Source organism: Mesorhizobium sp. RCAM 05099 (assembly GCF_059683685.1).
On the sequence record NZ_CM185035.1, the window covers coordinates 1,422,501 to 1,477,736 of the forward strand.

54 protein-coding genes, 1 tRNA gene and 2 rRNA genes (1 of these 57 cut by a window edge) are annotated in these 55,236 nt (G+C 63.4%); 21 read left to right on the forward strand and 36 right to left on the reverse strand.

Annotated features, from left to right (window positions below; translation table 11 throughout):
* The first annotated feature begins 62 nt into the window (after positions 1 to 62).
* The 3 genes from AC56QQ_RS07030 to AC56QQ_RS07040 all read left to right on the forward strand — a co-directional run bounded on the left by AC56QQ_RS07030 (position 63) and on the right by AC56QQ_RS07040 (position 3,376).
* Positions 63 to 2,872 (forward strand): 23S ribosomal RNA (locus tag AC56QQ_RS07030).
* A 152-nt stretch (positions 2,873 to 3,024) separates the two neighbouring features.
* Positions 3,025 to 3,139 (forward strand): 5S ribosomal RNA (gene rrf / locus AC56QQ_RS07035).
* Positions 3,140 to 3,299: 160 nt separating this feature from the next.
* Positions 3,300 to 3,376 (forward strand) — tRNA-Met (locus tag AC56QQ_RS07040).
* A 150-nt stretch (positions 3,377 to 3,526) separates the two neighbouring features.
* Here AC56QQ_RS07040 and AC56QQ_RS07045 read toward each other — a convergent pair.
* The 7 genes from AC56QQ_RS07045 to AC56QQ_RS07075 form a co-directional block, all read right to left on the reverse strand.
* The gene (locus AC56QQ_RS07045) at positions 3,527 to 4,816 is read right to left on the reverse strand and encodes an NAD(P)/FAD-dependent oxidoreductase (protein ID WP_497126033.1); all 1,290 of its coding nucleotides are present in this window, start codon (positions 4,814 to 4,816) and stop codon (positions 3,527 to 3,529) included.
* Positions 4,809 to 5,558, reverse strand: a complete 750-nt coding sequence (locus AC56QQ_RS07050) for an ABC transporter ATP-binding protein (RefSeq protein WP_489863387.1) — start codon at positions 5,556 to 5,558, stop codon at positions 4,809 to 4,811. The genes AC56QQ_RS07045 and AC56QQ_RS07050 overlap by 8 nt, the downstream gene beginning before the upstream one ends.
* Positions 5,482 to 6,312, reverse strand: coding sequence for an ABC transporter ATP-binding protein (locus tag AC56QQ_RS07055; protein ID WP_497126034.1), 831 nt, complete (start codon positions 6,310 to 6,312; stop codon positions 5,482 to 5,484). Before AC56QQ_RS07055 ends, AC56QQ_RS07050 begins: the two co-directional genes overlap by 77 nt.
* A complete protein-coding gene (locus AC56QQ_RS07060; RefSeq protein ID WP_497126036.1) occupies positions 6,309 to 7,304 on the reverse strand; it encodes a branched-chain amino acid ABC transporter permease in 996 nt (331 codons plus the stop codon). The genes AC56QQ_RS07055 and AC56QQ_RS07060 overlap by 4 nt, the downstream gene beginning before the upstream one ends.
* Positions 7,304 to 8,254 (reverse strand): branched-chain amino acid ABC transporter permease, encoded by a 951-nt coding sequence (locus tag AC56QQ_RS07065; protein WP_497126037.1) that lies wholly within the window; start codon positions 8,252 to 8,254, stop codon positions 7,304 to 7,306. The genes AC56QQ_RS07060 and AC56QQ_RS07065 overlap by 1 nt, the downstream gene beginning before the upstream one ends.
* A 127-nt stretch (positions 8,255 to 8,381) precedes the next feature.
* Positions 8,382 to 9,494 carry a branched-chain amino acid ABC transporter substrate-binding protein gene (locus AC56QQ_RS07070; protein WP_489863385.1) on the reverse strand — a complete coding sequence of 371 codons (1,113 nt, stop codon included), beginning with the start codon at positions 9,492 to 9,494 and terminating at the stop codon, positions 8,382 to 8,384.
* A gap of 140 nt (positions 9,495 to 9,634) precedes the next feature.
* The gene (locus AC56QQ_RS07075; protein ID WP_091583545.1) at positions 9,635 to 10,408 is read right to left on the reverse strand and encodes a GntR family transcriptional regulator; all 774 of its coding nucleotides are present in this window, start codon (positions 10,406 to 10,408) and stop codon (positions 9,635 to 9,637) included.
* 110 nt (positions 10,409 to 10,518) lie between these two features.
* Between AC56QQ_RS07075 and AC56QQ_RS07080 the strand changes: the two genes are divergently transcribed.
* Entirely contained in the window at positions 10,519 to 11,271 is a 753-nt protein-coding gene (locus AC56QQ_RS07080; protein WP_497126038.1) for a pyrroline-5-carboxylate reductase family protein, read from the forward strand.
* 28 nt (positions 11,272 to 11,299) lie between these two features.
* Here AC56QQ_RS07080 and AC56QQ_RS07085 read toward each other — a convergent pair whose 3' ends face one another.
* From AC56QQ_RS07085 to AC56QQ_RS07115, 7 genes are all read right to left on the reverse strand, one after another.
* On the reverse strand, positions 11,300 to 12,049 hold the full coding sequence (locus AC56QQ_RS07085; protein WP_497126039.1) for an SDR family oxidoreductase: 750 nt from the start codon (positions 12,047 to 12,049) through the stop codon (positions 11,300 to 11,302).
* 24 nt (positions 12,050 to 12,073) lie between these two features.
* Complete coding sequence (locus AC56QQ_RS07090; protein WP_497126040.1) at positions 12,074 to 12,997, reverse strand: 3-hydroxyacyl-CoA dehydrogenase NAD-binding domain-containing protein; 924 nt, start codon at positions 12,995 to 12,997, stop codon at positions 12,074 to 12,076.
* Positions 12,997 to 13,863 carry a hypothetical protein gene (locus tag AC56QQ_RS07095; protein WP_497126041.1) on the reverse strand — a complete coding sequence of 289 codons (867 nt, stop codon included), beginning with the start codon at positions 13,861 to 13,863 and terminating at the stop codon, positions 12,997 to 12,999. Before AC56QQ_RS07095 ends, AC56QQ_RS07090 begins: the two co-directional genes overlap by 1 nt.
* Before the next feature lies 1 nt (position 13,864).
* Positions 13,865 to 14,188, reverse strand: coding sequence for an NIPSNAP family protein (locus tag AC56QQ_RS07100; protein ID WP_256751702.1), 324 nt, complete (start codon positions 14,186 to 14,188; stop codon positions 13,865 to 13,867).
* A 104-nt stretch (positions 14,189 to 14,292) separates the two neighbouring features.
* A complete protein-coding gene (locus AC56QQ_RS07105; protein ID WP_497126042.1) occupies positions 14,293 to 15,579 on the reverse strand; it encodes an acetoin dehydrogenase dihydrolipoyllysine-residue acetyltransferase subunit in 1,287 nt (428 codons plus the stop codon).
* Positions 15,580 to 15,590: 11 nt separating this feature from the next.
* A complete protein-coding gene (locus AC56QQ_RS07110; protein WP_497126043.1) occupies positions 15,591 to 16,565 on the reverse strand; it encodes an alpha-ketoacid dehydrogenase subunit beta in 975 nt (324 codons plus the stop codon).
* A gap of 1 nt (position 16,566) precedes the next feature.
* The gene (locus tag AC56QQ_RS07115) at positions 16,567 to 17,538 is read right to left on the reverse strand and encodes a thiamine pyrophosphate-dependent dehydrogenase E1 component subunit alpha (protein WP_497126044.1); all 972 of its coding nucleotides are present in this window, start codon (positions 17,536 to 17,538) and stop codon (positions 16,567 to 16,569) included.
* Positions 17,539 to 17,641: 103 nt separating this feature from the next.
* On the opposite strand from AC56QQ_RS07115, the gene AC56QQ_RS07120 reads away from it, so the two are divergent.
* Positions 17,642 to 18,388 (forward strand): SDR family oxidoreductase, encoded by a 747-nt coding sequence (locus AC56QQ_RS07120; protein ID WP_497126045.1) that lies wholly within the window; start codon positions 17,642 to 17,644, stop codon positions 18,386 to 18,388.
* 30 nt (positions 18,389 to 18,418) lie between these two features.
* Here the strand turns inward: AC56QQ_RS07120 and AC56QQ_RS07125 are convergent, their stop codons facing one another.
* Genes AC56QQ_RS07125 through AC56QQ_RS07140 form a run of 4 tightly spaced genes read right to left on the reverse strand, consistent with a single transcriptional unit; the run spans position 18,419 to position 22,283 of the window.
* Positions 18,419 to 20,158, reverse strand: a complete 1,740-nt coding sequence (locus AC56QQ_RS07125) for a cobalamin-dependent protein (RefSeq protein WP_497126046.1) — start codon at positions 20,156 to 20,158, stop codon at positions 18,419 to 18,421.
* The gene (locus AC56QQ_RS07130; protein WP_497126047.1) at positions 20,148 to 20,960 is read right to left on the reverse strand and encodes an alpha/beta fold hydrolase; all 813 of its coding nucleotides are present in this window, start codon (positions 20,958 to 20,960) and stop codon (positions 20,148 to 20,150) included. The genes AC56QQ_RS07125 and AC56QQ_RS07130 overlap by 11 nt, the downstream gene beginning before the upstream one ends.
* Positions 20,960 to 21,736, reverse strand: a complete 777-nt coding sequence (locus AC56QQ_RS07135; RefSeq protein ID WP_497126048.1) for an aspartate dehydrogenase — start codon at positions 21,734 to 21,736, stop codon at positions 20,960 to 20,962. Before AC56QQ_RS07135 ends, AC56QQ_RS07130 begins: the two co-directional genes overlap by 1 nt.
* A gap of 10 nt (positions 21,737 to 21,746) precedes the next feature.
* Positions 21,747 to 22,283 (reverse strand): cupin domain-containing protein, encoded by a 537-nt coding sequence (locus AC56QQ_RS07140; RefSeq protein WP_256751695.1) that lies wholly within the window; start codon positions 22,281 to 22,283, stop codon positions 21,747 to 21,749.
* Positions 22,284 to 22,431: 148 nt separating this feature from the next.
* On the opposite strand from AC56QQ_RS07140, the gene AC56QQ_RS07145 reads away from it, so the two are divergent.
* Complete coding sequence (locus tag AC56QQ_RS07145) at positions 22,432 to 24,036, forward strand: FAD-dependent oxidoreductase (RefSeq protein ID WP_497126051.1); 1,605 nt, start codon at positions 22,432 to 22,434, stop codon at positions 24,034 to 24,036.
* On the opposite strand, the gene AC56QQ_RS07150 is transcribed toward AC56QQ_RS07145, so the two are convergent.
* Together AC56QQ_RS07150 and AC56QQ_RS07155 are read right to left on the reverse strand one after the other, a co-directional pair.
* Positions 24,024 to 24,284 carry a hypothetical protein gene (locus AC56QQ_RS07150; RefSeq protein WP_497126053.1) on the reverse strand — a complete coding sequence of 87 codons (261 nt, stop codon included), beginning with the start codon at positions 24,282 to 24,284 and terminating at the stop codon, positions 24,024 to 24,026. The genes AC56QQ_RS07145 and AC56QQ_RS07150 overlap by 13 nt on opposite strands.
* 62 nt (positions 24,285 to 24,346) lie before the next feature.
* Positions 24,347 to 25,129: a hypothetical protein gene (locus tag AC56QQ_RS07155; RefSeq protein WP_497126055.1), complete on the reverse strand. Its 783-nt coding sequence runs from the start codon at positions 25,127 to 25,129 to the stop codon at positions 24,347 to 24,349.
* Positions 25,130 to 25,347: 218 nt separating this feature from the next.
* Between AC56QQ_RS07155 and AC56QQ_RS07160 the strand changes: the two genes are divergently transcribed.
* Positions 25,348 to 26,130, forward strand: a complete 783-nt coding sequence (locus AC56QQ_RS07160; RefSeq protein WP_489863371.1) for a DeoR/GlpR family DNA-binding transcription regulator — start codon at positions 25,348 to 25,350, stop codon at positions 26,128 to 26,130.
* Positions 26,131 to 26,157: 27 nt separating this feature from the next.
* Here AC56QQ_RS07160 and AC56QQ_RS07165 read toward each other — a convergent pair whose 3' ends face one another.
* The 6 genes from AC56QQ_RS07165 to AC56QQ_RS07190 form a co-directional block, all read right to left on the reverse strand.
* Positions 26,158 to 26,664, reverse strand: a complete 507-nt coding sequence (locus tag AC56QQ_RS07165) for an L-2-amino-thiazoline-4-carboxylic acid hydrolase (RefSeq protein ID WP_497126057.1) — start codon at positions 26,662 to 26,664, stop codon at positions 26,158 to 26,160.
* A 77-nt stretch (positions 26,665 to 26,741) separates the two neighbouring features.
* A complete protein-coding gene (locus AC56QQ_RS07170) occupies positions 26,742 to 27,518 on the reverse strand; it encodes an ABC transporter ATP-binding protein (protein ID WP_497126060.1) in 777 nt (258 codons plus the stop codon).
* On the reverse strand, positions 27,515 to 28,312 hold the full coding sequence (locus AC56QQ_RS07175) for an ABC transporter ATP-binding protein (protein WP_489863368.1): 798 nt from the start codon (positions 28,310 to 28,312) through the stop codon (positions 27,515 to 27,517). The genes AC56QQ_RS07170 and AC56QQ_RS07175 overlap by 4 nt, the downstream gene beginning before the upstream one ends.
* Positions 28,309 to 29,139, reverse strand: a complete 831-nt coding sequence (locus AC56QQ_RS07180) for an ABC transporter permease (RefSeq protein WP_497126062.1) — start codon at positions 29,137 to 29,139, stop codon at positions 28,309 to 28,311. The genes AC56QQ_RS07175 and AC56QQ_RS07180 overlap by 4 nt, the downstream gene beginning before the upstream one ends.
* Entirely contained in the window at positions 29,136 to 30,122 is a 987-nt protein-coding gene (locus tag AC56QQ_RS07185; protein WP_497126064.1) for an ABC transporter permease, read from the reverse strand. Before AC56QQ_RS07185 ends, AC56QQ_RS07180 begins: the two co-directional genes overlap by 4 nt.
* Before the next feature lie 131 nt (positions 30,123 to 30,253).
* Positions 30,254 to 31,864, reverse strand: a complete 1,611-nt coding sequence (locus AC56QQ_RS07190; RefSeq protein ID WP_497126066.1) for an ABC transporter substrate-binding protein — start codon at positions 31,862 to 31,864, stop codon at positions 30,254 to 30,256.
* A 33-nt stretch (positions 31,865 to 31,897) separates the two neighbouring features.
* Here AC56QQ_RS07190 and AC56QQ_RS07195 point away from each other — a divergent pair, with 33 nt between their 5' ends.
* Positions 31,898 to 32,164, forward strand: coding sequence for a hypothetical protein (locus AC56QQ_RS07195; RefSeq protein WP_497126068.1), 267 nt, complete (start codon positions 31,898 to 31,900; stop codon positions 32,162 to 32,164).
* A 50-nt stretch (positions 32,165 to 32,214) separates the two neighbouring features.
* Positions 32,215 to 33,405, forward strand: a complete 1,191-nt coding sequence (locus tag AC56QQ_RS07200; protein WP_497126071.1) for a M24 family metallopeptidase — start codon at positions 32,215 to 32,217, stop codon at positions 33,403 to 33,405.
* Positions 33,406 to 33,508: 103 nt separating this feature from the next.
* On the opposite strand, the gene AC56QQ_RS07205 is transcribed toward AC56QQ_RS07200, so the two are convergent.
* From AC56QQ_RS07205 to AC56QQ_RS07215, 3 genes are read right to left on the reverse strand one after another with little or no spacing between them, the layout of a single operon-like run.
* Positions 33,509 to 33,928 carry a cupin domain-containing protein gene (locus tag AC56QQ_RS07205; RefSeq protein WP_497126073.1) on the reverse strand — a complete coding sequence of 140 codons (420 nt, stop codon included), beginning with the start codon at positions 33,926 to 33,928 and terminating at the stop codon, positions 33,509 to 33,511.
* A gap of 6 nt (positions 33,929 to 33,934) precedes the next feature.
* Entirely contained in the window at positions 33,935 to 34,789 is an 855-nt protein-coding gene (locus tag AC56QQ_RS07210) for a phosphoenolpyruvate hydrolase family protein (RefSeq protein ID WP_497126075.1), read from the reverse strand.
* A 10-nt stretch (positions 34,790 to 34,799) separates the two neighbouring features.
* Positions 34,800 to 35,996 carry a Tm-1-like ATP-binding domain-containing protein gene (locus AC56QQ_RS07215; protein WP_497126077.1) on the reverse strand — a complete coding sequence of 399 codons (1,197 nt, stop codon included), beginning with the start codon at positions 35,994 to 35,996 and terminating at the stop codon, positions 34,800 to 34,802.
* A 110-nt stretch (positions 35,997 to 36,106) separates the two neighbouring features.
* Between AC56QQ_RS07215 and AC56QQ_RS07220 the strand changes: the two genes are divergently transcribed.
* The 7 genes from AC56QQ_RS07220 (at position 36,107) to AC56QQ_RS07250 (ending at position 42,911) form a co-directional block, all read left to right on the forward strand.
* The gene (locus AC56QQ_RS07220; protein ID WP_497126080.1) at positions 36,107 to 36,790 is read left to right on the forward strand and encodes a TetR/AcrR family transcriptional regulator; all 684 of its coding nucleotides are present in this window, start codon (positions 36,107 to 36,109) and stop codon (positions 36,788 to 36,790) included.
* 359 nt (positions 36,791 to 37,149) lie between these two features.
* The gene (locus tag AC56QQ_RS07225; RefSeq protein WP_489863358.1) at positions 37,150 to 38,466 is read left to right on the forward strand and encodes an ABC transporter substrate-binding protein; all 1,317 of its coding nucleotides are present in this window, start codon (positions 37,150 to 37,152) and stop codon (positions 38,464 to 38,466) included.
* Between the two features lie 68 nt (positions 38,467 to 38,534).
* Positions 38,535 to 39,440, forward strand: a complete 906-nt coding sequence (locus tag AC56QQ_RS07230) for a carbohydrate ABC transporter permease (protein WP_497126082.1) — start codon at positions 38,535 to 38,537, stop codon at positions 39,438 to 39,440.
* Position 39,441: 1 nt separating this feature from the next.
* Positions 39,442 to 40,401 (forward strand): carbohydrate ABC transporter permease, encoded by a 960-nt coding sequence (locus tag AC56QQ_RS07235; protein WP_497126084.1) that lies wholly within the window; start codon positions 39,442 to 39,444, stop codon positions 40,399 to 40,401.
* A complete protein-coding gene (locus AC56QQ_RS07240) occupies positions 40,398 to 40,619 on the forward strand; it encodes a hypothetical protein (protein ID WP_256751676.1) in 222 nt (73 codons plus the stop codon). Before AC56QQ_RS07235 ends, AC56QQ_RS07240 begins: the two co-directional genes overlap by 4 nt.
* Positions 40,616 to 41,719, forward strand: a complete 1,104-nt coding sequence (locus AC56QQ_RS07245; RefSeq protein ID WP_489863356.1) for an ABC transporter ATP-binding protein — start codon at positions 40,616 to 40,618, stop codon at positions 41,717 to 41,719. The genes AC56QQ_RS07240 and AC56QQ_RS07245 overlap by 4 nt, the downstream gene beginning before the upstream one ends.
* A 106-nt stretch (positions 41,720 to 41,825) precedes the next feature.
* The gene (locus AC56QQ_RS07250; protein WP_497126086.1) at positions 41,826 to 42,911 is read left to right on the forward strand and encodes an ABC transporter ATP-binding protein; all 1,086 of its coding nucleotides are present in this window, start codon (positions 41,826 to 41,828) and stop codon (positions 42,909 to 42,911) included.
* Positions 42,912 to 42,949: 38 nt separating this feature from the next.
* On the opposite strand, the gene AC56QQ_RS07255 is transcribed toward AC56QQ_RS07250, so the two are convergent.
* Entirely contained in the window at positions 42,950 to 43,936 is a 987-nt protein-coding gene (locus AC56QQ_RS07255) for an AraC family transcriptional regulator (RefSeq protein ID WP_489863354.1), read from the reverse strand.
* Between the two features lie 184 nt (positions 43,937 to 44,120).
* Between AC56QQ_RS07255 and AC56QQ_RS07260 the strand changes: the two genes are divergently transcribed.
* Positions 44,121 to 45,335, forward strand: coding sequence for an MFS transporter (locus AC56QQ_RS07260; RefSeq protein WP_497126089.1), 1,215 nt, complete (start codon positions 44,121 to 44,123; stop codon positions 45,333 to 45,335).
* Between the two features lie 109 nt (positions 45,336 to 45,444).
* Here the strand turns inward: AC56QQ_RS07260 and AC56QQ_RS07265 are convergent, their stop codons facing one another.
* On the reverse strand, positions 45,445 to 45,792 hold the full coding sequence (locus tag AC56QQ_RS07265; protein ID WP_497126091.1) for a GFA family protein: 348 nt from the start codon (positions 45,790 to 45,792) through the stop codon (positions 45,445 to 45,447).
* A 121-nt stretch (positions 45,793 to 45,913) separates the two neighbouring features.
* Between AC56QQ_RS07265 and AC56QQ_RS07270 the strand changes: the two genes are divergently transcribed.
* The gene (locus AC56QQ_RS07270; protein WP_497126093.1) at positions 45,914 to 47,209 is read left to right on the forward strand and encodes an amidase; all 1,296 of its coding nucleotides are present in this window, start codon (positions 45,914 to 45,916) and stop codon (positions 47,207 to 47,209) included.
* A gap of 25 nt (positions 47,210 to 47,234) precedes the next feature.
* Here the strand turns inward: AC56QQ_RS07270 and AC56QQ_RS07275 are convergent, their stop codons facing one another.
* Genes AC56QQ_RS07275 through AC56QQ_RS07295 form a run of 5 tightly spaced genes read right to left on the reverse strand, consistent with a single transcriptional unit; the run spans position 47,235 to position 51,488 of the window.
* A complete protein-coding gene (locus AC56QQ_RS07275; protein WP_497126095.1) occupies positions 47,235 to 47,624 on the reverse strand; it encodes a hypothetical protein in 390 nt (129 codons plus the stop codon).
* A gap of 41 nt (positions 47,625 to 47,665) precedes the next feature.
* Complete coding sequence (locus AC56QQ_RS07280) at positions 47,666 to 48,646, reverse strand: hydroxyacid dehydrogenase (protein ID WP_497128903.1); 981 nt, start codon at positions 48,644 to 48,646, stop codon at positions 47,666 to 47,668.
* 2 nt (positions 48,647 to 48,648) lie between these two features.
* On the reverse strand, positions 48,649 to 49,368 hold the full coding sequence (locus tag AC56QQ_RS07285; protein WP_497126097.1) for a FadR/GntR family transcriptional regulator: 720 nt from the start codon (positions 49,366 to 49,368) through the stop codon (positions 48,649 to 48,651).
* Positions 49,369 to 49,370: 2 nt separating this feature from the next.
* Positions 49,371 to 50,540 (reverse strand): mandelate racemase/muconate lactonizing enzyme family protein, encoded by a 1,170-nt coding sequence (locus AC56QQ_RS07290; protein ID WP_497126099.1) that lies wholly within the window; start codon positions 50,538 to 50,540, stop codon positions 49,371 to 49,373.
* A 60-nt stretch (positions 50,541 to 50,600) separates the two neighbouring features.
* Complete coding sequence (locus tag AC56QQ_RS07295) at positions 50,601 to 51,488, reverse strand: sugar phosphate isomerase/epimerase family protein (protein WP_256751665.1); 888 nt, start codon at positions 51,486 to 51,488, stop codon at positions 50,601 to 50,603.
* A 400-nt stretch (positions 51,489 to 51,888) separates the two neighbouring features.
* On the opposite strand from AC56QQ_RS07295, the gene AC56QQ_RS07300 reads away from it, so the two are divergent.
* The 3 genes from AC56QQ_RS07300 to AC56QQ_RS07310 all read left to right on the forward strand — a co-directional run.
* A complete protein-coding gene (locus tag AC56QQ_RS07300) occupies positions 51,889 to 52,944 on the forward strand; it encodes a sugar phosphate isomerase/epimerase family protein (RefSeq protein ID WP_497126101.1) in 1,056 nt (351 codons plus the stop codon).
* Positions 52,945 to 53,090: 146 nt separating this feature from the next.
* On the forward strand, positions 53,091 to 54,278 hold the full coding sequence (locus tag AC56QQ_RS07305; protein WP_497126103.1) for a Gfo/Idh/MocA family protein: 1,188 nt from the start codon (positions 53,091 to 53,093) through the stop codon (positions 54,276 to 54,278).
* A 244-nt stretch (positions 54,279 to 54,522) separates the two neighbouring features.
* A protein-coding gene (locus tag AC56QQ_RS07310) for a sugar phosphate isomerase/epimerase family protein (protein ID WP_497126105.1) crosses the window boundary here: on the forward strand, positions 54,523 to 55,236 show its 5' portion. 138 nt of this gene lie beyond the right edge of the window; the window shows 714 of its 852 coding nt (coding positions 1-714); its start codon is at positions 54,523 to 54,525; its stop codon lies off the right edge, out of view.

Consider the following 55,236-nt stretch of genomic DNA (forward strand, 5'->3'; position numbering starts at 1 on the left):
GCAAGGGTTTGGCTGAAGCGACAATCCTTCGGATTGCGCGGGTGGGCATTGGCAATGAGAACGATCAAGTGTCTTAAGGGCAATTGGTGGATGCCTTGGCATGCACAGGCGATGAAGGACGTGATACGCTGCGATAAGCTACGGGGAGGTGCGAATACCCTTTGATCCGTAGATTTCCGAATGGGGAAACCCACCTAAGGTACTTGGAAAATCAGAGCAGCAGGGTGACTTGCTGCTGTGGTTTCCAAGTATCGATAATAGGTAACTTACCCTGAATACATAGGGGTAAAGTGGCGAACGCGGGGAACTGAAACATCTAAGTACCCGTAGGAAAGGACATCAACCGAGACTCCGGAAGTAGTGGCGAGCGAACCCGGACCAGGCCAGTGGCGATGATGAGACAAGCGGAACCTTCTGGAAAGTAGGGCCATAGTGGGTGACAGCCCCGTACGCGTAATGCAAATCATCGTCCTCGAGTAAGGCGGGACACGTGAAATCCTGTCTGAAATTGGGGGGACCACCCTCCAAGCCTAAGTACTCGTGCATGACCGATAGCGAACTAGTACCGTGAGGGAAAGGTGAAAAGCACCCCGACAAGGGGAGTGAAAGAGTACCTGAAACCGGTTGCCTACAAACAGTGGAAGCCCAAGGTTCGTCCTGGGTGACCACGTACCTTTTGTATAATGGGTCAGCGACTTAGTGTGACGAGCAAGCTTAAACCGCTAGGTGTAGGCGCAGCGAAAGCGAGTCTGAATAGGGCGTTCAGTTCGTCGCATTAGACCCGAAACCGAGTGATCTAGCCATGAGCAGGTTGAAGGTAAGGTAACACTTACTGGAGGACCGAACCCATAACTGTTGCAATAGTTCGGGATGACTTGTGGCTAGGGGTGAAAGGCCAATCAAACTCGGAAATAGCTGGTTCTCCGCGAAATCTATTTAGGTAGAGCGTCGACCGAATACCCCAGGGGGTAGAGCACTGGATGGGCTAGGGGTCCTCACCGGATTACCAAACCTAACCAAACTCCGAATACCTGGGAGTACTAGTCGGCAGACACACGGCGGGTGCTAACGTCCGTCGTGAAAAGGGAAACAACCCTGACCTACAGCTAAGGTCCCCAAGTTATGGCTAAGTGGGAAAGGATGTGAGGATCCCAAAACAACCAGGATGTTGGCTTAGAAGCAGCCATCATTTAAAGAAAGCGTAACAGCTCACTGGTCTAAATAAGGGTCTTTGCGCCGAAAATGTAACGGGGCTAAAGCCATACACCGAAGCTTAGGGTTTGGTCCGCAAGGGCCAAGCGGTAGCGGAGCGTTCTGTAAGCTGATGAAGCCATACCCGTGAGGGGTGGTGGAGGTATCAGAAGTGCGAATGCTGACATGAGTAACGTAAGGGGAGTGAGAGACTCCCCCGCCGAAAGACCAAGGGTTCCTGCTTAAAGCTAATCTGAGCAGGGTTAGCCGGCCCCTAAGACGAGGCGGAAACGCGTAGTCGATGGGAACCACGTTAATATTCGTGGGCTTGGAGGTAGTGACGGATCATTGAGGTAGTCCAATCTTATCGGATTGAACGGGCTGCTGCGTGGTTCCAGGAAATAGCTCCTCCTTATAAACCGTACCCGAAACCGACACTGGTGGTCTGGTAGAGTATACCAAGGCGCTTGAGAGAACTATGCTGAAGGAACTCGGCAAATTGCACGCGTAACTTCGGAAGAAGCGTGACCCTTTTCTACGCAAGTAGAGGAGGGTGGCACAGACCAGGGGGTAGCGACTGTTTATCAAAAACACAGGGCTCTGCGAAGTCGCAAGACGACGTATAGGGTCTGACGCCTGCCCGGTGCTGGAAGGTTAAGAGGAGGGGTGCAAGCTCTGAATCGAAGCCCCAGTAAACGGCGGCCGTAACTATAACGGTCCTAAGGTAGCGAAATTCCTTGTCGGGTAAGTTCCGACCTGCACGAATGGCGTAACGACTTCCCCGCTGTCTCCAGCATAGACTCAGTGAAATTGAATTCCCCGTGAAGATGCGGGGTTCCTGCGGTTAGACGGAAAGACCCCGTGCACCTTTACTATAGCTTTACATTGGCATTCGTAGTGGCATGTGTAGGATAGGTGGTAGGCTTTGAAACCTGGGCGCCAGCTCAGGTGGAGCCACCCTTGAAATACCACCCTTATTACTATGGATGTCTAACCGCGGCCCGTTATCCGGGTCCGGGACAATGTATGGTGGGTAGTTTGACTGGGGCGGTCGCCTCCTAAAGAGTAACGGAGGCGCGCGATGGTGGGCTCAGAACGGTCGGAAATCGTTCGCTGAGTGCAATGGCATAAGCCTGCCTGACTGCGAGACTGACAAGTCGAGCAGAGACGAAAGTCGGTCATAGTGATCCGGTGGTCCCGCGTGGAAGGGCCATCGCTCAACGGATAAAAGGTACGCCGGGGATAACAGGCTGATGACCCCCAAGAGTCCATATCGACGGGGTTGTTTGGCACCTCGATGTCGACTCATCGCATCCTGGGGCTGGAGCAGGTCCCAAGGGTATGGCTGTTCGCCATTTAAAGCGGTACGTGAGTTGGGTTCAGAACGTCGTGAGACAGTTCGGTCCCTATCTGCCGTGGGTGTAGGAATATTGAAAGGATCTGTCCCTAGTACGAGAGGACCGGGATGGACGGATCTCTGGTGGACCTGTTGTGGCGCCAGCCGCATAGCAGGGTAGCTATATCCGGACGGGATAACCGCTGAAGGCATCTAAGCGGGAAACCCACCTTAAAACGAGTATTCCCTGAGAACCGTGGAAGACGACCACGTTGATAGGCCGGGTGTGGAAGAGCGGCAACGCTTGAAGCTTACCGGTACTAATAGTTCGATCGGCTTGATCGTTCTCATTCCTTATGCCCATCGTGAAACACGATGGATGGCACAACAAGACCAGCGAAAAGCTCCGAGAGAGCACCATGATAGGATCTCCCTATTGGCTACTCCCTCATCGCTCTTCGCTCAAAAAGCTTCTCGAATAACGTGCGTTTTGCCGACCTGGTGGTTATGGCGGAGCGGCTGCACCCGATCCCATTCCGAACTCGGCCGTGAAACGCTCCAGCGCTGATGGTACTTCGTCTCAAGACGCGGGAGAGTAGGTCGCTGCCAGGTCTGCCAAACGCACGTTAAACTCACATCCAGGATCAAAATGGTCCCGGATGAAGAGAAATCTTCTCTCTACGAACAGGCCCGCCAACGGGATCCCGGGCCGCGTAAGCGGCCCTTTCATTTGGCGACATGCTTTCCAGGCAGCGATCGCTGCAACGGTTGACGCGGGGTGGAGCAGCCCGGTAGCTCGTCAGGCTCATAACCTGAAGGTCACAGGTTCAAATCCTGTCCCCGCAACCAACCTTTCCCTCATAAAATCCCACCAGATCCCACGAGCTTCGTTGCCTGGCGCATCGGCTGCGCCGATGCTGGGCAAGGTAGCTCCTCGTCCCGCGGACCATACCTGAAGGTCACAGGTTCAAATCCTGTCCCCGCTACCAACCAAGGGCTCTAGGAGCCTTGATCCTGCAAGCGGTTCCAGGCGTGCATGCGGTTGGCAACCTGCACCGCGATCGGATGGAACGGGATCGGTTTCATGTTGGTGACCGGCAGCGGCATCTGCCCGTCCGTACGCCGGCCTGCAGCCCAGCGGCCGATGTCCTGGCCAAGCGACATCGAAAGTGCCACGCCACGGCCGGAATAAACGCCACCAAACACAAGGCCGGGCGCCAGGCGATAAAGGCGCGGCCTGCGGTCAGGCACCACTGCGAAAGTTCCGTGCCAATATTCCACCATCTCGGGCGCGCCGCCAAACGCCGGAAATGCCTTGCCCAGCATGCGCGAGACCTTGGTCCGGCCGCGATCGGCTTCGTCAAACCAGAAAGTATGCGTACCGCCGCTGACCAGCCGATTGTCGCGGTCATAGTGGAAATAGCGGATGTCGTTGCGCATGTCGGAGACGGCCGGATTGCTGACAAGGATTTTGGCGCGCACCTCCTCCGGCAGCGGGTTAGTCGCCGCCTGGAACACCTTGAGCGGCACCAGCGTCTTCTTGAGCCCTGGCCATATGTCGCCGGTCAGCGCGTTGGTCGCCAGCACGACCTCGGGCGCGGTGACGCTTCCCGACGCGGTGAAGACGCGCCAGCCGCCTTCCACCTTCTCGATGCGCGTTGCACGAGAGTTCTCGCAGATGGTCACGCCTTCGCGCTCCAGCGCGGCCGCGAGGCCGATGGTCATGGCAAAGGGATTGATATGGCCCGAATTGTGAACCATCCAGCCGCCGAGATACGGACTGCCGATGCGTGCGGTGGCTTCGGCGCGGTCAAGGCTGGAGACATTCGCGCCGAAGGCCTTCCATTCCTCGTAGAACTGGCGCGTGCGGGCAAGCGTCGCCTCGGTGTGCGCGGGCTGGATCCAGCCTTCCTGCACCTGGTGCGCATCGATGTTGAAACGCTGCATCAGGCCGAAGGCCACACCCGCCGCATCCGCCACCATGCGGTTGTAGCGGGTGCCAACGGTCTTTCCGTATGCCGCCTCGAACTCTGAAGGTGATGCCTTGGAATGGTGGGAGATGACGAGGCCGTTGTTGCGGCCGGACGCCGCCGAACCGATCTCGTTGCCTTCGAGGAGGATCACATCGACGCCGCTGTCGCGCGCGCCGAGTGCCGCGGCCATGCCGGTGAAGCCGCCGCCGACGATCAGTACATCAGTCTTCAGATCACCTTGGAGTGCCGGTGCCGTCTGACGAAGATTCGCGGTCTTGCGCCAGAGATGCGGCGTCTTCCAGTCGACCTCAAACATGAAGAACGTCCGTATTTGCCCCGCCGAGATAGTGCTCGCTCAACGCGGAATGCTCGGCCATTTCCTGTGCAGGGGCGTGAAGCTTCACCTTGCCGGTGTTCAGCAGATAGGCGTAGTCGCCGCATTCAAGCGCGAGCTGAACGTTCTGCTCGACAAGCAGGATGGAAATGCCATTGCGCGACAGGTCGAGAATGATGCGGAAGATCTGGTGAACGATCTTCGGGGCAAGGCCGAGGGACGGTTCATCGAGCATCAGAAGTTTCGGCTCGGCCATCAGCGCCCGACCAATCGCAAGCATCTGCTGCTGGCCGCCGGACATGCGGCTTGCCATGCCATTGCGTCGCTCCTTCAGCACCGGAAAGAGATCGAAGGCCTCGGCGCGCAACGCTTCAAAGCTCTTGCCGCCGCGGCCGATATGGGCGGCGACCAGGTTTTCTTCCACCGTCAGCCGCTGAAAGATCTGGCGGCCTTCCGGGCAATGCGTGATGCCGAGACGCACGACCTGCTCCGGCCGCATGCCAGCGATGTCGCGCCCTTCGAAGGTGATGCTGCCGGCGGTCGGACGGGCAACGCCGGAGATGGAGTTGAGCAGCGTCGTCTTGCCGGCGCCATTCGGGCCGAGAACAACGACGATCTCGTGCGGATCGACGTCGATGTTTATGTCTTCAAGAACGCCGACGCGTCCGTATCCCGAGCTGAGCCCGGCGATCCTGAGCAGCGGCTCGGATGTCGTCGATGTCATTGGCGGTTCCCAGATAGGCGAGTTGGACGTCGGTGCTGGCCTGCACCTCGGCGGGTGTGCCCTGAAAAAGCAGCTTTCCGTGATGCATGACGATGATGTTGTCGCAGAGCGCCATAACCAGATCCATGTCGTGCTCCACGATGATCGTGATCCGGTCGGGCGAACGCTGGGCGGCGAGCCCGGCGGTCAATTCCGCCGTCTCGTGATGGTTCAGCCCGGCGGCGGGCTCGTCAAGCAGCAGCACACGCGGATTGCAAACCAGCGCGCGGGCGATTTCCAGCATGCGCTGCCGTCCATAGGGCAGGCTGCCTGCTTCCGCGTCGGCATGGCCTTGCAGGTCGAAGAAACGCAAGATCTCCATGCATTTCTCGCGCCGATGGTCGCGCCGGGACGAGGCATAGGGCGGCCACAGCACTTCTTTCCAGGTGCCGCCGACATCGGTCGGGTAAAAGCAGACCTCGAGGTTTTCGAGCGCCGTCATCTGGTCGAAGAGACGGATGTTCTGGTACGTGCGGGCGACTCCCGAATTGGCGATCTGATATTTCTTGAGCCTGTCGAGGCGTTTTCCGTCGAGCACGATCGATCCGGAGGAGACGGTGTAGGAGCCGGCGGTCATGTTGATGAGCGTCGACTTGCCGGCGCCGTTGGGTCCGATCACACCATGGATCAGTCCGGGGGCGAAAGAGGCCGTCACGTCATCGATGGCGATGACCTGGCCGTATTCCTTGCGCAGTCTGTCAAAGACCAGGGTCATTTGCCGATCAGCCTCCGGATGAGCTTGTCTGGCCCGAAGCTGCGCGGAACGATGCCGGCAGGGCGCACGATGATCAGGAAGATCATCAACAGCCCGAGGAACAGGATCCGCCATTCGGCAAATTCGCGCAGCACTTCCGGCAGCAGGATCAGGATCGCCGCACCGGCGACGATGCCGAGAATGTTGCCGATGCCGCCGACCACGATCATCAGCACGATCAACACGGATTCCTGAAGCGTGAAACTTTCCGGGCTGACGAAGCGCTGGGAGGCACCGAAGATTGCTCCCGCGATCGAACCGATGGTCGCGGAGGTGGCGAAGGCGGCAAGCTTGGCGTTGGTCGTATTGATGCCGATACCGCGCGCGGCGTCCTGGTCTTCTCGGATCGCTGCCCAGGCCTTGCCGAGGATGGAGCGCTCCAGCCGCCAGGCCACAAGTCCGGCCAGCAGCACGACAACAAGCAAGAGCCAGAAGAAGTCGACGGGCCGCGCGATCTGGATGCCGAGGATCGAAGCCTTGTCGAGGCGGGCTATGCCCTTCGGCCCGCCGGTGAGCCAGTCGAGATTGTTGATGATGATGCGGACGATCTCGCCAAAACCGAGCGTGACGATGGCAAGATAGTCGCCGCGCAGCCTCAACACCGGAATGCCAAGCAAAATGCCCGTGATCGCGCCAAGGCAGGCGGCGGCGAGCAGAATGAGCAGGAAGGGCAAATGCAGGTCGAGCTGGGGGCTGGCGAGCAGTGCGTAGCTGTATGCACCGACCGCATAGAAGGCGACGAAGCCGAGATCGAGCAAGCCGGTATAGCCGATGACGATGTTCAGGCCGATGCCGAGCAGGATGTAGATCAGCAGGCTGTCGATGACGCGGATGTAGTAGTTGGGCAGGAAGGGCGTCACCGCGATCAGCGCGATGGCGATGGCAAAGACAAGGAACGCGACGGCCCGGCTTGAACGCGGCCTGACAGAAGCGAGGGTCTCGGCGACGGACATCAGAATTCCCTCTTGTACACGATGCTTTCCTCGGACACGGCCTCGCCCAATATGCCGGCGGGACGAACGAGAAGCACGAGTATGAGGATGGCGAAGGTGAGCACGTCGCGATATTCGGTGCCCAGCACGCCATGGGTGACGATGGGCAGCAAGGCGGTTCCGCCAACTTCGACGAAAGCGAGGATGAAGGCGCCAAGCATGGCGCCGGGAATGGAGCCGATGCCGCCGAGGATCGCCGCGGTGAAGGCCTTCAGGCCAATGACGGCACCCATGGACGGCGACATGATGCCGTAATAGCTGGCATAGAGGATGCCGCCCGCCGCGCCGAGCAGCGGGCCGACGAAGAATACCATGGAGATCGCGCCGTTGACGTTGATGCCGAGAAGCTGCGCGGTGGGGCGGCTTTCCGACACGGCGCGCACGATGATGCCGATACGGCTGCGGTTGACGAGAAAATAGAGGCCGAACATCAACACGAAGGCGGCAACCAGGATGCCGATCTGCATCGAGGTGATTGTGCCCCCCATCACCTCGTAACGGACGACGGGGAAGAAGCTCGGAAAGGCGACCGGCTGTGGCCCGGCAAGAATCTGTATGCCGGTGACCAGCGAGAGCGAAACGCCAAGCGAGGAGAGCATCGGCGCAAGCCGGGTGGAGTTTCTCAACGGCTTGTAGGCGATGCGTTCAATGCCGACGCCAATGAAGCCCACCAGGAAGATAGCCACGAGAAAGGCCACGGTGAGCCCAATCGCACCCGCCATGCCGACATCGCCAACGAGCATGCTGAGGACCAGAAAGGCGACATAGGCGCCGAGCATGAACATCTCGCCATGGGCGAAATTGATCATGCGCAACACGCCATAGACCATGGTGTAGCCGAGCGCGATCAACGCGTAGATCGAGCCGATGGTCAACGCGTTGACCGTCTGCTGAATGAGGTTTCCCAGCATGGGCTGGCGTCCTGTGCAATGAGTTCCGATCGACCAGTCGAACCGGCCATCGCATTCTTGTCATTCGCGGCCGTCAAGAGGCAAGAGGAGCCGCCTTCAAAAGGCAGGCGGCTCCCGCGCCCGGCTGCTATTTTGAGCCGACAAGCTGGAAGGCCGAGCCCTCCACCTTGTAGAGGTAGGATGGGGCGACTTTGAGTTCGCCTGTGTCGTCGAATTCCAGGTCACCCACGGCGGTCTTGACCTTGACCGCGTGCAGCGCCGCGTTGATGTCCTCGCGCGTCAGGCCCTTGGTTGTCTTGAGCACCTGTTCGAGGATCTGCCCCTGTACATAGCCGTAGATCGAGTAGGGGCCGGCGTCCTCGCCGTACTTGGCCTTGTAGAGCTTGGCGAAATCGGCGATCGCCGGTGAGGCATCCATCGGCGGCACCTGTATGGCGACGAGCGCGCCCTGGACGTTGGGCTCGCCAGCCTGCTTGATGAAGTCCGGCGTATAGCCACCGTCGGGCACGATCAGCGTGGCAGTGATCCCTTGCTCATGCATCTGCTTTGCAAAGAGCGCCAGCTGCGGCATGACGGCACCGAGATAGATCACGTCTGGTTTCTTCGGCTTGATCTGCGCCAGCACGGCGGCGAAGTCCACGTCGCTCGGCGCGACGGCAATCGTGTCGAGGACCTTGCCGCCACCATCCTGGAAGTTCTTGGCGAAGATCTCGGAGATTCCCTGCCCGAACACCTGCTTGTCGTTGACGATCAGGGCCGTCTTGGCGCCAAGCTTGCCAAGCGCGTATTCAGCCGGCAGCAGCGCGCCCGCCAGATCGTTAGCGACCGGACGCACCATGAACTTGTAGCCCTGCTTGGTCAGCGAAGGGTTGGAGCCGAAGGTCATCGTCGGCAGCGAGCAATCCTCGTAGATCGGCAGGGTGGACTGGGCGACGCCGGAATTGAAGTTGACAAGGCCAAGCACCACCTGGGCATTGTCACAGAACTTCTGCGCAACGAGCGTTCCCTCGCGCGGATCCGCCTTGTCGTCTTCCTGTTCATAGGCAATGGTCACGCCATTGACCCCGCCTTCGGCGTTCAGCTTGTCGATATAGAGCTTGAAGCCGTTATGCCATGTGGTGCCGAAATAGGCCTGCGGGCCAGAGAGTGGAGCGGAGAGACCAATCGTGGTCTGCTCAGCCATGGCCGGGCCTGCGAACAGCGATGCTCCGAGAAGGAGCGTGGCGGTAAATTTCCTCATGATGGTTCCCCTTGGCTACTGGTCACGACAGGAGTGGCCGTTCCGGTCTTCTCTCCCTTGGAACCCATCGAAGCAGACAAAGAGACCGTCGTCAAGAAAGTGTCGACACTATTGCGTTCAATTTTGTGCTCAGATATCGATTATGCGTCGCGAGCCCGTCGCCGGCGCTTCAAGTCGGCGCCGTTGTCGGGCGCGAAAACCTTGAGCAGGGCGTCCTTGAGCGCCTGCTGCGTCGCGGAGACGGTCATTTCGATATGTTCGCGCAACAGTTTCGCGCCGTTCTCGGCATCCCGCTTGACGGCGGCTTCGACGATCGCCGAGTGAGAGGTGATCTGCGCCTTGTCATGCGAGGGGTGCTCGATCTGGATGCGGCGGATGAAGCGGATGCGCGCATTGATGGAGGCGAGCTGGCCGACAAGTTCCGGATTTCCGGACAGTTCGGCGATGAGCAGATGAAAGCCTTCGTCCTCGGCCAGGATGATGTCCGGGGGCTGGTCCCGATAGCCATCGACGATCGCCTCCCAATACTGCCGCAAACGGTCGATCTCGCTGTCTTCCGCGCGCTCGCACATCAGCTTGAAAGCCGCCGACTCAATGATGGAGCGCAGCTCGTAAAGGTCGAGCAGACCCTCGGTGCTGAGGCTCCTGACGAAAAAGCCGCGATTGGGTGTGAGCGAAACGAAGCCCTCGGAAGCGAGCCGGTTCAGCGCCTCGCGGATTGGCGTGCGCGACACGCCGAGGCTGCGCGAAAGCTGGACTTCGTTGATGCGTTCGCCAGGCTTCAGCTTGAACTCGACCAGAAGCTTGCGGATGGTGGTGTAAGCGCGCTCGCTGCTGTCGGCGCTGCGGCGCGTCTCGGCCTCATTCGCAAGGGACGGGTCGCTGTCGGCGCTGGTCTCGGCTCGTTCGGTCATGAAGATTCCAATCTGATTTGTCTGCAGGCTGTGTCGACACTTTATGGTGCCTCTTTCTTTCCCAACTTCACGGGAATGGCAAGCCGCAGGTTGCAACCCGGGAGACAACGATGATCATAGGCATTCTTGGCGTCGGGCATCTGGCGGCGTCCATGCTGGCTGGTTTCCTGCGTTCCGGGCTCGACCCTGAAACAATCCTGTTGTCTCCGCGCGGCAAGGCCGCCGCGCTTGCCGCCCAGCATGGCTTTCGGCTGGCGACCGACAATCGCGATCTCGTCGAGCGGGCCGATGTCGTGATTGTCGCCGTACGGCCGGCTCAAGCGCCGGAGACGGTCATGGGCCTGCCCTGGCGCGAGGGGCAGCTTGTGGTTTCGGTGTGCGCCGGCGTGCCGTTGTCACGGCTTGAGGTCGCGCCCGCGCGCGCCGTGCGCGCCATGCCGTTCACCGCTTCCGAGATTGCCGCCAGTCCGACAGTCTATTTCCCCGACCTTGGGCGGGCGCGGGCAGTTCTCGACCGGCTCGGCCCCGCGATCGCTCTCGCCAGCGAAGCGGACTTCGAAGTGGCGACGGTCATCGCCGCCGTCTATGGCTGGGCGCAGGATCTGATCCGCAAGACGGCCGAATGGTCGAGTGCCGAAGGTCTCGATCCGGCAATCGCCCGCCGGCTGGCGGCCTTGACCTTCGTGGCGGCCGGGCAGCTGATCGCGGACAAGAGCGAACCGATGGACCAGATGCTCGAAGAGCTGGTGACACCGGGTGGCATCACCGAGCGGGGCCTGCAGGTTCTTTCGGCACGCGGCGTGCCAGCAGCCTGGGAGGAAGCTTGCGCGGCGGTGCTTGACAAATTGACCGGGCAAGGCTGATGCGCGGCGTCGCTGACGCCACGCGCGCTCACCGCCGCGGCGCGGGCGGATAGACCTGGCCGCCGGCTGCCTGTTCGCTCGGCGCGACGGTCAGTTCGGCGATGTCGACATGGTCCGGCATCCGCAGCGCGGCGACAAGCACCGCGGCAATGTCTGCCGGGCCGAGTGGCCGCTGTTGGGAGTACATGCGTTTGCGCAGGCCCTCGCGGTCGCCGTCGAAGGCCTTCAGGTAGAAGTCGGTTTCAACACGGCCAGGCGCGATCTCGGTCAGCCGCACGCCCGTGCCCGCGAGATCAAAGCGCAGAATACGGCCGGCCTGGGAAAGGCCGGCCTTGGCCGCACCATAGGCTGTCGTGCCGGGAAAGACGGCGCTGGCCGCCGTGCTGGTCAGGTTGAAGATGTGGCCATGCTTGCGTGCGATCATGCCAGGCAGCAACAAGCGTATGAGCTGCAACGGCGCGGTGAGGTTAAGCGCCACCACCTCGGCTGTTTCCTCCGCGCTCTGTTCATGAAGCGGACGCACGGTTGCCAGACCACCGGCATTGTTGACCAGCACATCGATTTCCGTCGAACCGAGTGCGAAGGCGATCGCCTCGATGTCGCGTACATCGGCGACAAGCGGCTTGACGCTTGATCCGAGCCGCGCCTGCAGCACCTGCAGTGCGTCGTGGTTGCGCGCCAGCGCATGGACGGTCAATCCTTCCATGACCAGGCTCTCGACGATCGCCGCGCCGATGCCCTTCGAGGCACCGGTCACGAGGGCAGTACGGTAGTTCATTGCCGTTCTCCTGAACCGTGACGATTAGAGCGCGCCGCGTTCGGCCACCGTTTTCAGAATGCCGACCAGGCCAGCCTCCCGCGCGGCCTTCAGGTCGTCCTGGCTGCGTCCGTCCACCGCCGCATTTGTCGAAGCCGTGATCGCGCGGATCGTGTTGTCGTCGAGCTTTGCGTCGAGCAGCGTGTCCCAGATCGCCTGATAGGTCGGGCCATATTTGCGCAGGAAGTCCTCAATGCCATCGGCGTTGAGGCTGTTGGAAATGAACGAGCCTTGCAGGGTCCATTTCGCACCCGGCCCATACATGAAGGCACGATCCACGTCCTCGACGGAGGCGACGCCGTCGCGCACCAGCGCGATTGCCTCGCGCCACATCGCACCCATCAGGCGCAGGGCGATATGGCCGGTCACTTCCCGGTTGAGCGTCACCGGCTTCTTGCCGATTGTTTCATAGATGGCGCGTGCCCGGGCGATGGCTTGTGGATCGGTCGCCTTGCCGCCGACGATCTCGACCAGCGGCATCAGATGCGCCGGGTTGAAGGGATGACCGAGCACGATGCGGCCGGGCCGGCGGCACTCGCCCTGCATGTCGGACACCAGCAGGGCCGAGGAGGAGGAAGCAATGACGACTTCGTCGCCGACATGGCCTTCGATCTCGGCCAGCAGCCGGCGCTTGAGCGGCAGATCTTCCGGGCCGTTCTCCTGCACGAAATCGACGCCTTCGAGCGTCTCGGCCAGCGTCGGGAAAAGACGGATCGCACCGGGCGCGGACGAGGGTCCCTTCAACGCATCGAGATCGGCCATGAGTGCAGGCAGCGCCTCGCTGAAAGCTACCTCGCGCCGCTCCGTCGGGTCGAACACGCGCACCTTGTGGCCGGCATGGGCAAAGCAAGCCGTCCAGCGCTGCCCGATCACGCCGAAACCGACAATGCCGATGGTCAGCTTTTCCACTACCCGGCCCTCCTTCCGTCAAGCGCGGCGCGGAAGGCCTCGTTGAGGTCGTTCCACGGGATGAGAAGATCGAGCCAGGCGCCGATCCGTCCGGCAACCAGGATCGCCTCATCGATCAGGGCATGGAAAGGATAGCCGTCGCCCATCGCCGCCTCGAGCCGGAAAAGCAGCGCGGGCGTTTCGTCCATGTGGCAGAAGTCGCGCAGGCGGGTCGCGGTCTTGTCGAGCGCCAGCGCGGCCGTCTGGCGTCGCACGGCCTCGTCCTTGCCGCGCGCCGCGCGTATCCACCACAGGAACTCGTGCAGCACCCGCGCTTCCGACTCCGCCATGAAGACAGGACCCGCAGGGTGCATGATGGCGCGGGACGCGGTGACCCGGCTGATGTCGGCGGGACATGCCGCCCACAGTGCCTTGCGCGCGGCGATGATATCCTGCGGCAGCGGCGATGGCGCCGACAATTCAGGCGCGCTTCCATCCGATCTGCCGAGTGTGCCTTCAAGGATGCGGCGGCCCTGGTCGCGTTTCAGTGTCGCGGCAAGCTCGGCAATGCCTTCCACCGGCGCGTCGAGATGGCCGAGAACGGTGATCTCGGCATTTTCCGCCTGGAGCGGCGCGAAGGTGATTTCGAGGAATTGCCGCACCGGCCAGTAGATGAAGGCGCCGGCGGCGGCGGCAAGCACATGCGTCGCCCCCTCCAGATCCTCGACAAAGGGGGCATGCCAATAGATATGGCTGCCGGCGATCTTAGGGGTATGGAGCTGCAGGCGCATGGGCAGGACCGAAAGCAGCGCATAGCGGGTGCGCTCGGCATCGCCGGTGAGGCGCAGCGGCCAGCTGCGCCCCTCGGCAGAGAAAATCAGGTCCATCTTACTTTCCGGGATTGAAGAAGGAGACAGGTTTGAGGATCTGGTTGCGCATATCGAGAAGGTAGTCGGTCTCGATCACCTTGCGTCGATAGGCCTGCCATTCGGGATCGGCTTCCATGCGGTCGCGCCGCTCTTCCCGATCGGCAAGGCTATCATATTTCCACAGATGCACGGTGCGCGAGAGGTCGCCGATATGCGTCTGGAAGAAGCCGAAGGGTTCGCCCAGATAATGTCGCTGCATCGGCAGGCCGACCTCCTCGTAGAGCGTGAGGAAATGCGACAGCTTGTTCGGACGGGCGGTGTAGGTGCGATGGTCGAAGATCATCCTGAGCACTCCTTCTGGCATCTTGCTCCGGCGCCCTCGGCGCCGGCGTAATGTGGTCTTGTCTGCCCCCGCGACCGATCCGCGGGATCAAGCGAACTGCCGGCTCAGCCGGCGCTCCGCACGGTCTCGGAGATCAGCCGGGCTGTGAGCGCCGGCGCCTCTATCTGCGGTACATGGCCAATGCCATCGAGAAGATGAACGGCGGCGAAACCCGGCGCGCGGGCCGCATGGGCGACCGGGATAATCCGGTCCAGCTTCCCCCAGATGAGCCGCGTCGGGACGTCGAGCTCGGCGAGCGCGGTCGCCAGGTCGAAACCCTGGGTGCCGTCCGGGAACAGGCTTTCGGCCATCGCCGCGATTGCTTCGCGATTGCCGGTCTTTTCCATTTGCCTGAGTGCAGCCTGCGCAAAGCCAGCTGGCAAGGCCGAGGGGGCGCCGACCATGACCGTCAGCCACCGCTCGAGGGCCTGCGCCGTGGTCGCGCGAGCAAGGCCGGCAAGGAAGCCTGCATTGATCTCGGGGCCAAGCCCGCCGGGTGCGAGAAGCGTGACCGAACGCACGGCGAGACGGCCGAGCCGGACGAGCGCGAGAGCCGCCGCACCGCCGAGGGAATGGCCGACGAGATGGGCATTGCCCACGCCCATGGCCTCCAGCCGGTCGGAGAGGTGGAAAGCGATCTCTTCGATGGTACTCGCCGTCCTGACGGCTTCGGTGCCGTGGCCGGGCAGGTCGAGACTGATTGTCTCGATCCCAGGTCCGAGCAACGGGACGACCTGCCGCCATACGGAACGGTCCGCCCCGAAGCCATGGATGAGGACCACGGGTACCGCCCGTCCGGCCGCCGGCGCCGCAACGGTCTGGACCGCGGCTGGAGTCCGCTGGACCATGCCGTCATGTTCATTCGGGAGGGCGGCAAGAGTGGCATCGATGTCGCGCTTCTTGATGCGTCCGTGGGGACCGCTTCCCGAAATGGTGGCAAGGTCGAGCCCGGCCGCGGCGGCAAGCCGCCGGGCAAGCGGGCTGGCGATCGGGCGGCTGCCGGGCTGCCGGTCGGAGGTACGGTCTTCGTCAGCGGCAGGCTCGCGCGGCTTGGCGGCAGCGGCGGCAGCTATGGCCGGTGCGAGCGAGGCTGGCCCGCCAGCCATCGGCTTCTCGTCCGCGATCGTGCCGAGCACGGCGCCCACCGGCGCTTCCTGCCCCTCGGCGAAGAAGATTTCGGCCAGCCAGCCGTCGCGATCGGCTTCGATCTCGGTCGCCGCCTTGGCTGTCTCGACAGTGACGACGAGATCGCCGGCCTTGACCGGATCGCCTGGCTTCACCGCCCAGGCGATCACCAGCACGGCTTCCATGTATTCGCCGCCGGCGCTGTCGATCGTGATCGGATGGGTCATCGCCGCCTCCGTCACTTGAGCGTCTTCAGCGCGGCGGCGCGGATCTTTTCGGCATTCGGCAGCATCGCCGTTTCCAGCGGTTCGGAGTACGGGATCGGCATGTCCGGCAGCGTGACGCGCGCGACCGGCGCGTCGAGCTCGTCGAAAGCGTGGTCCATGATCGTTGCCGAAAGCTCGGCGGCATAGCCGCAGAAGCGCCAGCCTTCGTTGACCACCACGGCATGGTGCGTTTTCGAGATCGAGGCGACAATGGCGTTGACGTCGAGCGGGCGCAGCGACCGGAGGTCGACGATTTCGGCCGAAACGCCGTCAGCGGCGAGAAGATCGGCGGCTTTCAGCGCCTCCACCACCATCTTGGAGGTGGCGAAGATCGAGATATCGCTGCCCTCGCGCATGGTCGCGGCCTTGCCGAGCGGCACCGTCACATCGCCGTCAGGCACCTCGCCACGGGTGTTGTAGAGCAGCTTGTGTTCGAGGAAGACCACCGGCTGGTCGTCGCGGATCGCGGCCTTCAGCATGCCCTTGGCGTCGGCGGGCGTAGAAGGGGCAACCACCTTGATGCCGGGTATGTGGGCGAGCATGGAATCGAGCGCCTTGGAGTGCTGTGCGCCGGCCCCGGCGCCGCCGCCGCCCTGCGTGCGCAGCACGAAAGGCATCCTCACCTGGCCGTTCCAGATGTAGTTGTAGATCGAGGCCTGGTTGACCAGCGCGTCGAGTGTCAGCGGTATGAAATCCGCATACATGATTTCCAGCACCGGCCGCGTGCCGGTCATTGCGGCGGTAACGGCCATGGCGGTCATCGCCTGTTCGGAGATCGGCGTGTCGCGCACCCGTGTTTCCCCGAATTCCTCCATCAGCCCTTTCGTCACCTTGAAGACGCCGCCATAGCGGCCAATGTCTTCACCGAAGAGGAAGACGGAGGGGTCGGCCTGCATCTCTTCGCGCAGCGCCGCGTTGAGCGCTTCGGCGTACCGCATCATGGCCATGTCAGTGTGCCTCGCTATAGGGGTTGCACGCCTCGTCGACGGAAAATTCCGGCATGGGATCTGACAGCGCGGTCTCGAAAGCCTCGGCCACCTCGGCCTTGGCCGCCGCCTCGATCGCGGCGAGCTGGGTTTCGCCGACCTTGCCCAAAAGCACCTTGCGCGAGACGAGCAAAGGGTCGCGCGCTTTCCAGGCGGCGATGTCCTCGGGCTTCTGGTAGCCGCCCATGTCGGACGTGGAAAACCCTTCGATGCGGTAGGTCTTGCATTCAACCATGCCGGGACCCTCGCCGCGCCGGGCACGCTCGACCATGGCCGACACGGCGCGGTAGACGGCGACCGCGTCATTGCCGTCGACGATCTCGGCGGGCATCGCGTAGCCGGCGGCGCGGATCGACAGATCCTCGACCGGCGACTGGACGTCGGATGGTACGGTCAAGCCGAACTGGTTGTGCTCGAGCACGAAGACGACGGGCAGCTTCCACAGCCCCGCCATGTTCATCGCCTCGTGGCAGATGCCGGTCTGGGCTGCGCCATCGCCGAAGATGCACATGGCGACGTTGCCGTTGCCAAGGATTTGCATGGACAGCGCCATGCCGGTTGCCGCCGGGATGCCGGCGCCAACGATGGCGTTGCCGCCGATCACGCCCTTTTCGGCATCGGCTATGAGCATGTGGCCGGCGCGCCCGCCGCAGGCGCCGGTGGCCCGCCCAAGGATTTCGGCAACCACGGGACGCATGGCCATGCCCTTGCCGATGTAGACGGCATGGCCGCGATGGGTGGTGGCGACCTTGTCGCCCGTCTCCAGCGCCGCCGTGGCTGCGACCCCGACAGCTTCCTGGCCGTCGCAACGATGGATCGGACCGCGCGTGCGCCCTTCCTTGTGGAGCGCGCCAAGGCTCTCTTCCAGATGCCGCACCAGCAGCATCCGGCGATAGATTTCCAGATGTTGTTCGATGGAAGGAGTGTTTTTCACGGCTGTCCCCGATCTCATGCCGAAATTAAATACAAAAGTGTCGACACTTTGCAAGAGCTTCTGCAAGATGGGGACAAAACAACTCGGGAAAACAGGATCGACAATGCGTTTGAAGGACAAGGCAGCAATCGTGACAGGCGCGGGAGCCGGGATCGGCGCGGCCGTGGCGGAACTGTTCGCGAAGGAGGGCGCGCGCGTTCTGGTCACTGACCTGGATGGCGCCAGGGCGCACGATGTCGCGCGGAGAACGGGCCAACTGGCGATGCAGGTCGATGTCTCGGACGAGGGCTCCGTCGCCGCCATGGTGCGGCGCGCGCAGGAGGCATTCGGGCGGATAGATGTGCTCGTCAACAATGCCGGTTACGGCATACGCGGCTCTGTCGTCACCACCGCGGCGCAAGACTGGGACGCGTTGATGGCCGTCAACCTCAAGGGTGTCTTCCTTTGCTCCAAATATGCCGTTCCGATCATGGCCGCGGGCGGCGGCGGAGCGATCGTGAACACCGCATCCAACGTTGCCCATGTCGGGATTGCCGACCGGGCGGCCTATGTTGCATCGAAGGGTGGCGTCGCGGCGCTGACACGCGCCATGGCGCTCGACCACGCGGCGGAGAAAATTCGCGTCAATGCGGTGGCGCCGGGCACCACCTGGTCGAGCTATTTCGACAAGATTCTCGAAACCCATTCCGACCCCCAGGGCTTCGTCACGGCGTTGAATGCACGCGCGCCGATGAACCGTGTCGCCCAGCCGCTCGAAATCGCACAGGCGATCCTGTGGCTTGCCAGCGACGAATCCTCCTTTGCGACCGGTTCGATCCTGACGGTCGACGGCGGCATGACGGCCTGGTGAAGTGAGCGCCCGCCCAGGCCGTGGCAGGTTTCACGGGCCGCTCGGGATCGTACGCAGGGCGCCGAGCATCGCATCGAGATCGGCGCATGGCACGCAACCGAGCTTTGCGATGTCCTGGGTCACATCCACCGGCAGGCCGGAATTGGACTCTTTCGGCACTTCGTTCAGCCGCCCGCCGATGAGTACTGGCAGGACGAGTCCGCGCGCCGCCATCGCTGCCTTCACCGCCTGGACATAACGGAGCGCCACGCCATTGTAGGTGCTGATGGCTATGGCATTGGCCCCGGTCTCCGCCGCGCGGGCGACAAGCGCTTCGGGGTCGACGGCCACGCCGGCATCGGCGATGGCAACGCCCAGGCCTTCCAGCGCCTGTTCGACGAGATACTTGCCGTGTTCGTGGACGTCGGTCGTACCGATGCAGACGGTCAGGGGGGCTTGCCTTGCCAAGGGTTTTTGTATCGAAACCCAGCTTGTGGCTTTGTGGTTGAGCTCGCGGGCCCATTCGGCATGGATCAGTGGCGTGCGTCCGCGCGCGCTTGCCGCGCCCGGGCCGAAGAGCGCCTCCATGCGCTTTGGCCCCGTGCGGCGGACGGCGAGCATCAATGCGGCCGGGTCCCCGGTATCCACCCCGCGCTCGGCCAGCCCCCTCATGGCGGCATCGGCAAAGCGGCGTCCGCCCGCCACAAGTACGTCGGCCATTGCCTCCACCTTGGTCCAATCGAAGACCGGATCGTAGAAAGGGGCATGCAACGTGAGCCGATGCGCGAAGGTCTGCGCGTCGATGATCTCGTCGACATCGGGAATGCGCTGGTTCTCGGTCACCGGCACGGGATTGATCGCATGGCCGGACGGCCATCGCCCGACGGCCAGTATGTCGGCCAGTAGATAGCTTGCCAGGCTCGCGTAATTGCCTGCCGGGGTCGACTGGTAGGAGACGGTGTTGCCGAAGATCATGGTGCCTGGCGTGTCGCTGACCCGCACCAGTGCGGCATGGAAGGCGGTGCGCGACAGCGGATCGCTGAAATGGTGGCCGTAGCAATGGGCGAGCCGCGCGCCGATCAGATCCTCGACGATGTGCTTTTCGATCAGCACCATGCCGAGCGCGCAGGCCATGTCGATGAACAGTCCGGCGAATCCGTCGTCGAGATTGGAATGAACAAGGATTTCGGCATCCTGCGCGGCAATCAGGCCGAGCGCGGTGACGGTCGCCTCGGTGGTCGCCACGTCATCGTCCCAGTAAGGCAGCCGGAACGTGAAATACTGCCCCAGATTGCCGACGGCCGTCGCTCCGGCGGCGATGGCGGCGCGGGTGTTTTCCAGAGCGCCCGGCAGTCCGAGCATGAAGTCGCCGAAATGGGCGGCGGCAGGCGCGGCATTGGTGATACGTGCAAAATCCTCGGGGCCGGTGAGCACAATGCCGGTGCCGCGCGCAGCCTTGGCGCGCATGGCCTGCGGATAGCCCATCGACCAGTCGAGGGTGATGCCGAAACGGTCTACTGTCACCCCTGCCTTGCGGCATTGCCCGTGCACCTCGCCGATTGCCGCAATGGTGCGGTCGACGCTTCTGAAGCCGATATGGGCATGCTGCATGACGCGCCTCTCGGCCGCCGCCTTGCGCTTCCATGCGGCCTCGGACGGCATTCCGGTTTCGGTGAGGAAGCGGCAGCCGCCGAGGCGCCAGTCGCGCGCCATGGCGCGCCCTTCGGCGAGGAGCTCGGCACCCGGCTTGAGGCGTGGGTCGATGAGAGGGGGGACGAGTTCAGCGGTCATGATATTTGCTGTCTGCTACGGCAATGAAACGGCGAATGATGGTGGCAAAACCCTCGGGATCGGCGAGAGGATGAAAATGCGCGCCGGGAACGACCACATGGTCCGCACCCGGTATCGCGGTGGTGATGGCTTCGGAAAGAGCCGGCGGTGTCAGAACATCGCCAGCGGCCGCAATCACCTGGACCGGGGCGGCGATGCGCGGCAGGTCGGCAAGGCGGTCGTGGTCGAGCAGCATGCGCACGCGCGCGGCGCTGATGGCAAGCGGCGCCAGGGTCCGAGGGGTGGCGGCGACCGCCGCCTCGAGCTGCCCGGCATGCGCTTCGAGGTAGGACGGTTCGTGGCAGAGCACATGGCCAAGGCGCTGGTAGGTTTCGGCCATGCCGGCCTCCAGCAGTTCAGCGCGAGCGCTGAAGAGCGTACGGAAACGGCTGTCGGCCCGCGCCCAGGAACTGCTGATCGTGTAGCTCAGGCCGAGTTCAGAATGATCGAGCGCCAGCACCTGAGCGATGGCGCCACCGGTGGAGTGCCCGACAATGTGCGCCGGTCCGCCCGTCCGTGCCAGCAGGCCGGCAGTATCGCTGGCGATCAGGGGGATGGAGTAAGGGCTATTCGGGCGATCGCTGCGGCCCGCGCCGCGATGGTCGGTGACGATGATGCGATGGTCGGACTCGAGCAGCCCAACGACGCCGGCCCAGAAGCGGCCGTCGCCGCCGAGTCCGGGGATGAGGATGAGGCGCGGGCCATGGCTGCCGAACGTCTCGTAGTGAATGCTGCAACCATCGGCGGCGGTGAAGAAGGGCATCAGCGATGGCCTTCGCTGTCGAGCAGCTCGCCAAGGGTTGCGACGAGGCTGAGTGCTGTGAGCGCGGAAGTCTTGGGATTGTCGGGTGAGGGCGCATTAACGAACGAAAAGAAGGCGGTGCCGACGGCACTCTCGGCCTCGATTTCGTGTGTGTTGCCGGCCGCCTTCGGATCGGCAATCACGCGCACCGTCACCTTTCCGGCGCCCGCCGCGAGTGCCACGGTGAAAGCCGCGTTGAGGTTTCTCGGATAGAGTCTCGCCGCTTCGGCGGGCGCACCCTCGAAAAGGGTAATGGCGCCATTGTCGGCTGACAGGCCGAGAGCGGCCAGCTCCGCCGCCCAGGCGGCAGGCGGTTTGCGCGAGGTATAGCGCACCCGCGCATCGGGAAGTGCCGCTATGGCTCGCAAATAGTCGAGGCCGCCCAACGCGCCTGATGGCAGGACGAAGCGCGCGCCTCCGTTGCGTGACGCCCCGGCTAGCCGGGCGGCAAGCCCCGGATCGGACAGTGCGCCGACCGAAGCGATGACAGTCGGGATGCCGGCTTCAAGAAGCGCGGGTACGTAGGCGGCAACGGCCTCCTGGCCCGCCGCCTCCACCACCGCCGTGGGGCGCGCGCCGATCAGCGCGTCAAGCTGTGTGACCGCGCCGACATTCGGCGGCAGGGCCGGGCATGCGCCTTCGCGCAGCAGAACCACCCAGCGAACCGAACCCTTTGGGAAAGCGGAGACGATCTCGCGCGCGATCGTGCCGTAGCCGATAAGGCCGAGCGTCACCATCAGGGTTTCTTCAGGGGTTCTGTTTCACGGGATCGAACTTGTCGGCGAGGTCGGCTCCGAAGACCGTCTTACGCTCGATTTCCAGGACGTTTTCCGGGCGCGGAAAATTGGACGGCACGCGGTCGCCCGGTTTGCGCGGCTTGCCGATAAGGCGAAAGAAGTCCTCGAGCCCGTTCGGTACGATCAGCCAGAGCCAGCGCAGGCGTGTCTCGCCATCGTTGATGAACATGTGCCTGACATTCTTCGGCAGGAACACCACGCTGTCCGGGCCTAGCGGATATTCCTTGCCCTCGACGACGGCGCGGCCATGACCCTCGATGACATAGATCGCCTCCTCGTTGCGGTCATGCGTGTGTTCACGCACATAGCCGCCCGGCGCGACCGATTGCGTGCCCAGCGCGAAGGGGTGCTCCATGCCGACGATGTGCGGCGCGAGCGCCACGTCGATATGGCCGTTTGCCGGTACCGGCTGCCAATAGCTTTCACGCGTTTGGGAATCGGAAATATGGATGCCGGAGGGTGCGGTTGGAAGGCGGGTATCGTCCATGGTTCTGCCTGTCGAAAGGGCTACGAAGATCATGCCGAGCACGCTGCTGACTTGCACGAGGTTACAGCGCAAAAAGTGTCGACACAAGAGTAGACAGATTTAATTTTCTGCTCCTATAGTGCCGTGGCGATGCAGCAGGGGACCGCCAATGGGTGAATTCGACGTTCTGGTCATCGGGTCGGGGTCGGCGGCCTGTTCGGCGGCATTGAGGGCCGCCAAGGGCGGCCTCAAGGTCCTCGTCATCGAAAAGAGCGAATGGCTGGGAGGCACGTCGGCCATGTCCGGTGCCGGGGTCTGGATACCCGCCAACCATGTCGCTGCCGAAGCCGGCATCGCCGACAGCCGTGAGGACGCGCTCACCTATCTGCGCGCGGTCGCGCCCGAAGGGTGGAAGTTGAAGGAAGACACGCTCTGGTGTGCGTTCGTCAGGGCGGCGCCGGACATGCTACGCTTCCTGTCCCGCAACACGCCGCTCGATTTCCGCCTGATCAACGAGCCCGACCCCTTTACCGAAGCGCCGGGCGGCAAGCTCTATGGCCGCATGGTCTCGCCGAGGCCGCTCAGCCGCCGTATCCTGGGCAGGTTCGCAAGGAGCCTGCGCCGCTCCACCCTGCCGCACAGCTTCACTTACCAAGAGATCGTCGACCTGGATCTCTATCACCACCCTGTCAGCGCCGGATTCAAGGTCTGGCCGAGGCTTCTTTGGCGATGGCTGACGAATTCCGGCGGCCAGGGCACGGCCCTGATGACCGGGCTCATCAGGGGCTGCCTCGATGCGGGCGTCACCTTCCGGCTGGAAACGCGCGCCGTGACCCTGCTTCAGGATCCGGACTCGCGCATCACCGGCGCGGAAGTGGAGAATGAGGGCCGACGAACGAAGATTGTCGCGCATCGCGGCGTCGTGATCGCAACCGGTGGCTTCGAATGGGATGCCGAGATGCGTGGACACCATTTCCCCGGTGCATTCGACCGGATCGGCAGTCCGCGCGGCAATGAGGGCGACGGCCAGAAACTTGCCGCTTCCGTCGGTGCGCAGCTGGACCGCATGGATCAGGCGAACGTCTACCCCTGCCTGCCGACGCGCTACCAGGGAAAGCCGCACGGCTTGCCGATGACCTTCCAGGCCGAGCCGCATTCGATCGTGGTCAATCGCGGTGCAAAGCGCTTTGTCAGCGAAAACGCCTTCAACATCGGCGAGGCGATCGATGCGCGCGGGCCGGACGGCGCCCCCGTCAATCTGCCCTGCTATCTCATTGGCGATCATCGGTTCCTGAAAACGTCACTGCCTTTCCGCTGGTATGCCTCCTATGAGCGCGATTGGGTCAAGAAGGCCGATACAATCGCTGGCCTTGCCGCCAAGCTCGGGCTGCCGGCGGCGGCGCTCGAGGAGACGATCGCCCGCTGGAACGGCTTTTGCGCCAAGGGGCACGATGCGGATTTCCGCCGTGGCGAGAACGGTTGGGAGGACTACAAGGCGCATGGCCCCGAGAACCGGCTGAAGCCGATCGACAAGCCTCCCTATGTCGGCATGACGATCAATCGTTCGATTCTCGGTACCAAGGGCGGCGCCCGCACCAACGAACGGGCGCAGGTGCTGAGGCCGGACGGCTCGATCATCCCCGGCCTTTATGCGGCGGGACTTGCCATGGCCAATCCCATCGGCACACGCGCCGTGGGAGCCGGCACGACCCTCGGCCCCAACATGACCTGGGGCTACATCGCTGCCGAGACGATCCTGCATCAGAACCGATGATCGCGCGGGGCGCTGCAGCCCTCGGCGTCACGCCACGGCGACGCCGCGAGATCGCTTTTTCTCGGCGGCCGCGAGCAGATCGACGAGGGCGCGCGCCTTGGCGGGCCGGAACCGGGCCGGTGGAAGACGGCATGCATGCCTCCGGTGGCCAAGCTCCAGTCGACAAACACCGGCACCAACCGCCCCTCGGCGATATCGTCGCTGACGCTGTAATCCGGAAACACGCCCAACCCGATGCCGGCGAGCACGCAGGCAAGGGCAGGGGCTCTTGTCGCAGATGACGACCGGGTTGGGTTCGGTCAGCCCAGGTTCAGCCGCGCCCGGCCGATGCCAGACGCATCAACGCTTCACGAACGCCGACACGTCGGTAGGTTTCGCTGACGAGGCCGTCCTTTCTCAGCTCTTCGCGGCGGCGTTCGACAAAGGCGCGTTCCTCGCCGGTCAGGTCATGTTCCCGCTTGCGGAGCCATTCCTGGTAGGACGGATCAACTTCCTTGACCGGCTTGGCCGCGGTGGAAACCGAAACCGGCCGGCTGTCGGTGTAGCGCGGCCGCAAGGCACTGTTGGGATTGTATTCGGTTCGCTTGTCGTTGCCTGAAATGACGACGTCGGGATCCGCTACCCGGCCCGACGGGCTGTAAACGAATGCCGAGGCGATGCGGTCGAGCGCCGCGTCGACTTCCTTCGGCCGATGCACCACTTCGCGCGGCTGGCGATCGGGGACGGCCAGCCGGGTGATGCCGCGATCATTGATGGCATCGAGAACCTCGCGATGATCGCGTGAGGTGATGACCTCGCGCCGGGCAGGCCAGAAATCATAGGGCGCATGCGCCCCATGGCCCTTGCCGATATGGAAGGCATAGATTTCCGGGTAGACCGTCAGTTCGGTGCGCCGGCTCGGCTTGACGTCGTAGAACGAGGTGATGGCGATCTGCAGCAGGTGGGTGGCGCCGATGCCGCCAAGTGCATCGTCGATCACCAGCCCGAACCGGTCATGTGGGTTCCAGTCCGGCAAGGCCTGCGCGATCGAAGCCGGCTTGCCGTCGATCTCGACGTCGAACATATCCGCCTTCAGCAAAGTCACGACATGCATTGTGGTTTCCCTTCATGAGGCGCTGAGCGCCGATTCGTGCGTCCAATCAGACCAAGGAAGGGTCGCACTGTCATCCTTGTTCGGCTTCTTTCCCAACGGCGCCGGGATCGCTAATGTCTTCGGGTTCGGGATATGGGCCGGGCGTCATCTGCCTTAACGCTGGCAGGAATTGATGGATAGGCGGGGCTGCGAACGCGCTGATTGCGGGAGGGGGCGTCATGGAGCAGGGTCGGCTGACGAAAAAGGAGCGGCACGAGCTCATCCTGTCGGAAGTGCGCCGGTCGGCGTCGATCCGCATCTCGAAGCTCGCCAGGCGCATCGGTGTCGCCGGCGAAACGATCCGCCGCGATCTCATTGAGCTTGGCGAGGCCGGGCTGCTCAACCGTACCTATGGCGGCGCGACGATTTCGCTGGTGACGTCCGAACCGGCCATTTCCGAACGTGGCCTGACCATGGTCGAGGAACGTGCCCGGATCGGGCGCGGCGCGGCCGGCCTGATCGAAAAGGGCCAGATCGTCATGATCGACGGCGGTTCGACAACCTACGAGGTGGCGCGCAATCTGTCGCAACTGGCGCGCAACCTGACCGTCATCACCAACTCCACCGGCGTGGCGTCGGTGACCGGCGCCAACCCGACGTTCCGCGTCATCCTTTGTCCGGGAACCTATGACAGCCGCGAGGGCAGCGTGCTGGGCGAAGACACCGTCGAATTCGTCCGCCGCTACAATGCCGACATCGCCATCATCGGCGCGTCTGGTCTGACGGTCGATGGCCCGAATGACATGATATCAGGCGCGGCCGCCGTCAAGCGGGCGATGATCTCGCGCGCGCTGTCGACAATGCTGGTGGTCACCAACGACAAGCTCGGCCGTGCCAGCCTCGAGCGCGTGTGCACGCTAGGCGACATCGCCGACATCGTCACTGACGTCGAGCCCCAGGCCGAGTTGCGTGCGGCGATCGAAGAAGCCGGAACGGAGCTGCATGTTTTTGCAGGCAGCTGACAGCGAGGCACAGGGCGGTGCGCCTGTTCAGGCGCCGTCCCGGTTCGTCAGTGCAATATGGCAACAGCCGGAGCCGTGGCCCGGCGTCCAGGTGACATTTTCGAAACGCACGCCAGTCGCCTCGAACAGGCCACGGTCGAAGGCGCCGGCGATGCGGCAGAGCGTGGCGAGCTTTTCATCACCGAGCCCAGCCTCGATCCAGGCGTCCTTCAGCGGGCAGCGTTCGACCTTGAAGGCGATGCGGTCGTCGCCGCGTTCGACATCGGTCGGGTACATGCGGCCGCCATCCGGGCTGACCGCCAGGAAGGCTTCGCCGATCGCGCCTGCGTCATTGGGGCCGAACGCGGCGAACGCAGCCGCGGCCACCTCCCTGCCGCGCTGTTCGATGGCGCGGATCATGATGGTCTCGGCCTTTTCGGCGCCCAGTTCTCCGGTCAACTCATCGAGGAACAAGCGGTAGAGATCGGCCCGGTTGCGAAAGGCGGAATCGAGTTCGCGCGACAGTCTTTCGGCTCTGGCTTCGGGGTCGGTCATTCATGCGTCCTGGTTTTGTTGTCTGCTTGTCCGAAAACCGGATCCCACTTCTCGCTGGCGCGGTCCTTCTTTCGGGATCATGGCCTGGTTCTGTGCAATCTTGGCGCGGTCGCCACCAGCGCCTTGCCGATGGCCGATCGCGGCGCGTCGATGACGGCTCGGGCAGCGCCGCTCTCGGCAATCCGCCCGGCATCGAGGAGGATGACGCGGTGGGCGACTGCCCGGACCACGCCGAGATCATGCGAAATGAAGAGATAGGCAATCCGTTCCTGGTGTTGCAGGTCGAGCAAAAGGTCGAGGATCTGCCCGCGCACCGAAACGTCGAGGGCAGACACCGCCTCGTCGAGTACGATCAGCGACGGTTTCGTGGCGATGGCGCGAGCGATGGCGACGCGCTGCCGCTGGCCACCAGAGATTTCATGGATGGCGCGCGAGGTAAGCCCCGCCCCCAGTCCGACGCGCTCCAGCAAGGCGGCGATCCGGCGCGGGCGCTCGGAACGCGAGGCGATGCCATGGATGCGCAAGGGATCGTCGAGCACGCGTGCCACGGTGGGGCGCGGGTTGAAGGCGGAAAGCGGATCCTGGAACACCATCTGCAGGCGCGCGCGGCGCGCACGCAAGGCGGCGCCACTCAAGGCGAGGAAATCATTGTCTTCGAATTCGATGCGTCCGGCGTCCGGCTCGATCAAGCGCAGCACCAGTCGCGCGATCGTCGACTTGCCGCTGCCGGAGGGCCCGGCCAGTGCCAGCGTTTCGCCGGGGTCGATATGAAAGGAGACGTCGTCGACGGCGGCGATGCTCTTGCCGCCGCGACGGTATCGTTTGGTGAGATTGGAAACCGCCAGCAGGCTCATGTGGCGAGACCGCTTCGGTTCAACAACGGTTCGGCGTCGAGGCCGATATGGGCGTCGAGCAGCGCGCGTGTGTAAGGCTGGGCTGGGGCGTCGACAATCCGCGCCGTCGCGCCAAGCTCGACCAGTTGGCCGTGGCGGAACACGGCGATGCGCTCGGCAAGCTCGGCCGCCAATGCGATGTCGTGGCTGATGAACAGCAGCGTCATGCCGTCCTCGGCCACCAGCCGCCGGATCAAGGCGACGATCTCGGCCTGCACGATGGTGTCGAGCGCGGAGGTCGCCTCGTCGGCGATCAGCAATTTCGGACCGGCCGCAATCGCGGCGGCGATCGCCACACGCTGTTTCTGGCCGCCGGAGAGCTGATGCGGGAAGGCCAGCAGGGCTGAGTCCGGGTCCGGCAGACGGACGCGTTCCAGCAAGTTTTTTGTCCTCGTGTACGCCCGCGGCCATGTGAGGCCGAGATGCGTGCGCGCCACTTCGGCGATTTGCTTGCCGATTGGCATCACAGGATCGAGGCTGGCGGAGGGATCCTGGAAGACGAAGCCGATGTCGCGGCCGCCGAGGAGTGCCCGGCCGAGGCCGGGCCACTCGATCCGCCCATCGATCTGAGACGCCGCCGGCAACAGCCCGGCAATGGCCAATGCCAGCGTGCTCTTGCCCGAACCGCTTTCGCCGATGACGGCGAGGCGTTCGCCAGCGACGATGTCGAGGCTGATGTTCCTCAGCGCCGCCACCTCGTTGCCGTCGCGGCGGTAGGTCACCGTCAGGTCGCGGATCGACGCCAGCGCGGTCACGACAGGCCTCTTCTCACGGCCGTCGTCTCGACGACGCCCTCACCAGCGAGATAGACGCCCAGCACAGTCAGCACCAGTGCAATGCCCGGGACGATCGACAGGAAGGGGGCGGTGCGCAGCACGGCGCGGCCTTCGGCGATCATGCCGCCCCAGGTGACCCGGTTGGGGTCGCCGAGGCCGAGAAAGGACAAGGCCGCTTCGGTGAGGATCGCGGCGGCGACGATCACCGAGGACATCGCAAGCACCGGCGGCAAGGCATTGGGCAGCACCTCGCGAAAGGCGATCTCGAGCGGATGCATGCCGATGGCGCGGGCGCTGGCGACATAATCGCGCTCACGGATGGAGAGGACTTCCGCGCGCGCGACTCGAGCAGGCCCAATCCAGGTGCCAAGCGCGATGGCAATCACCACGATGCCGAGCGACGGCCCGACGACGCTGACGAAGGCCAGCGCCAGCAGGAAGCTTGGCACGGTCTGGAAGGCATCGGTGATGCGCATCAGTACCTCGTCGATGAGGCCGCCGGCAAAGCCGGCCAGCGTGCCGACCACAGAGCCGACGACGAGCGCCGCCGCTGCCGCCGCGAGCCCGACGGCAAGCGAAGTGCGGGCGCCATGGAAAAGCTCGGCCAGAACGTCGCGGCCGAGCCGATCGGTGCCGAGCGGCAGCGACCAGTCCTGAAATGGCGGCAAAAGTGCGGGGCCGGCGATCGCTTGCGGGTCGCCGGGAAACAGCAGCGATGCCGACAGCGCCATGGCGATCAGCGCCGCCAGCATGATGGCGCCCGCAACTGCCTCAGGCGTGCGCAGAAAGCGGCGGAAGCGGCTCATGCGCCGGCCTCGCCGGCGCCGACGCGCGGATCGAGGAAGGCATAGGCGATGTCGACGAGCAGGTTGATGACGACGACCAGCACGGCACTGACGAGGATGATGCCGAGCAGCAAGGGCGTGTCGCGCGCGGCCACCGCTTCCTGCGCCAGCCGGCCGAGGCCGGGCACGGAAAAGACGCTCTCGATGACGACGCTGCCGCCGAGCATCTGCGCCGACTGCAGGCCGAGCATGGTGACCAGCGGCAGCAGTGCGTTGCGGGCGACGTGGGCGAGCACGATGCGGCGGCGCGAAAGCCCCTTGGCGCGGGCGGCCAGCACAAAATCCTGGCGCCAGACCTCGGCCATGCCGGCACGCATCATGCGCAGATAGAGCGCGAGGTAGATGAAGCCGAGCGCCGCCACCGGCAGGACGAGATGGATGGCGATGTCGGTGGCGCGGTCGAGCCCGGTCTTGTCGGAAGCCAGGGTTTCGATGCCGCCGATCGGCAGCCAGCGCAGGTCGACGGCAAAGATGACGATCAGCACCAGGCCGAGCCAAAAGCCCGGCACCGCATAGAGCGCCAGTGAGCCGATCGACAGGATTCGGTCACGGACGCTGCCGGGTCTGGCGCCTGCATAGATGCCGAGTGCCGAGCCCAGCCCGAAGGAAAGCGCTGTGGCGCTGACCATCAACAGCAGCGTGTTGGGCAGCCGTTCGAGGATCACGTCGCGGATCGGCCTGGAGAACGTCACCGACTGGCCGAGATCGAGGTGCAGCAGCGCCCAGAGATAGTTGGCCAGCCGTGTCAGTTCCGACTGGTCGAGGCCCCAGCGGTGGCGCAACAGCTCGATCATGCCGGCATCGCCGCCGGTCGAGACGATATAGGCGTCGACGGCGTCGCCGGGTGCGGCTTCGAGCAGCAGGAAGGTGCCGATGACGACGATCAGCAGCACGAAGATGCTGCCGACGAGGCGGCGACGGAGGAGGATGAGGGCGCGAGTCATGCCACTTTCACCCTCCCCCTTGTGGGGAGGGTGAACCCGGCGGAGATATGAGGCAGGACAGAGGCGGGCGCGAAGGAACTTTCATTATCGAACCTGAGCACCCGGATAGACGTTCTGCAAGCCTGGAGAGGTCAGCCCGCCAGATAGGTGTCCGCCCAGTTCGACACCGCCCAGCGCGGATTGTTGGCGATGTTGCCCACGGTGTCACGAGCGACGCTGATAAAGCTCCATTCGGCGACGTTGATCAGCGGCAGGTCGGCGGCGACCTCCTTCTGGAATTCCTTGTAGAGATCGGTGCGGGCAGATGTGTCGAGGGTTTCCGATGCCTTGGCGATGAGGGCGTCGAGCGCGTCGTTCTTGTAGCCGCCTTGATTGGAGAACGGCACGCCGTCGGGAATGCCGCTCTGCACCAGGATTGTGGTCGAGATCGCCGGGTCGCCGCGGAACACCGGCGGGCCGACGGCAAGGTCGAAGGCGTGGTCGGTGTAGACGGCCTTGATGTGCGCGGCCGAGTCGTTGTTGACCAGTTGCGCGTCGATGCCTATTGCCGCGAGCGCCTGGCGCAGATAGTCGCCGAACTGCTTGGTCTCGTTGAAATAGGGCGCCGGCAAAAGTTTTAGCGTAAAGCGCTTGCCGTCCGGGCCTTTCTTGTAACCGGCCTCGTCGAGCAGCGCGTTGGCCTTGGCGACGTCGAAGGGATAGGCGGGCACGTCGGCGGAGTAGAACTGCGGATCGTTCTTCGGCACCGGGCCGGTGGCGGTGGCGGCATAACCGAGGAACACCGTCTTGACGACGAAATCCTTGTCGATGGCGTGCGCGATCGCTTGGCGCACCTTGAGATCGGCCAGTTCCTTGCGGCGATGATTGATCTCGACCACGAGCTGATAGGTCAGCCCTTCATAGCCCTTGGAGATCACCTTCAGGCCGGGCACCTTGGAGATGCGGTCGAGATCTGCAAGCGGCACGGCAGAGAAAGCCGCGAGCTGGATTTCTTCTGCTTCAAGCGCGCTCGCCGCCGACGTGCGGTCAGGCAATACCTGATAGATGATCTCGTCGAGATAGGGCTCGTCCTTGCCCCAGTAATCGGGGTTCTTCGTCAGCCGGTAATACTGGCCGGCCTTGTATTCGCCGAACTTGAACGGCCCGGTGCCGATGGGCGCGTTGTTGGCCGGGTTGTCCTCGATCTTGCCGACCTCGTAGATATGCCCGGGCACCACGCTGCTCAGCGCCGGCAGCGCGTTGCGGATCAGCTGGAACGGTGTCGGCTTGGAGAATTTGAACACGGCGGTGAGATCGTCAGGGGTGTCGACGCTAGCCAGATCCTTGAACACGGTGCGGCCGAGATTCTGCAGCGGCTTCCAGATCTGCAGCGCCGAGAAGGCGACGTCGGCCGAGGTGAACGGCTTGCCGTCATGCCATTTGACGCCATCGCGCAATTTGAAGGTCACCGACAGCCCATCGGCGGCACCTTCCCAGCTCAGCGCCAGTCGCGGCGCGAGCCCGTCCTTGCCGTCGAAGGAGGCTTCGGCCAGCGTTTCGACGATCTTGCTGGAGATGAAAAAGACGCCGTTGGAGGCGACAATCGCCGAGTTGAGGTTGCGCGGCTCGGAATCGGCGGCGAGCACCAGCCGCCCACCCTTCTTCGGCGTTTGCGCCCGGCCGATATCAGGCATGGCGGTGGAGGCTAGCAGCATCGCCGAACCGGCAAGCATCGTGCGTCTGGAAATCGTGAAACCTGACATGATCGAACTCCGTCCTCTCCGCGACCCGAACGGGTGCGCCAAGCCAGCATCCTGGCGGTGGCGATTATGAGCCTTGCCGAGGGTTTCGCCAGAGACGGAATTGGCGCATCCTCGCTTGGCTTTGAAATTTTCGTCCGCTGGACCAGTTTGGACGAAGCGATTCAATTTGCTCATTCTGGTAGGACCAAATTGAGCGGTTGTATGGCCAATGACACGTGGGTGACCGCCAACCAGTCCCATTATGCCTATTTCTGGCTGGACCAGAGTGGGCAAGATGGTGCAGATTTGATCTACGCTTGAGGATCGGGAGCAGAACAGCCGGCGATCCCAGGCAATTCAGGGAGAGAGAGATGAACGTTGCTCCGGGCAAGAGTGCCGTCAGCAATATCCCGTTCGACCAGGCAAGGGTCGACCGGCTGATGGAGGAGGCCGGCATCGATGTGCTGCTCGCCACCTCCAAGCACAACACGCAATATCTGCTTGGCGGCTACAAGTTCATCTTCTTCGCCGCCATGGATGCGATCGGCCACAGCCGTTATCTGCCCGTTGTCATCTATGAGAAGGGCGGGCCCGATCATGCCGCCTATATCGGCAACCGAATGGAAGGCGGCGAGCACCAGAACAATCCGTTCTGGACGCCGACGCTGCACGCCGCCTGCTGGGGCACGCTGGATGCCGCCAACCTCGCGGTCGAGCACCTACGGAAGATCGGCAAGGCTGGTGCCCGCATCGGCATCGAGCCGGGCTTCCTGCCGTCGGACGCCTTTACGCTGATCCGCAAGGCGCTGCCGGATGCCAAGCTGATCGATGCGACGGCCATGCTGGAAAGCATGCGCGCCATCAAGACCGATGCGGAGCTGGAGAAGCTGCGCACGGCCTCCGAACTGATCACCGATTCCATGCTGGCAACCATTGCCTGGGCACGTGAAGGCACGACCAAGACCGAGATCATCGAGCAGTTGCGGCGCGAGGAAACCAATCGCGGCGCGCATTTCGAATATTGCCTGCTGACGCTGGGCTCCAGCCACAACCGCGCCGCCTCGCCGCAGGCGTGGAAGAAGGGCGAGGTGCTGTCGATCGATTCCGGCGGCAACTATCACGGCTATATCGGCGACCTCTGCCGGATGGGTATTCTCGGCGAACCGGATGCCGAACTCGAGGACCTGCTGGCCGAGGTCGAAACAGTGCAGCAGGCGGCCTTTTCGAAGGTGAAGGCGGGCACGCTGGGCGGCGACATGATTGCTCACGCAGAGGGCGTGCTGAAGAAATCCAAGGTCGCGCCCTATACGGATTTCTTCGCCCACGGCATGGGCCTGATCACGCACGAAGCGCCATTCCTGATGACCAATCATCCGGTGACCTATGAAGGCACCTATGCGGCAAAGCCGTTGGAAAAGAACATGGTGCTGTCGGTCGAGACGACGATGCTCCACCCGACGCGCGGCTTCATCAAGCTGGAAGACACGGTGGCGGTGACGGATGCCGGTTACGTGATGTTTGGCGATCGCGGCCGGGGGTGGAACAGGGGTGGGACTTTATAAAGTCCAAAGTCGGCGCTGCCCTCATCCGCCTGCCGGCACTTCTCCCCGTGGAACGGGGAGAAATGTCCGGCAGGACAACGAGGGGCGGCTCTGCTCGAGAAAGCTATTTCCCACCTGCCGGGATCAGCCTGAAATCCGGTAGTTCCCGCAACACCAGTTCCGGTCCGGCCGGCGAATAGACGACGAAGAGTTGCATAGGTCCGTCACCGGTGTTGAGCGTGGAGTGGAAGCGGCTTTCCGGCACGTAGATGGTGCAGCCGGGACCGACCTTCTCGACCACCGGATTGCCCTTCTCGTCCTCGACCATCTGTTCGCCGTTGCCGGAGATGACGAAGATGATCTCCTCGGCGCCGGGATGATTGTGGCGGGTGTGGCCCTTGCCTGACGGCAGGTCGACGACGCCGCCGGAAAAACGGTTTGCGCCATTCACTTCGGGCGCGACGGTCAGCGCAAGCCGGCCCCAGTCGAAGCCGAAGGCGCTGACGTCCTTAGGATAGACAAACATTTTGTTCTTGTCGGTCATCTCTCATCATCCCTTCTTTTTCTTCTGGTTATGCAGCGTGACGGCCTTGAAATCGGCCGTCTGCCTGGCGATCGCGGCTTCCGCCGGCAGCCGTTCCATCGAGCTGGCGCCATAGAAGCCATGCAGGCCCTTGCAGCGGTCGAGGATATAGCGGGCGTCGTCCGGCATCGAGATCGGCCCGCCATGGCAAAGCAGGATGACATCCTTGCGCACCGAGCGCGCAGCATTGGCGATGGCATCGATCTCGACGACGCAGTCGTCAAGCGACTTGGCCGAGGTGGCGCCGATCGAGCCGCCGGTCGTCACGCCCATATGGGCGACGACGATGTCGGCGCCGGCCTTGGTCATGGCGCGAGCCTCGTCGGGGTTGAAGACATAGGGTGTCGTCAGCAGGTCGAGCTTGTGCGCCTCGGCGATCATGTCGACCTCGAGCCCGAAGCCCATGCCGGTTTCCTCGAAGCTTTGCCGCATGTTGCCGTCGAACAGGCCGATGGTGGGGAAATTCTGCACGCCGGAAAAACCCATCGTCTTCAGTTCGGCCAGGAACAGCGGCATGATGACGAACGGATCGGTGCCGTTGACGCCGGCCAGCACCGGCGTGTGTCTGACCACCGGCAACACCTCGTAGGCCATTTCCTTGACGATCTCGTTGGCGTTGCCATAGGCGAGCAGGCCGGCGGCCGAGCCGCGCCCAGCCATCCTGTAGCGGCCGGAATTGTAGATGATGATGAGGTCGATGCCGCCGGCTTCCTCGGCCTTGGCCGACAGGCCGGTGCCGGCGCCGCCGCCGACGATCGGCACGCCCTTGTCGATCATTCCCCTGAATTTCCTCAGTATGTCCTTGCGCGGTATGGCGGGCATGTCTGGCCTCTTACTGTCTGGCGATGTCGAGGAAGGCGGCAGTTGCCGCCCCGGCAAATTCGGGATCGTTGATATGCAGCGGCAAACGCGTCACGCGGCGCCTGCCGTTCGGCTTGATGGTGCGCTCGATGGCCTCGAACAGGACGGCGTCGGCTTCGGGATCGAAGAAGGCGCCCCCTTCAACGTCGAGCGCCGAGACGCCTTTTTCCGGAATGAGGAAATGCACCGGCCCCTCGCAGAGGGCGAGCCTGGTGCCGATCCATTCGCCGATCTGGCGGCATTCGTCCGCTGTGGTCCGCATTAGCGTGACATTCGGATTGTGCTCGTAGAACAGCCGTCCGCTATAGCGTTCCGGAATGGTCGACGGTGCCCAGAAATTGACCATGTCGAGCGCCCCGACCGAACCGACATAGGGCAGGCCGGTTCGGGCGATCGCGCCGAAGCGATCCTCCGTCGCCGGCAGCACCCCGCCGAACAGGAGATCGCAGACCTCCGTTGTGGTGATATCGATGATGCCGGACAGCAGGCCGCTGTCGGCCAGCTTCTCCATGCTGCGGCCGCCGGTGCCGGTGGCATGGAAAACAATGCAGTCATAGGTCGAACGGAGCTGGTCGGCGATGGCGGTCACGCAAGGCGTGGTGACGCCGAACATGGTGAGCCCGATCGACGGCTTGCCGTCGGGTGGCGGCGCTGGCCTGGCCGCCATGCCAGAAATCGCCTGGGCGGCATTGTGCAACACGACACGGGAAAGCCGGTTCAGTCCGGCCATGTCGGTCACCGAAGGCATCATGATGATGTCGGAGACGTCGACATAGGGTGCGGTGTCGCCAGAGGCGAGCGTCGAGACCATGATCTTCGGCAGACCGAGCGGCAGCGCGCGCATGCCCGACGTGATGATCGAGGTGCCACCGCCGCCGCCAATGCCGATCATGGCGGCGATGTCGTTTCTCGATTGAGCAAAGCGGGCGAAGGCGATGCCCATCGCCGCGACCGCGGCGCCGCGATCATTGCCGCCGAGCACGGCTTTGCTCCCACCGGGGTGATGATTGGCAATTTCCCGCGCGGTGATGTCGACGGGGATGGTCGCGCCGCGCGTTCCGACATCGATGCGGGACACAGCGGCACCGGTGGCGGCGATGGCATCGGCCAGGAAGGCGAGTTCCTCGCCCTTGGTGTCAGCGGTGCCCACCACATAGATGCGCTTCATTGCGTTCCCCAATCCAGGCGGGCTTGGCGTCACGGCCTGCCGCTCTTTTGCCCGCCGTTCGGTCACCCGAAGGCCATTGCAATTTTTTGAGACGCGCGTATCGTATTGACATGGATGTCTCACGTCAACAAGCCGCGGTGAGTGACGACAACGCCGAGGGAGCCGAACGTGGACCCCGCGCGCGGACCAAACGGCTGATGCTGGAGACGGCGACGAGGCTGATGCAGGCTGGCGTCACACCGTCGGTCAGTGAGGTCGCGGAAGCCGCGAAAGTTTCCCGCGCGACCGCCTACCGCTATTTTCCGAGCCAGGCCGCACTGGTGCAGGCTGTCGTCGACGAGGGGCTGGGGCCAATCCTGACCTGGCAATCGACCTCCGCCGATGCCGAGCGCCGGGTCGCCGACCTGTTCGACACGGCCATGCCGCGCATCGAGGCGTTCGAGGCGACGTTCAAGGCGGCGCTGAAGCTGTCGCTCGATCAGTGGGCGAGGCGCCAGGCCGGCACGCTGGGTGGCGAGCCGGCGTTCACGCGCGGCCACCGCGTCCAATTGCTGAAGGAGGCGATCGCGCCGCTCAAGGGCCGCTTGCCGCCGCGCGATTTCAAGCGGCTGGCGCAGGCGCTGTCGCTGATCTTCGGCGTCGAGGTGCTGATCGTGCTCAAGGATATCTGGGGATTGGACAGCCGCGGCATGATGTCGGTCGCGCAATGGGCGGCCGCGACGCTGGTGCGCGCCGCGATCACGGAATCGATCGGTGGAGGAAACAGCGTCGATCCAACGGCAGTCGTGAAATAGCACCTATCTGGTTAGACCAGATTTGCGTGCTGAGTACTGATATTAACCGCAATGCGGGGTGCCGCACAACACCTGCGCGTATCACTGAGTAGGAAAATCATGGGAAAACAGGCAGATAAAGCCGGAATCCAGTAGCAATGGACAGGCCGAGCTGCCAAGAAAGGGCTTGACGTGCACGCGAAATTGGTAATACCAGATCAGGAAAGAAAAGCGGATCGAAAGTGAGGGCTGCGATCCATTTTCCGGCAGGGCGAGGAGGCCCGGAACCGGAAGAGCGCGATCACGGGAGGAACTACCGGAGCCGGCCCCGTTGCCGGCTCGCATGACAGGGTAGAATGCGCACAAGGGAGGAAATCATTATGCGCAAGTTAGTGACCAGCGTGCTTGCTGGTATCGGCTTAACGCTTGCCTGCGGAACGTCCGTCTACGCGCAGGAAAAGTCGCTCACCATCTTCTGGGCGGAATGGGATCCGGCCAACTATTTGCAGGAACTCGGCAACGAGTACGAGAAGGAAACCGGCGTCAAGATCACGGTGGAAACGACGCCGTGGTCCGACTTCCAGACCAAGGCCTTCACCGAGTTCAATGCCCATGGTGACGCCTATGATCTGGTCGTCGGCGACTCACAATGGCTCGGCGCCGGCTCGACCGGCGGCCACTATGTCGACCTCACCGACTTCTTCAACAAGTACAAGCTGAAAGACGTGATGGCGCCGGCGACGGTGAAATACTACGCCGAATATCCCGGCAACAGCGGCAAGTACTGGGCCATCCCGCTCGAAGGCGACGCCGTCGGCTGGTCCTATCGCAAGGACTGGTTCGAGGATCCCAAGGAGAAGGAGGCCTTCAAGGCCAAGTACGGCTACGACCTCGATGTGCCGAAGGATTTCAAGGCGCTGCGCGACATCGCCGAGTTCTTCTACCGGCCGGACCAGAAGAAATACGGCATCGCCATCTATACCGACAATTCCTATGATGCGATGGCGATGGGCTTCGAGAACGCGCTGTTCTCCTATGGCGGCGAGCTCGGTGACTATTCGACCTACAAGGTCGACGGCTTCATCAACTCCGACAAGGCGGTGGCGGCTCTCGACGCCTACAAGGAGCTCTACAAGTTCACGCCTCCGGGCTGGGCCAAGTCGTTCTTCGTCGAGGACAACCAGGCGATCACCGAAAACCTGGCCGCGATGAGCATGAACTACTTCGCGTTCTTCCCCTCGCTGATCAACGAGGCGTCGAACCCGAACGCCAAGAACACCGGCTTCTTCGCCAATCCTCCCGGTCCGAACGGCGACCAGTTCGCAGCGCTTGGCGGTCAGGGCATCTCCATCGTCTCCTACTCGCAGAAGCAGGACGAGGCGATGAAGTTCCTGGAATGGTTCATCAAGGACGAGACCCAGAAGAAGTGGGCGGCACTTGGCGGCTACACCTGTAGTGCCGCCGTGCTGAAGTCACCGGAATTCCAGAACGCCACGCCCTACAACAAGGCCTTCTACGAGACCATGTTCAAGGTGAAGGACTTCTGGGCGGTGCCGGAATATGCCGAACTGCTGCAGCAGCTCAACCAGCGCGTCTACCCCTACATGATCGGCGGCGAAGGCACCGCCAAGGAAACGCTGGACGCTTTGGCCGCCGACTGGAACGCGACCTTCAAGAAGTACGGCCGCGGTCAGTAACAATCATGGCTCACGGAGGGGGCGTCGGTGCCTCCTCCGTTTCTTTTTCTGCAAACGGGAGCAGGGTCTTGGCGACCACGATGATCACCACACTGGACAGGTCTTCAAGAGCGGCCGCGCGCGGCCTCAGCGACATTTCGATCCGCAACCTCTTCATCATCCCGACGGTCCTGTTCCTGATCGTCTTCAACATCTTTCCGCTGATCTATTCGCTCGGCTATTCCTTCACTGACTTTCGCGCGTCGACCAACGCGCCGGCGAACTTCGTCGGCCTGCAGAACTATCGCGACCTGCTCAACGATCCCTATGTGTGGTCCAACTTCGCCATCACCGCGAAGTACGTCATCATCTCGGTCGCCGGACAGTTGCTTGTCGGCTTCGGCGTGGCGATGCTGCTCAACCGCGACATTCCGATGAAGGGGTTGCTGACGACGCTTTTACTGCTGCCGATGATGCTGTCGATGGCCGTCGTCGGCCTGTTCTGGAAGCTGCTTTACGACCCGTCCTTCGGCATCATCAACTATGCGCTCGGCCTCGGTACCTTCGAATGGCTGTCGGATCCGAAGATGGCACTCTATGCCGTTGCGCTGACCGACATCTGGATGTGGTCGCCCTTCGTCATGCTGTTGTCGCTGGCCGGCCTGTCGGCGGTGCCGAAGCATCTCTACGAGGCCGCCGCGATCGATCGCGCCGGGCCGTTCTACACCTTCTTCCGCATCACGCTGCCGCTGGTCGCGCCGATCCTGATGATCGCCGTCATCTTCCGCACCATGGAAGCGTTCAAGACCTTCGACCTCGCCTACATCCTGACCAGCCAGCCGACGGCCGAGCTGATCTCGATCCGGCTCTACAAGATGGCGTTCCGGGAATGGCAGACCGGGCGCTCCTGCGCGCTGGCCTACATCGTGCTGATCATGGTGCTTGCGATCACCAACATCTACGTCAAATACCTCAACAAGGTGAAGGAGCGCTGAGATGGCCGCCGTCCGCACTTCTTCCGAAATCGGCTTCAACCGCGTCGCCATCGTCGCCGTGCTGGTGGTGACGATCATCTTCCTGGCGCCGATCTACTGGATCGCCTCGACGGCGTTCAAGCCGCGTAACCTCGCAACTACCATTCCGCCGACCGTCATCTTCCAGCCGGAAATATCGCCTTTCGTGAAGCTGTTCACCAAGCGCTCGCAAATGCGCAGCCCGCCATCGCCGGAAGAGTACGCGGCCGCTCCGTGGTGGGAGCGCGTCGTCTTCGACGGCGGCGAAAAGATCGTGCGCGACGGCAAGGGCCAGGTGCAGTGGTCGGGATATCCGAGCCGCTTCCTGAACTCGCTGATCATCGCCATCACCTCGACGGTTCTGGCGGTCGGCATGGGCACGTTCACCGCCTATGGCTTCTCGCGCTTCAAGGTGAAGGGCGAGGCGGACCTTTTGTTCTTCATCCTGTCGACGCGCATGCTGCCGCCGGTGGTGGTGGCGATCCCGATGTTCCTGATGTACCGGGCGGTCGGCCTCAACGATTCCCATGTCGGCTTGATCATCCTCTACACCGCCTTCAACCTGTCCTTCTCGGTGTGGCTGATGAAGGGCTTCATGGACGAGATCCCGAAGGAATATGAGGAGGCTGCCCTCGTCGACGGTTACACGCGCATGGAGGCCTTCTTCAAGATCGTGCTGCCGGAGGCCGCCACCGGCATCGCCGCCACCGCCGTGTTCTGCTTCATCACGGCGTGGAACGAATATGCCTTCGCGCTGATCATGACCAACCGCCGCGCCCAGACCGCGCCGCCCTTCATCCCCAGCCAGGTCGGCTCCGGCCTGCCGGACTGGACGGTGATCGCCGCCGGAACCTTCCTGTTCCTGCTGCCGGTCGCGATCTTCACCTTCCTGCTCCGCAACCATCTGTTGCGCGGCATGTCCTTCGGAGCGATCCGCAAATGAGCTTTCGCGCCATCAACCAGAAATACCTGGAACCCGGATCGCAGATTCTGATGGTGCTCGGCATTGTCGCACTCTGCCAGCCCTGGAACATGTTGCTGCACACATATGGCCTGACCATCATCCTGATCGGGCTGATCGGCTTCAACATCACGTCGAAGATCGCACCGGAAGAAAAAGCAGGCACGGGACAGATGCGAAATCCGGGAGCACAGCATTGACCCAGATCGAGCTTCGCGGTGTCCAGAAATTCTTCGGCGCCGTCCAGGTCATCAAGGACCTGAACCTCAAGATCAGCGACAACGAGTTCATCGTGCTGCTCGGCCAGTCTGGCTGCGGCAAGACGACGACGTTGCGTGCCATCGCCGGGCTGGAGACGATTGACGAGGGGGACATCCTCATCGACGGCAAACCCATTCAGCATCTGAAGGCCGCCGATCGCGACATCGCCATGGTCTTCCAGTCGTTTTCGCTCTACCCGCATATGAGCGTCTACGAGAACATCGCCTTCCCCTTGCGCGCCACGCGCAAGAGCAAAAGCGAGATCGACCAGGAAGTGCGCTCGGTCGCCAAGACGCTGCAGATATCGGACCTGCTCGGCAAGAAACCGTCCGCGCTTTCAGGCGGCGACATGCAGCGCGTCGCCATCGGCCGCGCGCTGGTGCGGCGGCCGAAAGCGATGCTGATGGACGAGCCGATCGGCGCGCTCGACGCCAAGCTGCGCGAGGAGATGCGGGCCGAGATCAAGCGGCTGCACATCAAGCAGGGTTCGACCACCATCTATGTCACCCACGACCAGATCGAGGCGATGAGCCTCGCCGACCGCATCGTCATCATGCATGAAGGCGTGCTGCAGCAGGTCGGCTCGCCGGACGAGGTGTATTCGCATCCGGCCAATCTGTTCGTGGCGCAATTCGTTGGCAGTCCGGTGATGAACGTCGCCGACGCTGCGGTCGCCGAAAAGGCTTCGTCGGTCTCGGTGACGGTCGGTGGAGCTGCCGCCGGCTTCGAGTTTCCGCGGGCGCTGCTGTCGAAGCTCAACGGCCATGCCGGTGGCCAGCTGGCGCTCGGCATCCGGCCGGAGGGCGTTCTCATTCGCCACGATGCGGCGGAAGGGTTCCTGCCGGTCGAGACGCAGATCGTCGAGCCGCTCGGCTCCTTCGATATCGTCGACCTCAAGGTCGGCTCCAAGATGCTGCGCGCGCGCACCAAGAGCGGCTTCGTCAGCGGTCCCGGCGAGAAGGTGTTCGCAAGGATCGATCCGGCCCAGGCGCATTTTTTCGACACGGCAAGCGGCAAGTCGCTGGGGGTGAGACTGTGACGGCCAAAGGCCGCGAAGAGCCAACGATCTGGCTTTTCGAACAGTCGAACGCCCGGAGCCATAGCGGAGGGCAGGCCGCCCTCGAACAGAATCGAGACAACTGACCATGGCCCATATCCAGCTCAAGAACATCTCGAAGACATTCGGCAATCATACCGCCTTGACCGGGCTCGATCTCGACATCGCCGATGGCGAATTCTTCGTGCTGCTGGGCGAGACGGGCGCCGGCAAGACGACGACGCTGAGACTGATCGCCGGCCTCGAGAAGCCGAGCGAAGGCCAGGTCTTCATCGATGGCGTCGATGTCGCCGACTGGGGGGCGGCCGAGCGCGATGTGGCGCTGGTGCTGCAGCAATATTCGCTCTATCCACGCTATACGGTACGCGAGAACCTCGAGTTCCCGCTGAAGCCGAAGATCCGCCGGCTGCCCGACGCCGAGATCAAGGACCGCGTCGATCGCGCCGCCCGCACGCTGAGGATCGAGCATCTGCTCGACCGCAAGACCGACCGGCTGTCCGGCGGCGAGATGCAGCGCGTCTCCATCGGCCGCGCCATCGTGCGTAAGCCACGTGTGTTCCTGATGGACGAGCCGCTGTCGGCGCTCGACGCGAAGCTGCGCGAGGCGCTGCGCACGGAACTGAAGAATCTGCAGATGCAGCTCGGCGCCACCTTCCTGTTCGTCACCCACGACCAGATCGAGGCGATGTCGATGGGCGACAAGGTCGGCGTGCTCAACCATGGCCGCATCGTCCAGACCGGCACGCCGCATGAAATCTACAACAATCCGCGCGACACCTATGTGGCGAGCTTCGTCGGCTCGCCGCCGATGAACCTCATCGACGGCAGGCTGGTGAATGGCCGCGCGGTGATGGCGCCGTTGAACTTCGAACTGCCCTTTTCTGGGGGAGCCAGGGCGAGCGGCGCGACCGATGGTCGCCCGCTCGTCTTCGGCATTCGTCCCGAGGACGTCTATCTTGAGAGTGGCGCGTCGGTTGAGGCGCGCATCCACGACGTCGAGAACCATGGCGTCGAGAAGATCCTGACGCTGCGCGTCGGCGACGCTACGCTGCGTGCGACAGTGCCAGCCAGGACCGATGTCGCCATCGAGCAGGCTGTGCGCTTTGCCTGGAACCCGGACAAGGTGGTGCTGTTCGACAAAGGCAGTGGTGTCAGCTTGCGGCACGCCGGGTAGGTCGCCGCGGATTGACCGGGGAGCGAACTCTCCCCGACTCAGCCGGCTTGGCGGATGTCAGCCTGTTCTTCGGCGCGAAGGTGGCTGGGTGCCGAGCCGATGACGCGCTTGAAGGCGCGGCTGAAGGCGGCGTCCGATTCATAGCCGAGGCGCGCGGCAACGACTGATATTTTCATCCGGTCGCGGACCAGCCACTGTCGCGCCTGGTGCATCCTGACCTGGGTGACATATCGCGCCGGCGTTTCTCCAACGATGGTGGCGAAACGCTCGGCAAAGCCGGATCGCGAGGCGCCCATCATCTTGGCCAGCGACTCCACGGTCCAGTCGTGGTTCGGTTCGAGGTGGATGGCGGCCAGCACGCGGCCGATTTCCCGATCCCTGACCGCCGCGATCCAGCCGGACGAGTCACCGCAGCCACGTTCGACCCATGAGCGGATGACGGTGGCGGCCAGCACATCGGCCAGCCGCGCCAGAATGCCGCCAGAGCCGACGCGCTCCATCGTCACTTCGCGCGCCATCGCCTCCAACAGATGTGGAATACCCGGTTCGTAGGCTTCGAGCTCGTGCGTGCGCATTACATCCGGCATCATGCCGAGCAAGGGATGCAGACCGTCGAGGTTGAAGTACATGCTGGCGCAGAACAGCAGCGTTCCCGGCTGGCAATCCTTGTCACACATCTCCGCGTTCGACGTACAGAAGACGTCCTTGCAGATCTCCTCGCGCTTGTAACTGTGAATTGGCCAGGCCTGCGCGCCGGGTTCGCTGGCCAGCACATGGGCAGCGCCTCGCGGCAACAACACGGCATCGCCGGCATTGAGCTCAACCCACTCGCCGGACGGCTGCTTCAACCAGCACCCTCTGCGGCCGACGAAGTGAAACCGGGCGGCGGGATGAGCCGGGAACTGGATGCCCCACGGCTCCTTCAGTTCGCAGCGGCCATACTCGACGCCATCCAGACGTAACCCGCGCAGAATGTCTGTCAGCGGGTCGCCAGTGACGGGAATTTTGGACGAATGGTCAAACATAATGGGGTTTCTAGCATGGAAACTCCAGGTGGTCACGCCCTATGTTGCAGTGCAGCCAAATGTTGCGCCGCAAACAAGGTGGAAGACCGGCCACAGTGCCAAGCCGCGAGGCCAAGGCATGTAACGGGTGGAGCCCCGGTCGGTCATTGCCTATGTGGCGCTGCAAACAGATCGGAGACTGACCATGGCGGAACCCGCGACGGGCGTCATCGACGCCACACTTTTGAACCCTGCTGATTCCGACGAACGAACCGAGCCGGCATGGGGTGCCGTGGTGTCACTTGCGCTCGGGGTGTTCGGACTGGTGACGGCGGAATTCCTGCCCGCCAGCCTGCTGACGCCGATGGCGCGCGATCTCGGCGTCAGCGAGGGCGTGGCCGGACAAGCGGTGACGGCAACCGCCATCATCGGTGCCATCGCCGCGCCCACCATGGCCATCATCACTAGGCGCATGGACCGCAGGCTGGTGATGTGGATGCTGACGGTGTTCCTGATCCTGTCGAACCTCCTGGCCACCTTTGCCTCGTCGCTTTCCATGCTTCTGCTTGCGCGCGTCGCGCTCGGCGTCGCCCTCGGCGGCTTCTGGGCGATGTCGGCGGCGATGGCGCTGCGGCTGGTGCCGATGCGGCTGATGCCGCGTGCCATGTCGATCATCCTGACCGGCGTTTCGCTGGCCACCGTCACCGCCGCTCCGGTCGGCGCCTATGTCGGCGACATCTGGGGCTGGCGCACGGCGTTCATGATCGCCACCGTCGTCGGCGCGCTTGCACTGCTGGTGCAGATTGCCACTATTCCGAAGCTGCCGCCCGTGGGCGTGGCGAGCTTCCGCACCTTGCTCGATGTGCTCGAACGCCCGTCGATCAGGGTAGCGCTGCTGGTCGTGCTGCTGGTTGCTTCAGGACACTTTGCCGGCTTCACCTATGTCCGTCCCTTCCTCGAGAAGGTCCCCGTGCTCGACATCGAGACGATCTCGCTCGTGCTGCTGGCCTACGGCATTGGTGGCTTCTTCGGCAACGTCGCCGGTGGCATCCTGGCCGAGCGCAACCTCAAGGCAGCCGTTGCGCTGGCACCGTTGCTGATTGCTCTTGCAGCCGCCTCGATGCTGGTCTTCGGCGCCTCGCCGACGATCGCGGCCACCGCTGTCGCGGCCTGGGGCTTTGCCTTCGGCGCGGTGCCGGTCGGGCTGCAGAGCTGGCTGGTTCGGGCCGCACCCGACCAGGCCGAAAGCGCCGGCGGACTTATGGTGGCGACCTTCCAGGTGGCGATTGCGCTGGGCGCGGTGTTTGGCGGCCTGCTGGTCGACCATGCCGGCGTGGCCAGCGCTTTCGCCTATTGCGGCGCGGCGACCTTGCTGGCGGCGATCGTGGTGTTCCTGCGCGGTCCGAAGCAGGCTGAATAGTCTCAGCCCAACGGGGCGACATAGACAAGGCGTCCAGACATTGCGCAACGGCCCGACAACCATCATGGTTTTCGGGCCGTTGCCGTTGTGATGGCAGGGACAAGCGAACTCAAACCGCGCGACCGTCGAAGTCGAAGACCTGTAAGGTGGAGAGGTCGAGATCGGCGACGCAGTGGATGTTGATATAGGCACTGCGCTCGCTGCCTTCGCGGACATCCTCGGCGAAGGGATGGATCCCGCAGGTGCGGCAGAAGCGGTGCGCGATGGCGTGACCGCCGAATGTGTAGATGCCCAAATCATCGCCCCAGGCCAGAACCCGCAGCGTCTGGTGCGGGATGGCACACAACAGCGCGCCCTTGCGCGAGCAGATCGAGCAATTGCACCGCACGGCAACGGTCAGCTCAGCCTTGAACTCGAAGGCGATCTTGCCGCAGTGACAGCTGCCTTTGTAGAGCATCGGGTTATTCCCTCCATCCGGCAGGGGTGCAAAACCGCCTGCGCCGGGTTAAGTCTCGGCAAGCCATGCAACTGGCTTCCACCCTTAAGACGTTCAACACGTCCGGAGTCCGACACCGACAATGCAACCCGTCCGGGATCATCTCGAAATCATCCTCGCGCGCCTCGCCGCCCGTGCCGGGGAAGAACGCGTGTTCACGAAGATCTACGCGGAGCCCGCGCGGGCCGCGGCCGACGCCAGCGATGCCCGCAAGCGGGCAGGTGTGACGCTCGGACTGCTGGACGGGACCATCGTCTCGATCAAGGATCTGTTCGATATCGCCGGCGAACCAACCACGGCCGGTTCGCTGATGCTCAGGACCGCGACGCCGGCCCCGCGCGACGCCGCCATCGTCAGCCGGCTGCGGCAGGCCGGCGCGGTGATCATCGGCAAGACCAACATGACTGAATTCGCCTTCACCGCCATCGGCGACAACCAGCATTACGGCACGCCCGGCAACGCGGCGGATGCCAGCCGCATTGCCGGCGGTTCCTCCTCGGGTGCCGGCGTTTCAGTGGGCGAGGGGACGAGCGAAATATCCATCGGTTCCGATACCGGCGGTTCGGTGCGTATCCCGGCATCGCTCAACGGCGTCGTCGGCTTCAAGCCGACGGCGCGGCGGGTGCCACTCACCGGCGCCTTCCCGTTGTCCGCCACACTGGACTCGATCGGGCCGCTTGCCCGAACCGTCGCCCAGTGTGCAGTCGCCGACGCGGTGATGGCCGGGGAGGTGCCGACCGCGCTGGCGCCGATTCCGCTTGCCGGACTTCGCGTCGGCATCCCTCGGGGCGTTCTTTTCGGGGACACAGAAGGCAAGGTCGCGGCGGCATTCGAGCACTGTCTCGGCAAGCTCCAACTGGCCGGTGCTCGGGTCACGGACCTGTCGATGGACGACATGCTTGCCGATATGCGCGCGGCGACCAAGCGGGGTTCTATCGCCGCCATGGAAGGGGCCGAAGTGCATGCCGACTGGCTGGCGACAGGGGCATCAGTGCCAGTCGACCCACATGTCAGCGGGCCTTTGTCGCGGGCGGCCATGCTGCCGGCGCCGGTCTATATCAGGGCAATGCGGCGCCGTACGGCGCTCGCCGCCGCCATGGATGAGCGGCTGGCATCGGTCGATGTGCTGGCGCTGCCAACCACGCCGGTGACGGCGCCGACCATCGTTTCCATGGCCGAGGATGCCGAACTGCGTGATCATACCGAAGGCCTGCTCTTGCGCAACACACAGGTCGCCAACCAGTTCGACCTCTGCGCGATCTCGCTACCGATGCCTGATATGGCGCGGCCGGCCGGACTGATGCTGGTCGCGCGCAACGGCCATGACCGGCATTTGATGCGGATTGCCGCTGAAGTGGAAAGGCTGCTGGGCAGCTGATCGGCAGTGGACCGCGAACTGCGGATCAGTGTGATGAGCAGTGCTTGCGTTCGCTGTCCCTGGCGGTCCGTACGATGCGGGTCGCGACGAGCCAGGGCAGGCCGTAGTCCTTGCCGGTGATGGTCTGGGTGCGCTGCTCGATCGAGCCCCTGACGACGATCTTTCCGGCATAAAGCACGTCGGACTGATCGGTTATCGCCTTGTCGGCCTGCGGCAATCCGCTGATGTCGATAGACACACCCTTGATGATCGTGCCGGTGGTAAGATCAAGCGCGCTGTTCGACGGGCAGGGCGCCTTGAAGCAACGCAGCCCATTGTCGCAATAGACATAGCTGCTCTCGGCCGCGGCGAATGCCGGCAAGGTGCAGATGGACGAGGCCGCGGCAATCAGAAATGCGAGGCGAGGACCGGACATGGCTGCAACGTCGCGGAGAATTGGGGCGAAACCGCGATGCGCTATTTGTTGGCCGGAAACCGCCGCCGGTAGTGATCGACCACTTCCGGATTGCGCAGATTGACCGGCAGTTTGCCTGCCAGTACGAGCAAGGCCTCGCCCGCCGCGCCGACGCCCATGCGCATCATCGATTCCTCGGTGATCCCCGCCATATGCGGGGTGATGATGACATTGTCGAAGCCGAAATAGGGATGATTTGATGGCAACGGCTGCGTCGAAAACACGTCGAGCGCGGCACCGCCGATGCGGCGTTTCCGCAAGGCATCGATCAGCGCGTCATCGTCGACGACCGGTCCGCGCGAAACGTTGATCAGCAGCGCGTTGGGTTTCATGCGCGCGATCCGCTCACGGTTGATCAGGCCGCGAGTCTCCGGCGTCAGCGGGCAACACAGGACGATGATGTCGCTTTGTTCGACCAGCGCGTCGATCGACAGGAAGCCGACCTTCTCGGGTGCCGGCTGCATGCTGCGCGTCGTTGCCACCACCTTCAGGTCGAAGCCGTGCGCCGCGATATGGCCGACAGCCTGTCCGACGGCGCCCAGGCCGACAATGCCGATCGTCTTGCCGGCAAGCTCGCTGTTGGAGTTGGCGTGCTCGCGGCCGGCAAGCCAGCCTTTGGCGCGCAGATCGCGGTCGACGACGCGGAAGTTGCGCAGCAAGGCGAGGGCCGTGAACATGACGTGTTCGGCAACCGAGCGGGCATTGACCGCCGGTACATTGGCCACCAGCACGCCGGCCGCGAAAGCTGCTTCCATCGGGATCATGTCGAGCCCGGCGCCATGGCGGATCGCGGCCCGCAGCTTCACTGCATTCTCGAATAACGCTGGCGGCAGGGGCGCGCGCACGATGACGATGTCGGCATTCTTCGCCTCGGTGGCAAGCGTGCCTGGATCGAGAGCGGATGCAACGACAAGTTCACCGGCGCCGGCCAGCATCGCCGAGGCGCGCGGATGCAGCGGATGAGTCGACAGGATCCTTGGCACGGTCAAGCCTTCTCGAGCGTAGGGCTTGCGGGCGCAACCGCCTTGCCGCCCTCGATAAGGCCCTTCCAGTAGCTCTCCGCACCTTGCAGATGGGCGCTCATCAGCGCCTGGGCGAGGTTGCCGTCGCGACGCAGCAGCGCCTCATAGATCTGGATGTGCTCGGCATGCGAGCGCACGCTGCGCTCGGGGTCGTTGAAATAGATCGGCAGGCGCTGTTCGCCCATCATGTAATAGACGCTGCAGACATTGTGGAACACGCTGTTCTTGGTGGCGCGGACGATCTCGAGGTGAAACTCCCGGTCTTCCTTGGCAAGACCCTCGCCTGCGGCAATGCGGTCTTCCGAAGCTTTCAGGATTTCGCGCAGCCGCTCGAAATTCTCCTCGGTGGCGCGCGAACAGGCAAGCTCGGCGGCCTTGATTTCGTGGATCTTGCGCAATTCGACCGTTTCGTAGATCTGGATCGGGTCGAGCGGCAGGCCGGCGCGCGCGAACAGCGCCATCGCTTCGACGCTGGCCTGCTTGGTGTCGATGTAGATGCCGGATTTGGCGCGGCGCTCGACGATGCGCATGGCTTCGAGAATGGCGAGCGCCTCGCGGATCTGGCCGCGGCTGACGCCAAAATGCTCCGCCAGCTCGCGTTCCGACGGCGTTCGACCGGTCTCCTTGTCCGAATGGGAGAACAGGTAGGCGGCGAGTTCCGCGAGAAGGTTCTTTTCTTTCATTGTCAATCGCGTTGCGCGTGCGCCTCCAGGAACCGTTCCGAAATGGTGAATCCCAGACCCGGCTTTTCCGGGATCGCTACCATACCGTCCCGTGCTTCGACAGTCTCTTCGATCAGATCATGGATCATCGGGTTGGCGCCGAGCGAATATTCAACGGTGAAACTCGACGGCGACGCGGCACAAACGTGCAGCCCGGCGAAAAAGCAGGGTGCGCCGGCCCACAGATGCGGGGCAAAGCGCAGGTTGAAGGCACTGGCGATGGTGCCGATCTTCATCGCCTCGCTGATGCCGCCGCAAAAGGCAGGATCCGGCTGGAAGATGTCGGCGGCCTTGAGCACGGCGAGGTCGCGGAAGGCATAACGCGTCGCTTCGCTTTCGCCGGTGGCGATTGGAATGGGGCCGGACGCGCGCACTTCAGCCATGCCCGGCTTGTCGTCGGCGATGATCGGTTCCTCGAACCAGGCGAGATCCAAATCGTTGACGAGATGGATGAAGCGCTTGGCTTCGCCCACCGTGTAGGTGCCATGCGCGTCGACCATCAATTCGACATCGGGACCCAGCGCCTGCCTCGCGGCGCGGACGCGCGCGGCGGAAACATGCGCGGCGCCGTCCATGGCGCCGACCCGCATCTTCAGCGCCTTGAAGCCGCCCCTGGCGATATAGGACTTCAATTGCTCGCCGATGGCCTCGGCGGGCGCCCAGCCGCCGGACGCGTAGGCCGGCATGCGATCAAGCTTGCGGCCGCCGAGCAGCCGCCAGACCGGAACCCCAAGCGATTTGCCCAGAATATCCCACAGCGCGATGTCGACCGCGCTGATGGCGGCGACGCTCATGCCGCGCCGCGCCAGCTGCGGCATGGCGTGGCCGGCGCGCGCGGCACTGTCGTGGCGCACGCCATTGTAGAGCATTTCCCAGATGATGCCGATATCGGCCGGATCGCGGCCGATCAGCTGCGGCCCGACCTCGCGGTTGAGCATGTGGACAAGAGCGCCGTAGCTGCCGGCGCTGCCTGCGGCGTTCTTGCCTTCGCCCCAGCCGACCAGCCCGTCATCGGTCTCGATGCGCAGGATGGCGGCGTCAAAGGTCGTCACCTGACCGAAATCGCTGCGGTGTTGCCGTGCGGCTTCGATCGGGATGCGGACCCACCAGGCTTGGACGGTCTTGATACGCATCGTCTTCCCCAGCCCTGCCGCCGGTCGGGGCGGAAGGGCGAATTTCCCAACAGCAGTCGACTACTTGATCAGCGGCAGCAACGTTTCGGCGGTGATGCGCATCTGGTCGGTGTAGAATTTCTCCGTCAGCACGCTCGAGCCGTGATCCTGGATGAACTTCAGCTGTTCGGGCGAGATGTCGACCGGATGGCGCTCGACCATGTCGGGATAGGGCGCGGCTGGCGTGCGGTCGACCGGTGCGACGAACTCGTTGGTCAGCGCGCCGTCGTAACCGACCTCCTTCAACGTGGCGACGATCTTTGGCCAATCGATCTGGCCGAGGCCGGCGGCAAAGCGGTTGTTGTCGGCGACGTGGAAGTCGAACAGGCGCTTTCCGACCTGACGGATTGCGTCGTAGACGTTAAATTCTTCCATATGGATATGGTAGGCGTCGAGGCAGACGCCGCATTCCGGGCTGACCGCGTCGGCCAGCGCCAGGGCCTGGGCGCCGCGGTTGAACAGATAGGTCTCGAAGCGGTTCAGCGGTTCGACGGCGATCTTGACGCCGACCTTCTTGGCGTGGGTGAAGCATTCGCGGGTCGCGTCGACGACCCACTTCCATTCTTCTTCCTCGGTGCCGTCCGGCACCACCTTGCCGACGGTGGCCGGAACCAGCGTGATGATCTCGCCATCGAGTTCGCTGACCATGGTCAGCACGTCCTTGACGTATTGAACGGAGCGTTCGCGCTGGCCCTGGTTCTTGGCGGCGAGGTTGCGCTCGCCCAGCATCAGCGTCACCGCGCCCCAGCAGCGAATGCCATGTTCCTTGAGGAGCGCGCGCGTCTCCCTGGTCTTGTACTGCTCGGGCTCGCCGGAAATCTCGATCGACTCATAGCCGAATTTCTTGATGCGCTTAAGCGTCGTCTCCAAGGGTTCCGCGCGCATCCAGTTGTGCGTCGAAAGATGCATGGTCTGTCCTTCCCAAATTCGCCTGTATGGTTCGCCTGCGACATGCATCACCGAAAGGCGACGCAAGGGTTCCTCCCCAAGGCATCCCCAGCCCTTTCTCGCAAACTGGTTCGACCAATTGGGCCTCAACCGAGGTCTACAGCAAATTCTTCAGGACGGCAAGAAGTGCGGGAATGTAACTTTCGATCCGGGCTACTTCATTGATTATATTGAAATATACAACGTCTCTCAGCGTGCCCGAAGGGCTCCGGCGGCGCATCGCGAGGCTTGACCAAGTCGCCATATTTGGTAATACCAGAATGGCGGCGTGTTCAAGCGCTGCTGTGAAAAGACCAAAGTGGCTGGCCCTGCTTCCAATCGGCGCTATGCTTGGTCGCGATGAAAACGAGGGAGGATGCCGATGCCGACAACGATGAAGGGCCCTGGGCTGTTTCTGGCGCAGTTCGCGGGCGATGCCGCGCCGTTCAATTCATTGGCCTCGATCACCAAATGGGCGGCCGGCCTCGGCTACAAGGGCGTGCAGATCCCGACCTGGGACGCGCGGCTGTTCGATCTCAAGAAGGCGGCCTCTTCCAAGACCTATTGCGACGAAGTCAAGGGCATTTGCGCCGAGGCCGGCGTCGAGATCACCGAATTGTCGACGCATTTGCAGGGGCAATTGGTGGCGGTGCATCCGGCCTATGACGCGCAGTTCGACGGCTTCGCGCCACCCTCGGTGCACAACAATCCCAAGGCGCGGCAGAAATGGGCGGTCGAACAGATGGAGTTCGGCGCCAAGGCCTCGAAGAACCTGGGCCTCAAGGCCTCGGTATCCTTTTCCGGTGCGTTAGCCTTCCCTTACCTTTATCCTTGGCCGCAGCGGCCGGCCGGCCTGATCGAGGAGGCGTTCGCCGAACTCGGCAAGCGATGGAAACCGATCCTGGATGTCTATGAGGACAATGGCGTCGATGTCGGCTACGAGATCCATCCCGGCGAGGACGTGTTCGACGGCGCGACCTTCGAGATGTTCCTCGACGCGGTTGGCGGCCACAAGCGCTGCAACATCAATTACGATCCGTCGCACTTCCTGTTGCAGCAGCTCGACTATCTCGAATTCATCGACATCTACCACGAGCGCATCAAGGCGTTCCACGTCAAGGACGCCGAGTTCAACCCGACCGGCCGGCAGGGCGTCTATTCGGGCTACCAGAGCTGGACCAACCGCGCCGGCCGCTTCCGCTCGCTCGGCGACGGGCAAGTGGATTTTGGCAGCATCTTTTCCAAGCTGACGCAGTACAATTACGATTCCTGGGCGGTGCTGGAGTGGGAGTGCTGCCTGAAGCATCCTGAGGACGGTGCTGCCGAAGGCGCACCCTTCATCGAGCACCACATCATCCGGGTGACGGAAAAGGCATTTGACGACTTCGCCGGTGGCGCCACCGACAAGAAGGTGCTGCGCGCCATGATGGGGATTTAACGCTACTTTCCCTCCCCTCGAGGGGAGGGTGGCCCGACGGGCCGGGTGGGGTCGGTTCACGCCGAGCTCTGCCTCTACGACCCACCCGATCCGCTGCGCGGATCGACCTCCCCTCAAAGGGGAGTGAAACAACGAGGGAGCAAAACATGGTCGGCGCATCGAAGTCGGAAACGGGAGGCGGCCCGATCCGCTACGGCATGGTCGGTGGCGGGCAAGGCGCCTTCATCGGCGCGGTGCACCGGATCGCGGCGCGCATGGACAATGATTTCGTGCTGGTGGCCGGTGCGCTGTCGGCGAATCCCGAGCGGGCCAAGGCATCGGCCGCCGAACTCGGGCTCGATCCGGATCGCAGCTACGCCTCCTACGCCGAGATGGCCAAGGCCGAAGCCAAACGGCCCGACGGCATCGAGGCGGTGGCCATCGTCACGCCCAACAATGTGCATGTGCCGGCGGCGAAGGCCTTCCTCGAGGCTGGCATCCACGTCATCTGCGACAAGCCGCTGGCAACGACGCTGGCCGAGGCCAAGAAGCTCGCGGCGATCGTCCAGAAGACCGGCAAGGTGTTCGTGCTCACCCACAACTACACCGCCTATCCAATGGTACGGCAGGCGCGCGAGATGGTGGCCAAGGGCGTGCTCGGCGACATCCGCATCGTGCAGTCGGAGTATCCGCAGGACTGGCTGACCGAGGACCTTGCCGCCACCGGCCAGAAGCAGGCGTCGTGGCGCGGCGACCCGAAGCAGGCGGGCGCCGGGGGCGCGCTCGGCGACATCGGCACGCACGCCTATAACCTCGCCCGTTTCGTGTCCGGGCTGGAACTCGCTTCCTTGTCGGCCGATCTCGACGCCTTCGTGCCGGGCCGGCTGCTCGACGACAACGTCAACGTCATGCTGCGCTTCAAACCGGCCGGCAAGACTCATCCGGCCAAGGGCATGATCTGGGCAAGCCAGGTGGCGCCGGGCCATGAGAACGGGCTTAAGCTGCGCATCTACGGCTCGAAGGGTGGGCTGGAATGGGTGCAGGCCGACCCGAACTATCTCTGGTACGCGCCGTTCGGCCAGCCGAAGCAGCTGATCACGCGAAATGGCGCCGGCGCGCTGCCGGTAGCGGGGCGTGTCAGCCGCGTTCCGTCGGGCCATCCGGAAGGCTATCTCGAAGGCTTCGCCAACATCTACCAGGAGGCGGCGCGGGCGATCCGCGCGGCACGGCGCAAAGGCGGCAAGCCGGCAAAGGATGTCGTCTTCCCGACCATTCAGGATGGCGTCGAGGGCATGGCATTCATCGAGGCTTGCGTGAAGTCGTCGAAGAAGAATGGAGCGTGGACGAAGCTTTAAGCGCGCAGCGGGTCACGAGGGTCCTCCTCGCCCGGATTGCTGAGGGCAATCGGGCAATCCGACCTCTCCCCGAAGGGAGAGGAGATCGTAGGCGCGAATATTCGCCTCTTCTCCCAACGGGAAAGGTGGCCGCGAAGCGGCCGGGTGGGGGTGCCTGGCCACAGCGAAGCGAAGGCAAGGCGGGGAGACTTTGTGGCAAAGCCGGCTGGGGAAACAACCGGCAGTCAAATTGGGAGGGGCGTCGATGAAGATCGGCATGTGCATGTTCTTGTGGACGACGGCGGTGTCGAAGAAACACGAGCCGCTGCTTCGCGACATCAAGGCGACCGGCTTCGATGGCGTCGAGATACCGATCTTTGCCGGCACGCCGGACGACTACAGGAAACTCGGCGAATTGCTCGATCGCATCGGGCTCGAGCGGACCGCGGTTTCAGCCATGGGCGATCCGGCGATGAACCTGATCTCGGCGGATGCGGCAACGCGCAAAGCCGGCATCGACTACATGAAATGGGCGATCGACTGCGCGCAGGCGCTTGGCGCGAACAAGTTGAGCGGCCCGCTGCATTCGACGCTCGGCGCTTTTTCGGGCGCCGGGCCGACGGCCGCCGAGAAGAAGCGCTCGGTCGCTTCGCAACGCGCCATCGGCGACCATGCCGGCAAGAAGGGCGTCACCATCGGGCTCGAGGCGCTCAACCGCTTCGAATGCTATCTTCTCAACACGATGACGGATCTGTCAGAGCATATCGACGCCATCGACCGGCCGCACATCAAGGCGATGTACGACACCTTCCATGCCAATATCGAGGAGGCCGACCCGATCGGCGCCTACACAAAGCACTGCGGGAATGTCGTGCATGTCCACATTTCGGAGAATGATCGCGGCGTGCCGGGGCGTGGCAATATTCCGTGGAGAGAGACGTTCGCGGCGATCCGCAAGAGCGGCTATGACGACTGGCTA

Excerpts from the sequence above, each read along its gene's own strand:
- AC56QQ_RS07045 (WP_497126033.1), bottom strand. The coding sequence starts at position 4,816 with ATGTTTGAGGTCGACTGGAAGACGCCGCATCTCTGGCGCAAGACCGCG.
- AC56QQ_RS07050 (WP_489863387.1), bottom strand. The coding sequence starts at position 5,558 with ATGACATCGACGACATCCGAGCCGCTGCTCAGGATCGCCGGGCTCAGC.
- AC56QQ_RS07055 (WP_497126034.1), bottom strand. The coding sequence starts at position 6,312 with ATGACCCTGGTCTTTGACAGACTGCGCAAGGAATACGGCCAGGTCATC.
- AC56QQ_RS07060 (WP_497126036.1), bottom strand. The coding sequence starts at position 7,304 with ATGTCCGTCGCCGAGACCCTCGCTTCTGTCAGGCCGCGTTCAAGCCGG.
- AC56QQ_RS07065 (WP_497126037.1), bottom strand. The coding sequence starts at position 8,254 with ATGCTGGGAAACCTCATTCAGCAGACGGTCAACGCGTTGACCATCGGC.
- AC56QQ_RS07070 (WP_489863385.1), bottom strand. The coding sequence starts at position 9,494 with ATGAGGAAATTTACCGCCACGCTCCTTCTCGGAGCATCGCTGTTCGCA.
- AC56QQ_RS07075 (WP_091583545.1), bottom strand. The coding sequence starts at position 10,408 with ATGACCGAACGAGCCGAGACCAGCGCCGACAGCGACCCGTCCCTTGCG.
- AC56QQ_RS07080 (WP_497126038.1), top strand. The coding sequence starts at position 10,519 with ATGATCATAGGCATTCTTGGCGTCGGGCATCTGGCGGCGTCCATGCTG.
- AC56QQ_RS07085 (WP_497126039.1), bottom strand. The coding sequence starts at position 12,049 with ATGAACTACCGTACTGCCCTCGTGACCGGTGCCTCGAAGGGCATCGGC.
- AC56QQ_RS07095 (WP_497126041.1), bottom strand. The coding sequence starts at position 13,863 with ATGGACCTGATTTTCTCTGCCGAGGGGCGCAGCTGGCCGCTGCGCCTC.
- AC56QQ_RS07100 (WP_256751702.1), bottom strand. The coding sequence starts at position 14,188 with ATGATCTTCGACCATCGCACCTACACCGCCCGTCCGAACAAGCTGTCG.
- AC56QQ_RS07105 (WP_497126042.1), bottom strand. The coding sequence starts at position 15,579 with ATGACCCATCCGATCACGATCGACAGCGCCGGCGGCGAATACATGGAA.
- AC56QQ_RS07110 (WP_497126043.1), bottom strand. The coding sequence starts at position 16,565 with ATGGCCATGATGCGGTACGCCGAAGCGCTCAACGCGGCGCTGCGCGAA.
- AC56QQ_RS07120 (WP_497126045.1), top strand. The coding sequence starts at position 17,642 with ATGCGTTTGAAGGACAAGGCAGCAATCGTGACAGGCGCGGGAGCCGGG.
- AC56QQ_RS07125 (WP_497126046.1), bottom strand. The coding sequence starts at position 20,158 with ATGACCGCTGAACTCGTCCCCCCTCTCATCGACCCACGCCTCAAGCCG.
- AC56QQ_RS07130 (WP_497126047.1), bottom strand. The coding sequence starts at position 20,960 with ATGCCCTTCTTCACCGCCGCCGATGGTTGCAGCATTCACTACGAGACG.
- AC56QQ_RS07135 (WP_497126048.1), bottom strand. The coding sequence starts at position 21,736 with ATGGTGACGCTCGGCCTTATCGGCTACGGCACGATCGCGCGCGAGATC.
- AC56QQ_RS07140 (WP_256751695.1), bottom strand. The coding sequence starts at position 22,283 with ATGGACGATACCCGCCTTCCAACCGCACCCTCCGGCATCCATATTTCC.
- AC56QQ_RS07145 (WP_497126051.1), top strand. The coding sequence starts at position 22,432 with ATGGGTGAATTCGACGTTCTGGTCATCGGGTCGGGGTCGGCGGCCTGT.
- AC56QQ_RS07155 (WP_497126055.1), bottom strand. The coding sequence starts at position 25,129 with ATGCATGTCGTGACTTTGCTGAAGGCGGATATGTTCGACGTCGAGATC.
- AC56QQ_RS07160 (WP_489863371.1), top strand. The coding sequence starts at position 25,348 with ATGGAGCAGGGTCGGCTGACGAAAAAGGAGCGGCACGAGCTCATCCTG.
- AC56QQ_RS07165 (WP_497126057.1), bottom strand. The coding sequence starts at position 26,664 with ATGACCGACCCCGAAGCCAGAGCCGAAAGACTGTCGCGCGAACTCGAT.
- AC56QQ_RS07170 (WP_497126060.1), bottom strand. The coding sequence starts at position 27,518 with ATGAGCCTGCTGGCGGTTTCCAATCTCACCAAACGATACCGTCGCGGC.
- AC56QQ_RS07180 (WP_497126062.1), bottom strand. The coding sequence starts at position 29,139 with ATGAGCCGCTTCCGCCGCTTTCTGCGCACGCCTGAGGCAGTTGCGGGC.
- AC56QQ_RS07185 (WP_497126064.1), bottom strand. The coding sequence starts at position 30,122 with ATGACTCGCGCCCTCATCCTCCTCCGTCGCCGCCTCGTCGGCAGCATC.
- AC56QQ_RS07190 (WP_497126066.1), bottom strand. The coding sequence starts at position 31,864 with ATGTCAGGTTTCACGATTTCCAGACGCACGATGCTTGCCGGTTCGGCG.
- AC56QQ_RS07200 (WP_497126071.1), top strand. The coding sequence starts at position 32,215 with ATGAACGTTGCTCCGGGCAAGAGTGCCGTCAGCAATATCCCGTTCGAC.
- AC56QQ_RS07205 (WP_497126073.1), bottom strand. The coding sequence starts at position 33,928 with ATGACCGACAAGAACAAAATGTTTGTCTATCCTAAGGACGTCAGCGCC.
- AC56QQ_RS07210 (WP_497126075.1), bottom strand. The coding sequence starts at position 34,789 with ATGCCCGCCATACCGCGCAAGGACATACTGAGGAAATTCAGGGGAATG.
- AC56QQ_RS07215 (WP_497126077.1), bottom strand. The coding sequence starts at position 35,996 with ATGAAGCGCATCTATGTGGTGGGCACCGCTGACACCAAGGGCGAGGAA.
- AC56QQ_RS07220 (WP_497126080.1), top strand. The coding sequence starts at position 36,107 with ATGGATGTCTCACGTCAACAAGCCGCGGTGAGTGACGACAACGCCGAG.
- AC56QQ_RS07225 (WP_489863358.1), top strand. The coding sequence starts at position 37,150 with ATGCGCAAGTTAGTGACCAGCGTGCTTGCTGGTATCGGCTTAACGCTT.
- AC56QQ_RS07235 (WP_497126084.1), top strand. The coding sequence starts at position 39,442 with ATGGCCGCCGTCCGCACTTCTTCCGAAATCGGCTTCAACCGCGTCGCC.
- AC56QQ_RS07240 (WP_256751676.1), top strand. The coding sequence starts at position 40,398 with ATGAGCTTTCGCGCCATCAACCAGAAATACCTGGAACCCGGATCGCAG.
- AC56QQ_RS07250 (WP_497126086.1), top strand. The coding sequence starts at position 41,826 with ATGGCCCATATCCAGCTCAAGAACATCTCGAAGACATTCGGCAATCAT.
- AC56QQ_RS07255 (WP_489863354.1), bottom strand. The coding sequence starts at position 43,936 with ATGTTTGACCATTCGTCCAAAATTCCCGTCACTGGCGACCCGCTGACA.
- AC56QQ_RS07260 (WP_497126089.1), top strand. The coding sequence starts at position 44,121 with ATGGCGGAACCCGCGACGGGCGTCATCGACGCCACACTTTTGAACCCT.
- AC56QQ_RS07265 (WP_497126091.1), bottom strand. The coding sequence starts at position 45,792 with ATGCTCTACAAAGGCAGCTGTCACTGCGGCAAGATCGCCTTCGAGTTC.
- AC56QQ_RS07270 (WP_497126093.1), top strand. The coding sequence starts at position 45,914 with ATGCAACCCGTCCGGGATCATCTCGAAATCATCCTCGCGCGCCTCGCC.
- AC56QQ_RS07275 (WP_497126095.1), bottom strand. The coding sequence starts at position 47,624 with ATGTCCGGTCCTCGCCTCGCATTTCTGATTGCCGCGGCCTCGTCCATC.
- AC56QQ_RS07285 (WP_497126097.1), bottom strand. The coding sequence starts at position 49,368 with ATGAAAGAAAAGAACCTTCTCGCGGAACTCGCCGCCTACCTGTTCTCC.
- AC56QQ_RS07290 (WP_497126099.1), bottom strand. The coding sequence starts at position 50,540 with ATGCGTATCAAGACCGTCCAAGCCTGGTGGGTCCGCATCCCGATCGAA.
- AC56QQ_RS07295 (WP_256751665.1), bottom strand. The coding sequence starts at position 51,488 with ATGCATCTTTCGACGCACAACTGGATGCGCGCGGAACCCTTGGAGACG.
- AC56QQ_RS07300 (WP_497126101.1), top strand. The coding sequence starts at position 51,889 with ATGCCGACAACGATGAAGGGCCCTGGGCTGTTTCTGGCGCAGTTCGCG.
- AC56QQ_RS07305 (WP_497126103.1), top strand. The coding sequence starts at position 53,091 with ATGGTCGGCGCATCGAAGTCGGAAACGGGAGGCGGCCCGATCCGCTAC.